The sequence below is a fragment of the Bradyrhizobium sp. A11 genome, from assembly GCF_042077125.1.
Classification (GTDB): domain Bacteria; phylum Pseudomonadota; class Alphaproteobacteria; order Rhizobiales; family Xanthobacteraceae; genus Bradyrhizobium; species Bradyrhizobium japonicum_B.
This window is the reverse complement of record NZ_CP149509.1, coordinates 1,423,716-1,481,386: the sequence shown is the minus strand read 5'-3', so window position 1 is coordinate 1,481,386 and position 57,671 is coordinate 1,423,716. Positions and strand designations below refer to the sequence as shown.

Below are 57,671 nucleotides of genomic sequence, written 5' to 3'. Positions count from 1 at the left end.
CCCGGCGCCTATACGCGCTCGAAGTCGCTCGCCGAGCATTGCGCCGCAAAGGCCGCGGCCAGCGGTTTTCCGCTCGTGATCGGCACGCCGACCATGCCGATCGGCGCTGCCGACCACAATCTGACGCCGCCGACCGCGATGCTCTGGTACTTCCTCCAGAAGAAGGTGCAGCCGCATCTCAATTTCCTGGTCAACCTGGTCGACGTCCGCGACGTCGCGATGGGCCTCGTGCTGACCATGGAACGCGGCCGCCTCGGCCAGCGCTACATTCTGGGCGGCGATTGCGTTCCGCTCGGGCGCATTCTGCGCATGATGGCGGCGATGGCCGGCCGTCGGCAGTTTCCGGTCGTCGTGCCCGGCAAGATCGCCGAGCTCTCCGCCGTGATGCTCGAATACATCGCCGATCACGTCACGCACCGCCCGCCCAACGGCACCGCCGAGGGCGTCCGCATCGCGCTCGCCGCCAGCGATCTTTCGATCGGCAAAGCTCGCACCGAGCTCGGCTATTCGCCGCGTCCGATCGAGCCGGTGCTGCGCGAAACCATCACCCACCTGCTCGCCCGCAACGGCCAGGAGGCCTCCGGGGCCCTCAAGCATCACGCGCTCTCCTCGCGCGCGGGCTGAAGCCGCCGCTTCAAACGCAAAGAACCTTCATGTCCTTCGACTTCAACAAGCTTCTCTCTGTCGCCTGGGGCGGCTGGACCACGACCTGGCCGACGCAGCTGCTTGCCCTGCTCTGGGTCGCTTTTCTGGCCAGCTGGGTCGGCGCCTCGTTCTGGCAGGGGCAGACCAAGAAGCAGGTCATGACGCTGGAGTCTCAGCGCTATCGCCTGCCGATCCTGGTCGGCGGCATCCTGTACACGCCGTTCGTCGCGGAGATCCTGGGCTTGAAGCCGCTCTGGGTGCTCGGCAACACCGGCATCGCGATCGCCGCGATCCTCTCGGCCGCTGGCATTGCCTTCGCATGGTGGGGTCGGCTGCATCTCGGAAAGTTCTGGTCCAACACCATTACCCAGAAGGAAGACCATCGCGTCATCGACACCGGGCCGTACGGCTTGGTGCGCCACCCCATCTACACCGGACTGATCTTCGGGATGCTGGTGACGGGCTTCGCGATCGGCTTGGTGACGACAATCCTCGGCGCGATCCTGATCTCGCTCGGCATGTGGCAGAAGGGCCGGATGGAAGAAGTGTTCTTGTCCAAGGAACTCGGCGAGCACGCCTACGGCGCCTATTGCCGCCGCGTCCCGATGCTCATTCCGTTCACGTCGGCGCGGTGAGCTCCTAAGCGCAAGACCTGTAGCCCGCATGAGCGAAGCGGCATGCGGGACCAATCGCCCCGGATTTCGCTTTGCTCATCCGGGCTACGGGAAGCATTGCCAAGGAACCGCCCTTCCCCGCGCCCGTTATCCTCTCGACACCTGCAACATGTGCAGAGCCTCGAGCCATGTCGGATGCCTACGACTATTTTCGCGCGCACGCGATCGCCGCCCTGCGCAAGGCGCGGGCGCTGCCGCCCGGGCGGACGAAGCAGAAGCAGCGCACGGTGGCACGGGTCTATCACCTGCTGTCCAGGGAGGCCGCGCTGGCGCCGAACATCCAACACCTCGACGATTTTCGCACGGCACGGCAGCTCGAGCGGCAGATTGGCCACTGATCTCCGGGCACGACTCTCCGACGCTCCTCCCATGCAAATTCGATCGGCTGCCATTCCGCGGGATTAGGCCCCGGCGGCAGGCCGCGCCGGTTGACGTCTGCCGCGCCAGCCAGTTGGATGCGCGCGCAAACAGGGGCTCCTCATGACCTTCTCCAACATCTTCGCGCAGTTCGTCGCGATCCTCGGCGGCATCGCGCTGCAATGGCGCCAGATGACGGGCACCGAGCCCGCGCCGGCTTGGGGAGAGAGCCCCGCCATCCCCGAAGCGAAGCCGCAAGGCGCGATCCCGACCTTGAAGATGCCGACCGCGCGCGGCTGGCGCGAAGGCCAGAAGCCGACCGTCGCGCCGGGTCTCGAGGTCAATGCGTTCGCGACCGGCCTCGACCATCCGCGCTGGATCGAGGTGCTGCCGAACGGCGACGTGCTGATCGCGGAGGCGACCCAGATCGCAGGCGCCCCGCGCAGCGTGTTCCACTATGCGATGCAGGCGACGATGCGCCGCGCCGCCGCGCTTGGCGTGTCCGCCGACCGCATCACGCTCTTGCGCGACAAGGACGGCGACGGCGTCGCCGAACACCGCGGCGCCTTCATGGAGAACCTCAGCCAGCCCTTCGGCATGGCGCTGGTCGGCGACACCTTCTATGTCGGCAACACCGACGGCGTGATGGCGTTTCCCTATGTCGCGGGCGCCGACCGCATCACCGCGCCGGGCAAGCGGCTCACGACGTTCAAGCCGGGCGGACATTGGACGCGCAGTCTGCTCGCCAGCCCCGACGGCAAGAAGCTCTATGCCGGCGTCGGCTCGCTCAGCAACATCGCCGAGATGGGCATGGAGGTCGAGGAAGGCCGTGCCGCGGTGTACGAGCTCGATCTCGTCGCAGGCACGCATCGCATCTTCGGCGCGGGCCTGCGCAATCCCGTGGGCCTTGCCTGGGAGCCGAACACGAACGTGCTCTGGACCGTCGTCAACGAACGCGACGGGCTCGGCGACGAGACGCCGCCGGATTATCTCACCTCGGTGCGCGACGGCGGCTTCTACGGCTGGCCCTATTGCTATTGGGGCAAGACCGTGGACGACCGCGTGCCGCAGGATCCGGCGATGGTCGCCAAGGCGCTGCAGCCGGACTACGCGCTCGGCGGCCACACCGCTTCGCTCGGCCTGTGCTGGATGCCCGCAGGCACCCTGCCCGGCTTCGGCGACGGCATGGTGATCGGCCAGCACGGTTCTTGGAATCGCAGCAAGCTGTCCGGCTACAAGCTGGTGTTCGTCCCATTCGAGAACGGAAAGCCGTCCGGTCCCGGTCGCGACATCCTGTCGGGCTTCCTGTCACCCGACGAGAAAGAATCCTATGGCCGCCCGGTTGGCGTTGCGATCGGCCCCGACAAGACGTCGCTGCTGATGGCCGACGACGTCGGCAACGTGATCTGGCGCGTGACGGGGGTGTAGGTCGAAAGAGGCGAGATCGGCGCCGCGGACTGGCTGCACCTCTCCCGCCTGCGGCAGAGGTCGCGGAGCGAAGCGACGCGTGTGAGGGTTCTTTCCTCTGGGGGAGTGTCCCGTTGCGGAGAGACCCTCTCCCGCAAGCGGGAGAGAGGACGCAGCGTCGCCTTGATCCCCTTCACGTCCCAACGCATAGCGTGGCGCGCTGCTTGCGCAGCAGCGCAATCACCGAGAGCGCAGTAATCAGGCCGGTCTTGGGATTCTCCGACGGGATATTCTCGATGCCCATCGAGAACCGCGCCGAATCCGCCTCGACCTCGATGCGGTGAACGTTGCGCGTCACGGTCGGGTCGGCCCAAACCTGGATCCGGGTCCGATCGGGACCGATGCCCGCCAGCGACAGCGCGACGGCGACGTTGACGTTCGCCGGAAAGCCCTTCGCCGCTTCGCGCGCGCTGCCTTCGAACAGCTTGAGCGGCTCGCGCAGATTGTCGATGTCGATGTTGTTCGCGACGATGAACGGCGCGCCCTTCAGCCCGTCGATCGGCTTGCGCGTCACCATCTGCACCGAACGGATGGTGCCGACCGCGGCGGCGTTGACGGCATCGAGCCCGATCAGCGCGCCGGTCGGCACGAGAATGCGGCCGCCATTGGCGCGGGCGAGATCGACGAGGTCGAAATTGTCGAGCAGGCCGCCGACGCTGACCACGACCGCGGCCTTGCCGCGCTTCACCGCCGGCTCGACGATGGACCGCAGATGATGGCTCGGCGCGCATTCGACCACGATGTCGGCGGCATCACCGAGCTGCTCGATCGGCAGAACTTGCGGCGGGCGGCGCATACCGCCGATGAAAGCCTGATGCTTGGCGGGATCGCGCACGGCGACGGCCGACAGGGTCAGTCCCTCGATGCCCTGATCGAGCGCGGTCGCGACCTTGGTGCCGATCGAGCCCAGCCCTGCGATGGCAACCCGCAATTCGTTGGAGGCTTCCTGTCCAGCCATGGCATCCTGCTTTCTCGTTGGCTGATGTCATAGCGCAACATTTTCGGTATAAGCCAGCCCAAATTGGTTTGCCTTGCCAGCCTACCAGGCCTTGCTTCGGCCTGGAGCGCGATCCGCCGGCGCGAACCGCTGATGTGTCCCGATGGAGGTCCTCATGCGCACTCATTCGATCGCAGCCATTCCCGCCGACGGCATCGGCCCCGAGGTGATCTCGGCCGGGATCCGCGTGCTGGAGGCTCTGGCAAAGCGCAGCGGCGATCTCGCCTTCAACGTCAAGACGTTCGACTGGGGTTCGGACTATTACAAGAAGCACGGCGTCATGATGCCGGCCGACGGTCTCGCCGAGCTGAAGAAGTTCGACGCGATCTATTTCGGCGCGGTCGGCGCGCCTGATGTGCCCGACCACATCACGCTGTGGGGGCTGCGCCTGCCGATCTGCCAGGGCTTCGACCAATACGCCAATGTGCGGCCGACGAAGATCCTGCCCGGCGTCGCCTCGCCGCTGCGCAACGTCGGTGTCGGCGACCTCGACTGGGTGATCGTGCGCGAGAATTCGGAAGGCGAGTATGCCGGCATGGGCGGTCGCGCGCACAAGGGCCTGCCGGAAGAGGTCGGCACCGAAGTCGCCGTGTTCACCCGCGTCGGCGTCACCCGCATCATGCGCTATGCCTTCCAGCTCGCGCAGTCGCGCCCGCGCAAATTCCTGACCGTGGTGACCAAGTCGAACGCCCAGCGCCACGGCATGGTGATGTGGGACGAGATCGCCGCCGAGGTCGCGAGCGAATTCCCCGACGTCACCTGGGACAAGATGCTGGTCGACGCCATGACCGTGCGCATGACGCTGCATCCGAAGAGCCTCGACACCATCGTCGCGACCAATCTGCACGCCGACATCCTCTCGGACCTTGCCGGCGCGCTGGCGGGAAGCCTCGGCGTGGCGCCGACCGGCAACATCGATCCGCAGCGCCGCTTCCCCTCGATGTTCGAGCCGATCCACGGTTCGGCCTTCGACATCACCGGCAAGGGCATCGCCAACCCGGTCGCGACCTTCTGGACCGGCGCGCAGATGCTCGAGCATCTCGGCGAGAAGGACGCCGCAGCCCGCCTGATGGCGGCGGTCGAGCGCGTCTGCGCGGCCGGCGTGCTGACGCCCGACGTCGGCGGCAAGGCGACGACGAAGGAAGTCACGGACGCCGTGGTAGAGGCGATCCACGGAACGAATGTGTAGCGCTCTCCCTCTCCCCGCATGGGAGGAGAGGCGAAGCAGCTACTTCCGCTTTGCCGGAGCCGCCGGCGGCATCGCCATCGCGGCTGCAGGCTCGGGCGGGGTCAGGTGGCGCGGGACGATGATGGTTTGCCCGGGCGTGAGCTGTGCATTCTCCGCAAGCGAATTGCTCTGCGCGAGCGTCCACAGCGGCACGCGATTGGCGGCGGCGATGCTCTCCATGGTGTCGCCGCGGCGCACCGGGACCCGCACACCGGAATCCCACAATTCGACCAACGTGTCCGCTGGCACGAGATAGCGCAGCGGCACGGCATCGGCCTCGGTCTGCGGTGGAATGCGCGGCAGCCGCGTCACCATCTCGACGATCTGGCGATGAATGTCGTCGGACTTCTCGATGTTGATGTGCGAGACGCGCGCGTTTTCCTTCAGGTCGTAGCTCGCGTAATGGCCGCGGAATCCGGGGACCGCGACGACGTCGCCGCCGCCGAGCACGCTGTCGGACAGGAAGATGTTGATGAAGCGCTCGACATTGAGCGGCACGTCGCCGGTCGCATGCGCGGGATCGATGGCGATGACGAGGCTGATCGGGATGTTCTCCTTGGCCGCCATCTCGGAGATGACGACCGAGCACAGCCCGCCCATGGAATGGCCGATCAGCACGATCGGCGCCGGCGATTCTTTATAGCTGGAGATGGCGCGATCGCCGATCCACCGGCAGATGGTGAATTCGTAGACGTTGGCCGAGAAGCCAGCCTTCGTCAGTTTCTCTTCGAGCCGATCCATGCCGGTCGAGAAGATCGGCCCCATGGCGCCGCGGAAGAGGTAGATTTTTGGCGGCGGCAACGGCTCGAATGGCGGGGCCGGCGGCGCGGCAGGTACGGCCGCATTGGTCTTGGACTTGGCGGGCGAGGCAGCGGCTATGCCGGGGCCCCAGGCGAGCAATGCAATCGCTGCCAGCGCGAGAATTCGCCTCAGATCAATCATCAGTCCAGCAGTCCCACCGCGGGAGGCAAAGGCCTCCCCCGGGGCTTCATGACCGCGGATTTGGCGGATTTTGCGGCGCCGAAACCGAGCCGATTTGCCTCAGTTCCCGGTTTGGCTCAGTTCCTGGCCGGGGCGGTCGCGGCCGCCGAGCGCGCCTGCCGTGGGGCGCCGTGTTCGGCGACCGGCATGGCCGGAGCGCGCGAGCGCATGATCGCGGCGTCGATCTCGGCGATGACGCGGCGCTGGATCGCCTCGTTCTTGTCGATCGAGATGTGACCGACGCCGGAGCCGCGCACGTCGACATTGTCGAGCTTGCCGCGGAGGCCCGCCGCGGCCCGCACCGGCTCGCCGGGGCCATCGCCGATATAGATGTTGATGTAGCGCTCGGCCCCGGTCGAGAGCTTGGTCTTGAACACGGAGTCGAGACCGATCGCGAGCTTCACGGGCACGCCGAGCTGGTTGAGCTTGGCGATCATGTCCGGCAGCGCGGTCGCGCCGGAGGAATGCCCGACCAGGACGATGGTCTTGAGCCGGCCGGCCTTGTAGGCGGCCGCGGCTTCGTCGGCGAGCGAGGACCAGGACACGAAATTGGCGACCGTCACCGGGATGCCCTGCGCCTGGAGCCGGGCGCCGATCGTGTCGAGCCCGAGCGAGAAGATGTTGAGCACGCCACGGAGCAGATAGACGTGGGTGGTCGCGGCCGCGGCCTGGCTCGGCGCGGCCCGGGCGGGGGTCGGATTGATGGCAACAGCTGACAGCAGGATCAGGCCCATCGCCCATACACGGAGGGCGGACAACTGGCTGGCGCCGGCGGTGTGACGGCCGTTCGATCTCATCGATGTTTTCCCTGGAGACATACGCTGCGCGACTGACCGGAATCGTAGCCACGGCCTGCTCGCAGACGCAACAAAGAGCCGCGTGAGCGACAATCTTAGCCGCAAGCAGTGACCATCGCGCAACACTTGCCTGAAACCTGCCACCGAAGGGCCTGTTTTGAGACCATTTTTCTCCGGGGAATTGCGGGCAGGCAAGTGCGTTCCTATTTCAGGGCTCCGCTGACCTCCCTCCGGGACCGGTCCGGCCCCCCTCCCCAACCTTTTGCCCCTCAGCCTTGCGGCCATCATGTCCTCCATCATCTCCGTCGCCAATCTGTCAAAGACCTATGGGTCCGGCTTCAGGGCGCTCAAGAACGTCAATCTCGATATCAAGCGCGGCGAGATTTTTGCGCTGCTCGGGCCCAACGGCGCCGGCAAGACCACGCTGATCTCCATCATCTGCGGCATCGCCAACCCGAGCGAAGGCCGCGTCCTCGTCGGCGGCGAGGACATCCAGACCTCCTACCGCAAGGCGCGCTCGCTGATCGGCCTCGTGCCGCAGGAATTGCACACCGACGCCTTCGAGAGCGTGTGGGCGACCGTCAGCTTCTCCCGCGGCCTGTTCGGAAAGCCGAAGAATCCCGCGCACATCGAGAAGGTGCTGAAGGACCTCTCGCTGTGGGACAAGAAGGACAACAAGATCATCACGCTGTCCGGCGGCATGAAGCGCCGCGTGATGATCGCGAAAGCGCTGTCGCACGAACCGCAGATCCTGTTCCTGGACGAGCCCACCGCGGGCGTCGACGTCGAGCTGCGCAAGGGCATGTGGGAGGTGGTGCGCACCCTGCAACAGTCCGGCGTCACCATCATCCTCACCACGCATTACATCGAGGAAGCCGAGGAGATGGCCGACCGCATCGGCGTCATCAACAAGGGCGAGATCGTGCTGGTCGAGGACAAGACGACTTTGATGCAGAAGCTCGGCAAGAAGCGGCTGACGCTGCATCTGCAAGGCAAGATCGCCGCGCTGCCGGAGAGCCTCGCGCACTACGAGCTCGAGCTCTGCGATGGCGGCGCGACGCTGGTCTACGATTACGACACAAAGGGCGAGCGCACCGGCATCACCAGCCTGCTCGGCGACCTCCGCACCGCCGGCATCCGTTTCAACGATCTCGACACGACGCAATCGTCGCTCGAGGACATCTTCGTCGACCTCGTGAGGACGTCATGAACCATCGCGCCATCCGCGCCATCTATCTGTTCGAAATGGCGCGCACCTGGCGTACGCTGCTGCAAAGCATCGTCTCGCCGGTGGTTTCGACCTCGCTCTATTTCGTGGTGTTCGGCGCCGCGATCGGCTCGCGCATCAGCCAGGTCGAGGGCGTCAGCTACGGCACCTTCATCGTGCCGGGCCTGATCATGCTCTCGGTGCTGACGCAGAGCATCGCCAACGCCTCGTTCGGCATCTACTTTCCGAAGTTCACCGGCACGATCTACGAAATCCTGTCGGCGCCGATCTCCTATTTCGAGATCGTGCTCGGCTATGTCGGCGCCGCCGCGACCAAGTCGATCATTCTGGGCCTGATCATCCTGGCGACCGCCGGCCTGTTCGTGCCGCTGCATATCCACCATCCCGTCTGGATGCTGGCCTTCCTGGTGCTGACGGCGGTGACGTTCAGCCTGTTCGGCTTCATCATCGGCATCTGGGCCGACGGCTTCGAGAAGCTGCAGATGATCCCGATGCTGGTGGTGACGCCGCTGACCTTCCTCGGCGGCAGCTTCTATTCGATCGACATGCTGCCGCCCGCCTGGCGCACGGTGGCGCTGCTCAATCCGGTGGTCTACCTGATCTCCGGCTTCCGCTGGAGCTTCTACGAGATTGCGGATGTCAGCATGGCGGTCAGCGTCGGCATGACGCTGGCGTTCCTGGTGATCTGCCTCGTCGTGATCTGGTGGATTTTCCGCACGGGGTATCGGCTGAAGAATTGATCGTCATTCCGGCATAGGCACTCCGGAATGACCGGGCATCACCTGTAGCAATGAAAGCGGTGATACCTGTCATAGTACCCGCGGCAGCGGTGACGGTAATGACGGTGGGGAATGCCGAGCGCGCCCTCGACGGCGCCAACCGCGCCGCCGACACCGGCGCCGACGACTCCGCCAACTGCGCCGCCGACGGGGCCGGCGATCCGGTTGCCTTCGTAGGAGCCTTCCTGGGCGCCGCGGACGATGCCTTGAGCATGGCCAGCTTGCGGCAAGGCCGACACCGCAAGAAGGATGGCAGCGGCGGCGAACGCCACGCGCGCGGGCAAACCGGCCGGCAATCGGGCGGCGGCGATACGGGCTTTGTTCATCTGCGATCTCGGGGAAGGTGACAGAGGGAAGCGGGCGGCAAGCACCACGCGCCAAGGTGAGCATGATCAAACGCCGAAGGCGGCGAAAAGGTTGCGCATGTGAGACGAATTGGCGATGCCGGCGCGAGCGCTCGCGAAAATGTCAGCGCCGCCGCCGCCGCGCGGCACAAAGCGGCCTTGCCTACGCCCTGCGGCCCGTTAACGATGGCCGGGCTGCCCGCTGGAACGGAAGCCGGTTTGCAGGCATATTGCAGGCCGGGGGACGGAGAGCCGCGGCGTCTAGCGTGAACAGGCCGGAGGCCAGAGTCAAATGCGTTCGTTTTTCATCGCTTTCACGTCCCTGCTGCTTTTGAGCGCGGGCAGCGCGCAGGCCAAGGTCGAGATCACCGTCGACAAGGACAATCAGCAGATGACCGTCGCGGTCGACGGCGTGGCGCGCTATCGCTGGCCGGTATCAACCGGCGTCCCCTCGCGCGAGACGCCGAACGGCGCCTTCCGCGCCTTCCGCATGGAAGAGGATCACTATTCCAAGGAATTCGACGACGCGCCGATGCCGCACGCGATCTTTTTCACCAAGGTCGGCCACGCCATCCACGGCACCGACTCGGTCGGCCGGCTCGGCGCGCCGGCGTCGCATGGCTGCGTGCGGCTGTCGCGCCAGAACGCATCGACACTCTATGCGCTGGTGCAGCAGCAGGGCGTGCTCAACACCACGGTGACGCTGACCGGATCGGCGCAGGTGGCGCTGGCGCGCAACCCGCGCGGCCGCGCCAACGCTGCGGTGGCCCGCGCTCCGCAGCAGCCCGCCGAAGAGCAATACGCCACATCGGGCGATCCCGTGAACCTGTCACCGCCGGCGCAGCCCGCGCGCCGCTACATGCCGCAGGACGACAATTACATCTATCCCGCCGACGGCAGCGACACCGGCGCGCGCTATCCGGCGCCGCGTTCGGTCACCCGCCCGCTCTATGACGCGCAGGTCTATCAGCAGCAGCCGCAACCCTATTACGACCAGGGTTACGGCCAGCAGGGCTATTATCATCAGCCGCAGCCCCGGCAGGTTTATCAGCCGCGCGGCTATTACTACCAGAACTGACGCAATCGCACACCAATCGACCATACCGGCCGAGGCACCATGCCGTCACGCGCCGCAACGATCCTGACGGTGCTCTCGCTTCTCACCGCAGGACAAGCCATTGCAGGACGAGGCATCGTAGAACAAGCCATGGCCTTCGATCTCGAGGCGCATCGCGGCGGGCGGGCGCTGCTGCCGGAAAACACCCTGCCCGCCTTCGCCAACGCGCTGTCGATGGGCGTGGACACGCTGGAGCTCGACGTCGGCGTCACCGCGGACGGCGAGATCGTCGTGTCGCATGAGCGCGGGCTCAATCCTGATCTCACACGCCGCGCCGACGGCGCTTACATCACTACGCCCGGCACACCCTTCGTCAAGCTGCGGCTGGACGAGGTCAGGACCTATGACGTCGGCCAGATCAGGCCGGATAGTGCTTACGCGAAACAATTCCCCGACCAGCGCGCGCTGCCGGGGACGCGCATTCCGACCTTGCGCGAGCTGTTCGCGCTGGTAAAAAAATCCGGCAACGCGCGTGTGCGCTTCAACATCGAGACCAAGATCGACCCGAACCGTCCGGACGAAACGCTCGATCCGCAGGCCTTTGTCGCCAAGCTGCTGGCGCTGATCGAGACCGAAGCGTTTTCCGACAGGGTCATGATCCAGTCGTTCGACTGGCGGACCTTGCAGCTGGTCCAGCAGCAGGCGCCCAAGATGCCGACGGTGTACCTGACGCTCCAGCGCGGCTCGGCTCCGACGGTGGCGCTGGACAAGGCGACGAACTGGACGGCCGGCTTCAATCCGGCCGATCACGGCGGCTCGCTGCCGCGCACGATCAAGGCGGCGGGCGGCTCGATCTGGTCGCCCCATTTCGGCGATGTCACCGCCGCGCTCGTCGCGGAGGCCCACGAACTCGGATTGCGCGTGGTGGTCTGGACGGTCAACAAGCGCGAAGACATGGCGCGGATGATCGAGCTCGGCGTTGACGGGATCATTTCCGACAGACCCGACCTGCTGCGGCAGGTCGCCGGCGAAAAGGGAATAGCTTTGCCGGCGGGGACGCCGGTCGAGCCGTAAGAGGTCTATTCGCCGTCATGGCCGGGCTTGTCCCGGCCATCCACGTCTTGCCCGCGGTCCGAAGAACGTGGATGCCCGGGACAAGCCCGGGCATGACGACCGAGCAACCGGCACACCATTTTTTCGTCAGCTCTACTCCCCATCCCGCAGACGCCGATGCAGCGCGCCCAGGATGTTGGAATAGTCATCGGTCCAGACCCGCACCCTGTCGTCGGCTTCGGTCTGCTCCCACGACTTCGAGGCGGCGAGCCTGCCGATGTCGGCTTCCTCGCGCGCCGAGATGACGACGTCGGTCGAAAAGATGTAGTCGCTATCGCGCCCGGAATCCTCGTTGAAGACCCAGCTCTTGAGATCATTGGCGTCGGCGATGCCGACCACGACGGTCTCGAGATCGAGATGCCGGTTGGAGACGTGCATCACCACGGCGCCGTGCGGCGCGAGCTTGTCCTTGTAGATCTTCATCGCCTCTTCGGTGGCGAGATGGATCGGGATCGCATCCGACGAATAGGCATCGACGATGACGAGGTCATAGGCGCCGTCGGGCTCCTTGGCGAAGGTGAGGCGCGCGTCCCCGATCACGGGCTTCATATCCGGCATGCAGCTCGAGATGTAGCGGAAATTTTTGGGATCGCGGGCGGCATCGACCATCGACTGGTCGATCTCGAAGAATTTCCAGTCCTCGCCGGGCGCGGCGGCACAGGCGAGCGTGCCCGAGCCGACGCCGATCGCGGCGACCTTGAGCGGCGCGCCCTTGCGTTCGCGGATGGCGCTGACAGCCTGACCGATGCCGCCGTCCGCGTGATAGTAGGTGATCGGCTCGGGGCGGCCTGCGACGGGCGTGCCGTCATTGTTGCGGAAGCGCTCGGCGCCGTGAATGGTGGTGCCGTGCATCAGCACGTGGAAATAGCCGCCGGGCGTCACCACGATCTTGTGCACGCCGAAGAAGCTGCGCACCGTCGTGACGCGGCCCTCGTCCGCGGGATAGACGCGGATCAAGGCCAGCGCGAGCACGACCGTGGCAAAGATCTTCCAGCGGTTGGCATTGAGCGACAGTGCCAGCAGTGCCGCGAGCACGCCGACGCTGCCGGCGACCCAGACACGGTGATCCTCGAACCATGTCGAGACGCCGCCCGTGGTGGTGGACGGCACGACCAGCACCACCGCGAGCGCGGCGAGCGCCAGCCAGTACCATTTGACGACACCGGCAAGCCGTTCGTTCGCAATCGGCCGGCACAGCGCGGCAAGCGCGACCAGGATCGGATATTCGGCGATCCACGAGAACGTGAAGGGTGCGAGGAGACCGGCAAAGAGGCCGCCGACCATGCCGCCGAACGACAGCGCGACATAGAAGCCGGTGAGATATTTGGCCGCCGGCCGGGTCCGCGCCAGTTCGCCGTGGCAGGCCATGGCGATGACGAAGAAGCACAATTGATGGCCGCCGAGCGTCAACAGCAGATTCTGCTCGCCTCCGAAGGCGAGCAGGACGACAACGCCCGCGATCGCGACCGGCTGCAGCGTCAGCATCCATTTGTGCGGCAGCAGCGGCCGCGACTGGAACACCACGACCCAGGTCAGCAGATACAGCGACAGCGGCAGCACCCACAGCAGCGGCGCCGCCGCGACGTCGGTCGAGATGTGCGCGGTGACGGCGATGAGCAGGCCCGATGGCACCGCGGCAAGGAAGATCCAGCGCAGCCGCGTCAAGAAGGCCGGCGCCGGCGCATTGGCGTCCTCGGTTTTCGCGTCGACCCTCGCAAGTTTCGGCGAGCGCAGCAGCAATATACCGCAGGCGCCGATCAGCAGGATCAAGAGGGCATAGCCGCCGGTCCAGAGCCGGTTCTGCGTGTGCAGCGTGAACACCGGCTCCAGCAGGAACGGATACGACAGCAGCGCGAGGAAGCTGCCGATGTTGGAGGAGGCATAGAGGAAATAGGGATCATGTCCGGCGGGATGGCCGGTGCGTACGAACCAGGCCTGCAACAGCGGATTGTTGGCCGCGAGCGCGAAGAACGGCAGGCCGATCGAGACCACGAACAGGCCGAGCAGCCAGAACGCATAGTTGGAAGCCGGCGGCTCGCCATAGCCGGAGGCGATGCCGAGCGGCAGCATGGCGAAGGCCGCGATCAGCAGCACCAGATGCACGGCCACCGGAACGACGCGGCTCCTCGCCTGCATCAGGAAATGCGCATAGGCATAGCCCGCCAGCAGCAGCGACTGGAAGAACACCATCGCCACCGACCACACCGCCGGCGAGCCGCCGAGCCGCGGCAGCACCATCTTCGTGAACAGCGGCTGCACCGAGAACAGCAGCAGCGCGCTGACGAAGATCGCAGCGGTGTAGACCGTCAGCAACAGCCGGTTGCGCGAGGCGGACGGCTGCTCCGTGGCGGCGGGTTGCACGATCGAATCCATGGAAGCTCCGGCTCAATCCCGGCGGACGCCGGACGCGCGCAATGGAGCACAAGGCGCCTGAACGGGCAATAAAGGGAGGCGCGATGTTGCAGTGGGCAATGCTTGATATAGAGATGTCATTCCGGGGCGCCTCGAAGAGGCGAACCCGGAATCTCGAAATTCCGGGTCTGGTCCTTCGGACCATCCCGGAATGACAGTGGAACAATTCAAAACTCCATGACCGAAACCGACGTCGTCATCATCGGCGCTGGCCATAACGGCCTCACCTGCGCGGCCTATCTCGCGATGGCCGGCCTGCGCGTGCGCGTCGTCGAGCGCCGCAAGGTGGTCGGCGGCGCCGCGGTCACGGAGGAGTTTCATCCGGGATTCCGCAATTCGGTGGCGGCCTACACGGTGAGCCTGCTCAATCCGCAGGTGATCCGCGACCTCAAGCTCGCCGAGCAGGGCCTGCGCATCGTGGAACGGCGCGCCCAGAACTTCCTGCCCGCGCCGGACGGCAGCTATCTCCTCACCGGGGAGGGCCGGACGAAGGCGTCAGTCGCGCGACTGAGTGCGCATGACGCCGGCGCGCTCGACGGGTTTTCGCGCGAGCTGGAAGACATCGCCGACGTGCTCAGGCAGTTCGTGCTGCGCGCGCCGCCGAACCTCGTCGACGGTTTTGGCACTGCGGCGTTGCGCGAAGGCGTCAACGCCTGGAAGACCGCCGGCATCCTGCGCGGCCTCACGCTGGAACAGAGCCGCAGCCTGCTCGATCTCTTCACCCGCTCAGCCGGCGAGATGCTGGATGAACGTTTCGAGCATGATCTGGTCAAGGCGCTGTTCGGCTTCGACGCCATCGTCGGCAATTATGCCAGCCCCTACGCCGCCGGCTCGGCCTATGTGATGCTGCATCACGCCTTCGGCGAGGTGAACGGCAAGAAGGGCGTCTGGGGCCATGCCATCGGTGGCATGGGCGCGATCACGCAGGCGATGGCGCGCGCGGTGCGCGACCGCGGCGTGGTGATCGACACGGATGCCGGCGTGCGCGAGGTAATCGTCGAGCGCGACCGCGCGGTCGGAATCGTGCTGGAGAACGGCGAGGCGATCCGCGCAAAATATGTCGCGGCCAACGTCAATCCGAAGCTGCTCTACACGCAACTGATCGCGTCCGAGGCGCTGCCTGCGGACTTCCTCGCCCGCATTCGGCACTGGAAGAACGGCTCCGGCACCTTCCGCATGAACGTGGCGCTGGATCGCCTGCCCTCCTTCACGGCGCTGCCGGGCGAAGGCGACCATCTCTCGTCCGGCATCATCCTGGCGCCGAGCCTTCCCTACATGGACCGCGCCTATCTCGATGCGCGGGCGCAGGGCTGGAGCCGGGAGCCCGTGGTCGAGATGCTGATCCCCTCCACGCTCGACGACACGCTGGCGCCCGCGGGACAGCACGTCGCGAGCCTGTTCTGCCAGCACGTCGCGCCGGAGCTTCCGGACGGAAAGTCGTGGGACGACCATCGCGAGGAGGTCGCCGAGCTCATGATCGCGACGGTGGACAAGTACGCGCCGGGTTTTGCAGCGAGCGTGCTGGGCCGCCAGATCCTGTCCCCGCTCGACCTCGAACGGCAGTTCGGCCTCGTCGGCGGCGACATCTTCCACGGCGCGCTGACCTTGAACCAGCTGTTCTCGGCACGGCCAATGCTGGGCCATGCCGATTATCGCGGGCCGTTGCGAGGCCTCTATCATTGCGGCTCAGGGGCCCATCCCGGCGGCGGCGTCACCGGTGCGCCCGGCCATAACGCCGCGCAGGCGATCCTCAGGGACCACCGCTCGCTGTTCGGAAGCCGTGGATAGATCTGTGGACTGCTTGTGGACAGGCTGTTGAAGGGTTTGTGGGTAGGCCCCGGGATGCTTGGGCCAGGGCGTCGGGACGACCGGGGGAAAGACGGTGGATAATTGCAGGGACACTTGCGGGACAACCGGTGGATAGGGCGCCGGTGAGCAGCGCATAACCTGTGAATATTGAAGAAGCGGCGGCCAAAAAGCGACCGCCCGCCAAGGGGGAATTCCCCTGGCGGGCGGTGATCAGGATAGCCTCAGAAGAAAAGCAGCCCCCGCTGGGAAATGGAGGCGGAATTTACTTCAGGTTGGTGCTAATCGTCGTGAACTTGTCGTTCATGGTGCTGCCCAGGCTGTTCACCACGGTGATGATCGCCAGGGCGATGCCCGCGGCAATCAGACCGTATTCGATCGCCGTCGCACCGGACTCATCCGACCAGAACTTCTGAATCATGCTCTTCAAGACTCGCCTCCGTTTCAATTCCAAGCTGTGTTGGCTTCATTCGACATCCGAGAATGTACGAGGCGGAACCTTCAGCCGGGTAAACCCGGGAACCGCAACTTGCGCGGAAAATTGCCGGCAAAAATTGCAAAAATTCAACGCAACGGAACCCTGAATGCAGCCTGCTCCAACCCATCGCGCCAGCTTTTCGATCGGCAGCGAGGCCGACGCCAGGCGCGTCGTCGACGTGCTCACGGAGGTGTTTTTCGAGGGCGACGCGGCGGTTGCGGCCTTCGAGCGGCCGGACGGACAATGGGACGTCACGCTCCATTTCGCCGAGGCGCCTGATGCCACATGGCTGCGCGAACTCATTGCAACATCAGCAGGAAATGAGATCGCCGCGTCGCTCGCCTTCGACATTGTCGAGGCCAAGGACTGGGTCAGGGCCAGCCTGGAGGATCTCGTGCCGGTCCCGGCCGGGCGCTTCGTCGTGCACGGCAGTCATGACCGCGACCGCGTGGCGCCGAACAAGCTCGCCATCGAGATCGAGGCGGCGCTCGCCTTCGGCACCGGCCATCACGGCACGACGCGTGGCTGTTTACTGTTGCTTGACCATGTCCTGAAGAGTTCCTGCCCGAGGAACCTGCTCGACCTCGGCACTGGGACCGGCGTGCTGGCGATCGCCGCGGCAAAGGCGCTGCATCGCGCCGTGCTCGCCTCCGACATCGATCCTCCCTCGGTGCGGGTGGCCTCTGAGAACGCCTCGCTGAATGAAGTCGGCAACCATGTGCGGGTGATCCGCGCCACCGGCTTCGGCGCGCCGGATTTTGGACGGGCCGGTCCGTTCGACCTGGTGCTGGCCAACATCCTTGCCAATCCCCTGAGGCAATTGGCAGGCCCGATGGCACGGCATCTCGCGCCCGGCGGGCGCGTCATCCTCTCCGGCCTGTTGACGCATCAGGCCCCCGCCGTGATCGCCGCCTATCGCGCCCGCGGCCTCGTGCCGTTGAAGCATCTGCGGATCGAGGGGTGGAGCAGTCTGTTGCTGCGGAAGATGGGATAAGTGCGTCCGCGCCGCGGGTGAGCTCCCTCGCCCTACTCCGCCGGCTTTTCGTCTTGGCGAATTTCCCGCTCGACCTGCAAGGTGCGCCTGGCGCGACGCTCGGCGATGCGATCGATCATCTGGCTGATGACGCTGCGCGGCTTCTTCGGTGCCGCCGCAGTCGGGGCCCGGCGCGCTGGCGGGGAAATCTTCTCAAACGTGAATGCTGGCATCGTGTGTCCCCTCGCCGTTGAGATGAACCACCTGCTCGAATTTCGCTGTCATCCGGACGAAGCGCGGTTGCCGCATCCTTTACTCCACCCAATTCAAGTGGAACCATTCAAGCACAGTCCATGCCAGATGCGACGCAAATTGCGTCCAGATTGCGGACTCGTCCCCATGATCCTAAAGTGATCCACCATGTTCGAAGCAAACTTCCAGACATTCGAGGAGCCGGAGGCCGGCGTCGCATTGACGGCACGGCTGGCCGCACTTCGCGAAGAACTCGCCCGTCGCAAGCTCGCCGGCTTCGTCGTTCCGCGCGCCGATCAGCAGCAGAACGAATATGTGCCGCCGTCGGAAGAACGGCTGGCCTGGCTGACCGGCTTCACGGGCTCGGCGGGATTCGCGGTGGTTCTGGCGCAGGAGGCCGCATTGTTCGTCGACGGCCGCTATACGCTTCAGGCCGCCAAGCAGGTCGATGCCAAGGCATGGGTGGTGGAATCGCTGATCGACCCGCCGCCGGAGAGCTGGGTGTCGACGCATCTGAAAGCCGGTGACCGCCTCGGATTTGATCCGTGGCTGCACACTTTTGCGGCAGCCGAGCGCCTGTCCGCCGCCTGCGCCAAGGCTGGCGCCGAACTGGTTGCCGTCGATAGCAATCCGATCGATGCGATCTGGCAGGACCGTCCGCAGCCGCCGCTCGCCCCCGTCGCCGTGCACGGGCTCCAGCATGCCGGCGTCACCGAAGCCGAGAAGCTGGCGCAGATCAGAGGCGAGATCGGCAAGCTCGGCGTCGACGCGCTGGTGCTGTCCGACAGCCACGCGGTCGCCTGGACCTTCAACATCCGCGGCGCCGACGTCGCCCATACGCCGCTGCCGCTGTCCTATGCGCTGGTGCCGAAAGACGGACGTCCCACCATCTTCATCGATCACCGCAAGCTCTCCAACCTGACGCGAGACCATCTCGAGCAATCCGCCGATGTGCGCGAGCCCGACGCGATGGCGCCGACGCTGATGGCGCTGGCCAAGGGCGGCGGATCGATCGCACTGGACAGTGCCACCGCAGCCGACGCGCTCAGCCGGCTGATCGCGAGCGCCGGCGGCAAGCCGGTGCGCGGCAGCGACCCGATCGCACTGCTCAAAGCGGTCAAGAACGCGACCGAGATCAAGGGGACGCAGACGGCGCATCGGCGCGACGCGCTGGCGCTGGCGCGCTTCCTGGCGTGGGTCGACCGCGAGGCGCCAAGCGGCAAGCTGACCGAGATCGACGCGGTTGAGGCGCTGGAGACGTTTCGCCGCGACACCGGCGCGCTGAAGGACGTCTCGTTTCCGACCATCTCCGGCACCGGCCCCAACGGCGCCATCGTGCACTACCGCGTCACGCGCAAGAGCAACCGGCGCATCGCGCCCGGCGACCTCCTGCTGATCGATTCCGGCGCGCAGTACGAAGACGGCACCACCGACGTCACCCGCACCATGGCCGTGGGCGAGCCGACCGCCGAGATGCGCGACCGCTTCACGCGCGTGCTGCGCGGCCATATCGCGATCGCGCGCGCCGTCTTCCCGGACGGCACCACCGGCGCGCAGCTCGACACGCTGGCACGGCAATATCTCTGGGCCGCCGGCGTCGATTTCGAGCACGGCACCGGCCACGGCGTCGGCAGCTATCTCTCGGTGCACGAAGGGCCGGCGCGCATCTCGAAGCTCGGCACCACGCCGCTGAAGCGCGGCATGATCCTCTCCAACGAGCCCGGCTATTACAAGACCGACGGTTTCGGCATCCGCATCGAGAACCTCGAGCTGGTGGTCGAAGCCAGCATCGAGGGCGCCGAAAAGCCGATGAACGCGTTCGAGACGCTGACGCTCGCACCGATCGACCGCCGGCTGATCGATGCCGCAATGCTGAGCAAGGATGAGCTCGACTGGCTCAACGCCTACCACGCGCGCGTGCGATCCGAAGTCGGGCCGGCGCTCGACGAGGCGACCCGGGCCTGGCTCGATCAGGCGACGGCGGAGCTGAAGGCGTAGGGTCTCACTGCTCCAGCGCATGGCGCCACGCCCCCTGCGCAAAGCTCTTCCCCAACACAACTGTCATGCTCCGCGAAAGCGGGGCATCCAGTATTCCAGAGGCAGCAAACGTAGATAAAGACCCCGCGGCGTACTGGATTCCCCGCCTGCGCGGGGAATGACAGCAGAGGCTGACGCCAACATCGTGCTTCCATCATCACCCTCCCGAAATCCGTATAGCCGCATTCCGAAACGCCGATATCCGTCTTGCGCCGGCGCGCTACAGTCGATTCGAACGCAAAAGATGGACGCGCATGCACGGCATCATCAGCAAGCCGCCGGAAGGGACGCGCAACCTCGCGACCTCGCGCGGGGTGCTGCTGCTGCTCGTCGTGATGACCGGGATCGCGCCGATCTCGCTCTACATCCTTGTTCCGGCGCTGCCGGTGCTGGCGACGACTTTCGGCAGCGACATCTCGATCGCGCAGATGACGGTGTCGCTCTACATGGTCGGCATTGCGTTGTCGCAGCTGATCATGGGCCCGCTGTCCGATCGGTTCGGACGGCGCCCGGTGCTGCTCGGAGGCTTGGCGCTGATGGTGGCGGCCAGCATCGCCTGCATCTTCGCCGAAACCCTGCCGCAGCTGATCGCGGCCCGCTTCTTCCAAGCCCTGGGCGGCGCCGCCGGCATGGTGGTGAGCCGCGCTATCATCCGCGACATCTATGACCGCGACCGCGTCGCCTCGATGATCAGCCTGGTTGTCGCGGCGCTGATGATCGGACAGATGGTTTCTCCGCTCACCGGCGGCCTGATCGAGACGGCGTTCGGCTGGCGCGCGATCTTCTACGCCATCACCATCGCTGCAATCATCGTCGCCGTCGGCATCGCGGTGGCGCTGCCCGAAACGCGGCGCAGCCGAGCCGCCGGCAGCGGCTTCCGTGGCGACGTCGCCATTCTGATTAAGAGCCGCGCCTTCGTCGGCTACGTGATGTGCCAGGTGCTGGCCTCGCAGATCATCTTCACCTTCGCGGGCGGCGGCCCCTATATCGTGGTGACGCAGATGGGCCGGACCAGCGCCGAATACGGCGCCTGGTTCGCGACAACGGGATTTGCATTTCTCGTCGGCAACCTGCTTTGCGTGCGCTTTGCGCCCAGGCATTCGCTGGAGAAGCTGATCTGGTTCGGGCTCGCGCTCCAGATCTGCGGGAGCCTGCTGAACCTGCTGTGGAGCTTCACCGGCTGGAACGGGACCCCAAGCTGGCTGTTCGGCACGCAGATGATCGTCATGGTCGGCAATGCCTTCGTGATGGCGAATTCCGCCGCCGGCGCGATCAGCATCCGTCCCGAAGCCGCCGGCGCCGCCTCGGGCGCCATGGGCTTTCTGCAACAGGGGATCGGCGCGCTGATGTCGCAATTCGGCGCCTATCTCGGCGGCCATTCGGCCACGACGCTGCCGCTGACCTCGGCCGTCGTCGCCATCTCGCTGCTCTGTGCCTGCATGATGATCTTCATCGTCCCCCGCCGCGACGTGACGGTGAGCGAGGCGCTGATCGAGCAGGCGGAGGAGGAAGAGAGCGGGATGATGTGAGGGGAGCGCCGTGCACGTGCTCCAGCCGTCATTGCGAGGAGCGTAGCGACGAAGCAATCCAGACTGTCACTGCAGAAACATTCTGGATTGCTTCGCTGCGCTCGCAATGATGGAGGAGACCGTCATTCCCCGATCAGCTTCAGCCACTCGTCCTCGGTCAGCACCTTGACGCCGTGCTTGTTGGCCTCCGCCAGCTTCGAGCCGGCGCCCGGTCCGGCAACGACCAGATCGGTCTTCTTCGACACCGAGCCCGAGACCTTCGCCCCCAAGCGCTCTGCCGTGGCCTTGGCCTCGTCGCGCGTCATCTTCTCCAGCGATCCGGTGAACACCACCGTCTTGCCGGCGACGGGCGAATTGCTCTTCGGCTTCTCGGCGTCGACGATCTCGACCTCCTTGGTCAGCCGCTCGACGATGCCGCGATTGTGGCTCTCGCCGAAATAATCGGCGATGCTCTTGATCACGGTGTCGCCGATCTGGTCGAGCGCGTCCATCTCGGCCATCGCCTCCTCGTCGCCCTTGGCGACCTTGAGGCAGGCATCGTGGAAGGCGTCCCAGGAGCCGTAGCCGCGCGCCAGCGCCAGCGCCGTGGTCTCGCCGACATGGCGCATGCCGAGCGCATAGACGAAGCGCTCCAGCGCGATCCTGCGCCGGCTCTCGATGGCGCCGAACAGGTTGCGGACCGAGGTCGCGCCATAGCCCTCGACCTCTTCGAGCTTGAGCCTGGAATTGCGCTTTTCCAGCGTGAAGATGTCGGCGGGCTCCTTGACCCATCCCTCGTCGAAGAAATACTGGAGCTGCTTCTCGCCGAGACCGTCGATGTCGAAGGCACGGCGCGAGACGAACAGCTTGAGATGCTCGATCTTCTGATAGGGGCAGGCGAACTCGCCAGTGCAGCGGGCGCGCGAGCCCTCCTCGCCCGCCGCCGTCTCCTCGCGCACCACGTCGGTGTGCAGCGGACATGGGCACTTCTTCGGGAAGTGGAATTCCCGGGCAGACTTCGGCCGCTTGTCGAGCACGACGTCGACCACCTGCGGGATGACGTCGCCGGCGCGCTGGATCACGACGGTGTCGCCGATCCTGATGTCGCGGCCCTCGCGCAGCACCTCGCCCTTGTTGCCGATGCCCTTGATGTAGTCCTCGTTGTGCAGCGTGACGTTCTGCACGATCACGCCGCCGACACCGACCGGCTCGAGCTTGCCGACCGGCGTGAACGAGCCGGTGCGTCCGACCTGGATCTCGATGTCGCGCAGCACCGTCATGGCCCGCTCGGCCGGGAATTTGTGCGCGATGCCCCAGCGCGGCGTGCGCGAGACGAACCCGAGCCGCTCCTGCCAGTCGATGCGGTCGACCTTGTAGACGACGCCGTCGATGTCATAGTCGAGCCTTGCGCGCTGCTCCTCGATCGCATGATGGAAGGCGAGCAGTCCCTCGACGGAATGGCAGAGCTTGGTGAGCGGGTTGGTCTTGAAGCCGCAGCGCTCGAACCAGCCGATCATGCCGCTCTGCGTCTCCTCCGGCATCGCGCTCATCTCGCCCCAGGCATAGGCGAAGAAGCCGAGGGGACGCGAGGCGGTGATGGTCGGGTCCTTCTGCCGGAGCGAGCCCGCGGCCGAGTTGCGCGGATTGGCGAAGATGGTGCCGCCTTCGGCCTTCTGCCGTTCGTTGAGCGCGAGGAACGCCTTCTTGGTCATGTAGACCTCGCCGCGCACCTCGCAGATCTCCGGGACGTTGCGGCCTTTCAGCTTCTGCGGCACGTCTTCGAGCGTGCGGATGTTGGCGGTGACGTCCTCGCCCACCGCGCCATCGCCACGCGTCGCCGCAGTGACGAGCTCGCCGCCCTCATAGCGCAACGACATCGACAGGCCGTCGATCTTCGGCTCGGCGGAGAAATCGATCTTGTCGTCGTCGAGCTTGAGGAAGCGAACGATGCGGCCGACGAAGTCGCGCACGTCCTCTTCGGCAAAGGCATTGTCGAGCGACAGCATCGGAACGGAATGCCGCACCTTCTTGAAGCGCCCCGATGGCGCGGCGCCGACCTTCTGCGAGGGCGAGTCCGCGCTGACGAGCTCCGGGAAACGCTTCTCGATGGCGTTGAGGCGCTGGCGCAACGCGTCGTATTCGGCATCGGTGACGGTCGGCGCGTCCTCCTGATAATAGCGCTCGTTGTGCCCCTCGATCTCGAGCGACAACCGCATATGCTCGACCTTGGCCTGGGCCTTGGTGAGATCGGCGACGTCGCGAAGCGGTTTCGATTTTGCTGCTCTGGCCATGATGCTTGGATACGACGGAGCGGGCGGAAGGGTAAAGTCGGAAGAACTCTCGCGCCCCGGACGCAGCGCTTCTTCAGCGGTGCGCTGCAGAGCCGGGGCCCACGGGGCGGCATTATGGGTCCCTGCTCGCGCTACGCGCGTCCGGGATACGACGCCTAGCTTGCCGCCTTCAGCAACCGCTCCGCAGCCGCCCTCGCCTCGGCCGTGATCTCGGCGCCGGCCAGCATGCGGGCGATTTCCTCGCGGCGGTGGTCGGCGGCGAGCGCATTGACGCGGGTGGCGACGCGCTTGCCCTTGTCGAGGGCGTCCTTGGAGATCAGCAGATGCTGGTCGGCGCGGGCGGCGACCTGCGGGGCGTGGGTCACGGCCATCACCTGGACCTTGCCGGCCAGCCGGGCCAGGCGCCCGCCGATGGCGTCGGCGACCGCACCGCCCACGCCGGTGTCGATCTCGTCAAACACCAGCGTCGGCGCCGAACCGCGGTCGGACAGCACGACCTTGAGCGCGAGCAGGAAGCGCGACAGCTCGCCGCCGGAGGCGACCTTCATCAGCGGCCCCGGCTTGGTGCCCGGATTGGTCTGCACCCAGAACTCGACGCGGTCGAAGCCTTGCGGCCCCGGCGCGGCCTCGTCGGTCTCGACCTGGGTCATGAACCTGGCGCGCTCGAGCTTGAGCGGCGCGAGCTCGGCGTTGACGGCCTTGTTGAGCTTCTCGGCCGATTTCTGCCGCGCCGCCGACAGCTTCTTGGCGGCGGCGGCATAGCGGCCATCTGCCTCGATCGCGGCCTGCTCCAGCTTCTTCAATTGCGAGGCACCGGCGTCGATCAGCACGACGTCGGCGGCATATTTGGCGGCGAGCGCGGCGAGCCCGTCGACCGGCGTCGAATATTTGCGCGAGGCGGCGCGCAACGCGAACAGCCGTTCCTCGATACGCTCGAGCTCCGCCGGATCGAAATCGGTTGCGGCCAGGGCGGCCTGGAGATGCTGGTCGGCCTCCTCCAGCGCGTTGATCGCGGCATCGATCGCCTTCACGGCCGGCTCGACCAGGGCCGGCGAATTGACGCCGCGGCGCTCCAGCCGGCGTACCGCGGCCGAGAGGGCGGCGACCGGCGAATGATTGCCGCCGACCGCCTCCTGCGCCTCGCGCAGGTCGGAAGCGATCTTCTCGCCCTGCATCATGGTGCTCCGGCGATGGGCAAGCGAGGTCTCCTCGCCGTCCTTTGGCGCGAGCTGTTTCAGCTCGGCGGAGGCGTGGCGCAGATAATCGGCCTCGCGCGCGGCGCGCTCCATGCCGGCACGATGCTCCTCCAGCGCGGTGTTGGCGGTCCGGCGTGCGTCCCAGAGCGTTTCGACCGCGGCGACGTCCTTCTCCAGGCCGGCGAAGGCGTCGAGCAGGCGGCGATGGGTGGCGGCGTCCACCAGCGCGCGCTCGTCGTGCTGGCCGTGAATCTCGACCAAGGCGGCGCCGACCGCCTTCAGCGTCTGCACGCTGATCGACTGGTCGTTGATGAAGGCCCGGGTGCGGCCGTCGGCGAGCTGCACGCGGCGCAGGATCATCTCGCAAGATTCTTCAACGCTGGTGTCGTCGAGGCCGTTCTCGGCGAGGATCTTCGCCGCAGGGTGATTCTTGGGGACGTCGAACACGGCGGTGACCTGACCCTGCTCCGCGCCGTGGCGCACGAGGCCGGCGTCGCCGCGGCCGCCGAGCGCCAGTGCAAAGGCATCGAGCAGGATGGATTTGCCCGCACCGGTCTCACCGGTCAAAACCGCAAGGCCCGTTGCGAATTCGATATCGAGCCGTTCGATCAGGACGATGTCGCGGATCGATAGACGCGCCAGCATGGAACCAAATTTCCTAGCCGAGGCCCATCTTCTTGAAGGTCTTGCTGATCCAGGACCCCTGATTCTCGCTCGGCTCGAGACCGCCGGATTTTACAAGATTATAGGCGTCCTTGTACCAGCGGCTGTCAGGAAAATTGTGGCCAAGCACGGCCGCCGCGGTCTGGGCCTCGCCGACGATGCCGATCGCCATATAGGCTTCGGTCAGCCGGTACAGCGCCTCCTCGACATGACGGGTGGTCTGGTACTGGGTGACGACGGTCTTGTAACGGTTGATCGCCGCCGTGTAGTCGCGCTTCTGCGCATAGTAGCGGCCGACGTTCATTTCCTTGCCGGCGAGCTGATCGCGCGCACCTTCGATCTTGGCCTTGGCGGACGTCGCGTATTCCGAGTTCGGATATTTGCGCACCACCTCTTCCAGCGCGGCGATCGCCTTCTCGGTACGGGTCTGGTCGCGGCTGATGTCCGGGATCTGGTCGTAATGGGAGGCCGCGATCAGATATTGCGCATAGGCCGCATCCGGGCTGCCGGGATGCAGCGTGACGTAGCGGGTGGCCGCGCCGATGCAGCCGTCATAGTCGCCGCCCTGATAGGACGCATAGGCGGACATCAGCAGCGATTTGCGGGCCCAGTCGGAATAAGGATGCTGGCGGTCGACCTCTTCGAACTTCTTGTTCGCCGCCTTCATGTCCTTCTTCTCGTTCATGAGGTACAGGCCCTCATTGTAGATCTTGTCGGCGGGCTCCTCGACGAAGGTGTCGTCCTTGGCGGTGAACTTGTCCCAGAGCGAGCCGGTGCCGCAGCCGGCCAGCGGCAGCGCGAGCAGGATGAAGGTGACGGCCTGAAGCAGCCCACGAGCTCGCAAGGAGATCGAGAAGTATCCGCGCGTCATACGCTGTGCCGACATGAGTTTAAGCCCTGACGCCCTGTGATGCGGTGCCCGCCAGCCCATGACCCCGTCACGGGCGCGAATGGTGCCGTGGTGCCTGCTATGCGACCACGCCGATGGATCCGAAAAGCGATCTTTAACCAACCGGATAGGCAGGCAATTCGCCCGGATTAAGGCGAACTTGCCGCAATGCTAGCCGATCATGGTTACCAGGAGTTTCCCGGGGGTGCGCCGCGGCCGGAGGCCCGCGGCAACTGCTCTGTTCAGGACACGTCCGGCCCGTAGGCCGCCGCAACCCGGCCGCCGACGATCCCGCGGCCGACTTCGCCCACGGGACGCGTGGTGCGGCGGATCGCCTCGCCCTCGACCACCCGCCAGGCGGTCCGGTCGGCCAGCAACGCAGTCAGGACGGCGTGGTTGAGCTTGTGGCCGCCACGCACCGAGCGGTAGGCACCCAACAGCGGCAGGCCGGCCAGCGAGAGATCGCCGATCACGTCCAGCACCTTGTGACGGGCGCATTCATCGGCGTAGCGCAGACCCTCGGTGTTGAGCAGCCGCTCGTCGTCGAACACGACGGTGTTGTCGAAGGAGGCGCCGAGGGCATAACCCGCGCTCCAGAGCCGCGCGACATCGGACATCAGACCGAAGGTCCGGGCCCGGCCGACTTCGCGGCGGAAACGTTCCGGGTTGAGCTCGAAAGTGTAAGCCTGCTGGCCGATGACGGGATTGGTGAAGTCGATCTCGACCTCGACACAGAACCCGTTGGCATGGGGCCTGATTTCGCCGAAGGAATCGCCGATCTTGACCGAGATCGGCTTCAAGACCTGAATGAAGCGGCGCTGGGCCGGTTGGGTCACGATGCCGGCCTGGTCGATCGCCGCAATGAAGGCCGCGGCGCTGCCGTCCATGATCGGCACTTCCGGGCCATCGATCTCGATGGTGGCGTTGTCGACACCCATGCCCCGCAGTGCAGCAAGAACATGCTCGGCAGTGGACACCAGCGGACCGGTGCGATCACCGAGAACGGTGGCGAAGTCGGTGGCGATCACCTGATCGGCCGTCGCCTGAACTTCGCGATCACTTCCCTCAAGGCCTGTCCGGATAAAAACAAAACCCGCGTCGACAGGCGCGGGCCCAAGCGTGAGAGTGACGGGAAGACCGGAATGAACGCCCACGCCTGCCACGGAGGCTTGCGCACCAAGCGTTGTTTGCCGGCTAAATTTCATCAGGAACCCGCCCCACTACGACCCATCGCGACTTATACGAGACCCACCTGCCCAGCCCGTGCCGACGCCGCGAATCCGTATCCCCAAGTCACGGCAAACCATAATCACTGCCCTAAACAGCGCCAACTCACGCTTTTTTACCGATTGTTACCCCAAACCCGCCGTATTCGCGCCAAGGCTTAACCAAATTGCGCCGAGCTTTTAGGCCGCTGCCGGCAATTCTACCGAACACCCAAACGCGTAATTAATCATTTAAAATCAGCCGCTTGATTGCACAATCCGGACATGCACGGGAGCAAAGGAAAGGTCCCGGCAAGCTGGTTGCCGGGACCTGTTTTCGTCCGCCTTATTGTAACAATCCTCAGGTCGCCTGCCGCCGCAGGAAGGCCGGGATATCAAGATGGTCGTCGCCCTGTGGCGCCGGCGCAACAGGCGCGGGACGACCATGCATGTCCAGTCCCTGCGGCGCCGGACGGCGAGCGTACTCGGATACCGGGTCATTCGACGCGATCTGCTGGGCCACGGTCTTCTGCGGCCGGCGCTCGGGCAGCGGCGGCATGGCGGGGCCGGTGGTGCGGGCCGCAACCGGCGCCTCGCTTTCCTCGTCGCGTCGGCCGAGGCCGACATTGGCGAGGCGCTGCAGCAACGACAGGCGGCTCTTCTGCGGCGCCTCCTCCTCGACCTCACCGCGCGCCTGGCGAAGCTCGGCCTGGGCCGGCATCGGCAGCTCGTCGATGCGCGGCATCCTGGGCGTACGGACCGGGCGTTCGGCCTGCGGCGGGATGAAGGTTTCGGGCGTCATCGGCTCCTGCATCACGGCCGGAGCCTGCTCGGGCTCCGGAAACAGGGTCGGCTTCTGCGCGATCGGACGCACGGTGACGTCGCCGTAGGTCTGCATCGGCGCCGGGGCCTGCGGAACGTCGGCAACGGCAGCCGCGATGGCGGCGAGCGCGGCGCGCTCGACGTTCGGACGGGGCGCCATCGGCGCGGTAGCAACCGGAGCCTGGCTTGCGGCCGGGATCTGCGCTTCCAGCTTCTGGGCGCGCTCGGCCATGCGCTGGTTGTCGGCGCGGAGCCGCGCGGTCAGGTCGGCGAGACGGCTCTCGGCGGCCGCGGCCGGCGCCGCGGGCGCCTGCTGCGCCTGCGGGGCCGGGTTTGCGACGGGAGCGGAGGTGGCCTGGCTGTTGCGGGCGATCGCGGCCTGCTCGATGCCGGTGGCGACGACCGAGACGCGGATCAGGCCGTCGAGCGCTTCGTCGAAGGTCGCGCCGACGATGATGTTGGCGTCCTGGTCGACTTCCTCGCGGATGCGGGTCGCGGCTTCGTCGACCTCGAACAGAGTGAGGTCCTTGCCGCCTGTGATCGAGATCAGCAGGCCCTTGGCGCCCTTCATCGAGCTATCGTCGATCAGCGGGTTGGCGATCGCGGCTTCCGCGGCGGTCAGCGCGCGCTTGTCGCCGGAGGCTTCGCCGGTGCCCATCATCGCCTTGCCCATCTCGCGCATGACGGCGCGGACGTCGGCGAAGTCGAGATTGATCAGGCCTTCCTTGACCATCAGGTCGGTGATGCAGGCGACGCCCGAATAGAGCACCTGGTCGGCCATCGCGAAGGCGTCGGCGAAGGTGGTCTTCTCGTTGGCGACCCGGAACAGGTTCTGGTTCGGAATGATCAGCAGCGTGTCCACGACCTTGTGCAGCTCGGCGATGCCGGCTTCGGCGGTGCGCATGCGGCGGCCGCCCTCGAAGTGGAACGGCTTGGTCACGACGCCGACGGTGAGGATGCCCATGTCGCGCGCGGTCTTGGCGATCACGGGAGCAGCACCGGTGCCGGTGCCGCCGCCCATGCCGGCGGTGACGAACACCATGTTGGCGCCCGAGAGATGGTCGCGCAGTTCGTCGATCACCTCTTCCGCCGCCGCGGCGCCGACGTTCGGCTGCGAGCCGGCGCCCAACCCTTGCGTGACCGCGGTGCCCATCTGCACGATGCGCTGCGCCTTCGACATCGTCAGCGCCTGCGCGTCGGTGTTGGCGACCACGAAGTCGACGCCCTGAAGGCCGGCCGTGATCATGTTGTTGACGGCGTTGCCACCGGCGCCGCCGACGCCGAACACGGTGATCCGGGGCTTCAGTTCGTGAATATCAGGAACATTGATGCTGATGGTCATGGTTGCCTCTCGATCACGCGCGCGTGGGTTCGCCCCGGCCGGCGGCCGCGGGTGTTGGTGAAAGTCGGGAATTGCGGAAATGAATCATCAGAAGCCCTCGCGTAGCCATCGTCCGACCTTTCCGAAATAACCGCCGGTCCCTGTCTTGACCTGGTGCCGCGTATGCCGCGGTTCGACATGTTCGAGGTGAACATATTGCGGGTAGACGAGGAGTCCGGCCGGCACCGCGAACGCGGCGTTCTTCGCCTCGTTGGGCAGCCGGCCGAAGCCGAGCGGACGTCCGACCCGCACGGGCCGGCCGAGAATCTGGGTACCGAGCTCGACGAGGCCGGTGAGCTGCGAGGCTCCGCCCGAGAGCACGACGCGGCCGTTGGGCTCTGAGGCGAAGGGCGAATCCTTCAGCTTGTCCCGAACCATTTCGAAGACTTCCTCGGCACGGTGCTTGACGATGTTGGCGATGGTGGCGCGGGAGACGATCTGCGGCAGATCCTGCTCGTCACCGGCTGTCGGCACAGACATCAGCTCACGCGAGTCCGATCCGCCGGTGATGACGGTGCCGTATAACGTCTTGATTCGCTCGGCGTCGGCAATGGTCGCGGAGAGTCCGCGCGCCAGATCCATCGTGATGTGTTGCCCGCCGACCGCAAAACCCGCCGCATGCACGAAACGGCCGCCTGAATAAACGGCAATCGTGGTGGTGCCGGCGCCCATCTCGACGACGGCAGCGCCGAGATCGGCCTCGTCGTCGGTCAGCACCGACAGGCCGGCCACATAAGGGCTCGCCGCCATGGCTTCGACATTGATGTGGCAGCGTTCGACCGCCAGCATCAGGTTCCGTGCCACGGTGGCGTCGCAGGTGACGACGTTCATGTCGACGCCGAACTGATGGGCAACCATGCCGCGGGGGTCGCGGATGCCCTTGACGCCATCGAGCGTGTAGCCGACCGGCAGCGCGTGCAGCACGGTGCGGCCCTCGCCGGTGGCGTGACGCATGCCGGTGGAGGTGACGCGGCTGACGTCGGCCTGCGTCACCGCACCACCCCGGATGTCGGCGGCGGCTTCGACCAGCTGGCCGGACAGCCGGCCGCCGGAGACCGAGAGCAGCACGGACTCGACCCGCACCTTGGCCATCTTCTCCGCGAGCGCGACGGCCTGGCGCACCGCCTGCTCGCATTCGCCGAGATCGATCACCGCGCCGGCCTTCATGCCGCGCGACTGGATCTGGCTGTATCCGATCAATTCCACCGCATGGGTGCGGCCGCGCAGCGCCTCGCTCGGCGGCGACGGCTTCAGCCGCGCGATCATGCAGGCGATCTTGCTGGTGCCGATGTCGAGGCAGGCGACGAGGCCGCCGCGCTTGTGCGGCATCGGGCGCGTCTTCGGCGTCTGGGTGCGATCGAGACCGGTCATGCGGAATCCCCGGCCTTCTTTTTCTTCTTGTCCTTGAACAGATCCTCGCGCGCCTTGGCGGCGTCCTCGGACAGCTGCACCACCAGCCGATCGGGCAGGCGCATGTCGACGGCGACGATGTCGCGGGAGAACAGCCTGTCCTCCTTGTCGAGCCTGGACAGCATCGCGAGCGCGTTGCCGACGTCCTGCTCGGGCAGACGGATGTCGAGGCCATCCTTGAGCCTCAGATTCCATCGCCGCTCGCCGACGTAGATCGCGGCTTTCGTCACCGCATTGACCTGCGGATAGCGCGCCAGCAGCGCCAGGAAATCGCGCGCCTGGGTCTCGGCGCCCTTGCCGACCACGAGCGGCAGCGTCAGGAAGCGACGCGAGACGTAGGGCTCGAGCACGGCGCCGTCATCGGCAATGACCGAGAGCCGGCCGGCCTCCTGCCACAGCGCGAACGCCTTGCGCTCGGTGAGCTCGATCATGAGCTGGCCCGGATAGAGCTTCAGCACGGTCGCATCCGCGATCCAGGGATTGGCCTTGAGCTTGTCGCGCACCGCGTCGGCGTCGAGAAACAGCAGCGAGGAGCGGCCGCTGACGCCGCCGATCGCCAGGATCTCGTCCTGGGTGAGCTGCTTGCGGCCGTTGATCACGACGGAGGTGATGCGGAATCCGGCGGAATTGGCCAGCGCGTTGCGGGCATCGCTGACCGCGGTGATGAAATCCTGGAGATGGCCGCCCTTGACGATGCCGAAGCCGCAGCTGCCGATCAGCAGCAGAACGGTCATGCTGATTCCGACCCGGCGCGGCAAATAGCGCTCGACCAGCGCGACCACGCGCGGCGGCGGCTCGCGCTCGACGACGGCCTTGGCCCTGGCCTTGGTCTTGATCTTGTCCTTGGCGACGGCGCGCGCCGCCTCAAGTCTTTCCTGGCGCTTGTCCTGCACCCACTCGCGCAGAAGCACGACCGCTCCGACAGCGGCCGCCTTCAGGTCGGCTTGGGGCCTCAGCGATCTGAAAAGAGACCGGGTGAGGCTTCCTGCTCCATCCATTGCACGAGCTCGTCAACAGTTAGGCCGCGACATCGCGCGGATCCTGGCGAACATGACGTCCTGGACGTACCGGGCCGGGTGCTGGTCTTCAGCAGAAGAAAACCTCTCCCCTTCAAAGCGTTCGCTGGAGGTGACATCACCCGCGACAGCTCACGCGCCGGCAGCCAAAGCGCCATATGCGCCGCCAGCGTTAACCTTCGGACGTCCTGGTAAACAAAAGGTAAAATTCGTTAACGTCCCGCGCATTTTGCCCCGTTATGTGAGGCATTTGTGCCGCGATGTCCGGCATTTTACCGGTTTTGGACGCCAAACCGGCCCGTTTCGCCGATCCGGCCGTTAACCAGTCCTAATTATTTCCGCACGCCCCGCTGCGCGAGCTCCACCAGGTCGCGCAGGAAGTCGACGAATGCGATCCCCTCGGCTTTCAGCGCCTTGGGGTAGAGCGAGGACTTGGTCAGCCCGGGCAGCGTGTTGGTCTCGAGATAGACGAGGCCCTTGTCCGAGACGATGAAATCCGACCGGGAATAGCCGGTGCATGACATCGCGCGGTGCGCCAGCATCGCCTGCGCCTTCAGCGCGGCGGTGATCTCGGGCGCGAAACGGCCGGGGCAGATCTCCTGGGTCGATTTCAGGAGATATTTCGCGGCGTAGTCGAAATTGCCCTCGCCCGGAATGATCTCGACCGGCGGCAGCGCGATGATCGAGCCATCGGTACGCTCCAGCACACCGCAGGTCGCCTCGACGCCGGCGATGTAGGGCTCGATGACATACTCTTCGTGCTTGGCCGCGTTGCGGACGGCGACGAGATCCTGCTTGGCGTTGACGAAGATCAGGCCGTAGCTCGAGCCGTCGCGCGCCGGCTTCGCGATCAGCCTGCCGTATTCGGCAAGAGCCTCGTCGATGTTGTCGAGCGCAACGTTTGCCGGCGGCGTCACGCCGCCGAGGGCGGCAAACCGCTTGGCCGCGACCTTGTCGAAGGCAAGATGCGAGGACGCCGAGCCCGAGCCGGTGAAGGGCACGCCGCGCGCCTCGCACATCACCTGCAATTCGCCGTTCTCGGCACGCCCGCCATGCAGACCGAGCACCAGCACGCGCCCCTCGGCCTTGGCCTGGTCGAGTGCATGCTCCAAGGGAATGCCACGCGTGCCCGGCTTGAACTCGTCCTCGAAGGGGCGAGCATGTTCGAGCAATTGCCTGGACTGCACGACATGCACCTTGTCCTCGATATCCCACCACCAGAGATCAGCCTCGGGCAGCGCCTGATGCAGCGCCTGCGCCGAGGCGACCGAGACCAGACGCTCCCGGTTGGAGCCGCCGAAGAGGATGGTGATGCGCATTCGCTGCCTCTGTTTCTTTGTCATTCCGGGGCGCGCAAAGCGCGAACCCGGAATCTCGAGGTTCCGGGTTCGGTGCTTCGCACCGCCCCGGAACGACATTCACGCGGAAATCCCGATCCGCTTGATTTCCCAGTGTAGCTCGATCCCGGAATTTGCCTTCACCCGTTCGCGCACGGTCTCGCCCAACGTCTCAATGTCGTGCGCGGTGGCATCGCCGGTGTTGATCAGGAAATTGCAGTGCATCTCCGAGACCTGTGCGCCGCCGACGCGCAGGCCGCGGCAGCCGGCGGCGTCGACCAGCTTCCAGGCGGAATGGCCGGGCGGATTCTTGAAGGTGGAGCCGCCGGTCTTCTCGCGGATCGGCTGCGCGGTTTCGCGATGGCTTTGCACCTCTGCCATGCGCGCGCGGATCGCTTCCGCGTCCCTGATCTCACCGCGAAAGCGCGCGGAAGTGAAGATGATGGAAGGATCGACGCCGCTGCTCCGGTAGACGAACTTCATGTCGGCATTGGAAAATACGTGCTTGGTGCCGTCGCGCCCGACGCCCCTCGCCTCGATCAGCACGTCCTTGGTCTCGCCGCCATTGGCGCCTGCATTCATGCGCAAGGCGCCGCCGATCGTGCCGGGAATGCCGAAATAGAACTCGAGCCCGCCGATATTGGCAGAGGCCGCCACTTCCGCCACCCGCTTGTCGAGTGCGGCGGCGCCCGCGGTGACGACATCGCCGCTCGCGCTGGCCTCGCCGAAGGCGCGCGGCGAAAGGCGGATCACCACGCCCGCGATGCCGCCGTCGCGCACGATGAGGTTGGAGCCGACGCCAACGACGTAAACCGGAATGTCGGCAGCAAGGTGCGCGAGGAAGTAAGCCAGATCGTCCTCGTCCGCCGGCGTGAACAGCACCTGCGCGGGGCCGCCGACGCGAAACCAGGTCAGTTCGGCCAGCGACTGGTTGGCGAGCAGCCGGCCACGAAGCTCCGGCATCGCGGCTTTGAGAGTGGGCGTGATGTCGGGGAAGCTCACCGCCCTACCCCAGCGCCTTCAATTCGCCGGGCAATGCGTACGCCCATTGCGTGATGTTGCCGGCCCCGAGGCACACGACGAGATCGCCCGGCTTCGCGAGCCCCTTGACGATGCCCGCGAGCTCTGATGCCGCCGGCAGCGGGATCACCTCGCGATGCCCATGCGCGCGCAAGCCCGCGACGAAATGGTCGCGGTCGATGCCCTCGATCGGCGCTTCGCCGGCGGCATAGACGTCGGCAACGATCACCGCGTCGGCGTCGTTGAAACAGGTACAGAACTCCTCGAACAGCGATTGCAGGCGGGTGTAGCGATGCGGCTGCACCACGGCGATCACCTTGCCGGTGTAGGAATCGCGCGCCGCTTTCAGCACGGCTGCGATCTCCACGGGGTGATGGCCGTAATCGTCGATGACGGTGACGCCGTTCCACTCGCCGGTCTTGGTGAAGCGGCGCTTGACGCCGCCGAAGCCGGCCATCGCCTTGCGGATCGCCTCGTCCGACACGCCGAGCGTATGCGCGACCGCAATCGCCGCCGTCGCGTTCGAGGCGTTGTGCCGGCCCGGCATCGGCAGCGCGAGGTCGGCGATCTCGTGCAGGGTGCCGGCCTTGCGGTCGCGGATCACGACCTTGAACTTCGAGCCGCCGCCGCCTGCGGTGAGGTCGACCAGCCGCGCATCGGCCTGCGGATTCTCGCCGTAGGTGATGATGCGGCGGTCCTCGATCTTGCCGACGAGGCTCTGCACCACGGGATGATCGATGCACATCACGGCAAAGCCGTAGAACGGCAGGTTCTCGACGAAATGACGGAAGGCGTCCTGCACGGCCTCGAAGGTCTTGAAGTGATCGAGATGCTCGGGGTCGACATTGGTGACGATGGCGACATCGGTCGGCAGTTTCAGGAACGTGCCGTCGCTCTCGTCGGCCTCGACCACCATCCAGTCGCCGGCCCCCAGCCGCGCGTTGGAGCCGTAGGCATTGATGATGCCGCCGTTGATCACGGTGGGATCGAGCCCGCCGGCGTCGAGCAGCGTCGCGACCATCGTCGTCGTCGTGGTCTTGCCGTGCGTGCCGGCAATGGCGACGCAGCTCTTCAGCCGCATCAGCTCGGCCAGCATCTCGGCACGGCGCACCACGGGAATGCGACGTTCGCGCGCCGCCATCAGTTCCGGATTGTCGCGCTTGATCGCCGTGGAGACCACGACCACCTCGGCGCCGTCGACATTCTCCGCCTTGTGGCCGACCGAGACCTTCGCGCCCTTCTTGCGCAGACGGTCGAGATTGTAATTGTCGGAGGCATCCGATCCCTGCACGGCATAGCCGAGATTGACCAGCACCTCGGCGATCCCGCTCATGCCGATCCCGCCGATCCCGACGAAGTGGATGGGTCCGATCTCGCGCGGCAGTCTCATGTGGTTTCCTTGGGGTCATCGTCCGCGAAGGCGGACGATCCAGTACTCCGCGACGCCAGAGATTCAAATCAACTGCGTCGGATACTGGATGCCCCGCTTTCGCGGGGCATGACAAGTGGCTTTTTTGGCCATTCGGGCCGGAACAGGCGTCAGATTCCCGCGACCTTGACCACGAGATCCGCCAGCCGCTCGGCCGCATCGAGCCGACCGGCGCCGCGGGCGGCTTCAGCCATCGCGGCGAGGCGAGCGGGTTCGGCGGCCAAACCGGAAATTTCGGTGGCGAGACGATCGGAGCTGAACTCGGTCTGCGGGATGCGGATCGCGCCATCGACCTTGGCCAGCACGCCGGCATTGGCGAACTGGTCCTGGTCGATCGAGCCGGGCAACGGCACCAGGATCGAGGGCCTGCCGATCGCCGCGAGCTCGGCCACCGTGCCGGCACCGGAGCGCGATACCACGAGATGGTTTGAAGCGAGCCGTGCCGGCAGATCGGTAAAGAACGGCGCGAGCTCGGCCTTGATCTTGAGCTTGTCATAGACCGCGCGCACGCGGCTCACGTCCTCTTCGCGTACCTGCTGGGTGAGGACGAGGCGATTCCATAACGCCGGCTCGAGCCGCTCGATCGCACCAGGCACGATGTCGGCCATGATGCGCGCGCCCTGGCTGCCGCCGACGACGAGCAGGCGCAGCGGACCGTTCACCTCGGGCGCAGCATAAGGCACAGCAGCGGCGGCGAGCACTGCCGGCCGCATCGGCGTGCCGACGGTCGTGGTCTTGGCCGCCAGCGCGGGATCGCGGTCGAGCACACCGGGCAAGGACGTCGCGATGGCGCGGACGTGGGCGGACAGGAACCGGTTGGCGCGGCCGAGTACGGCGTTGGCGTCGTGGATGATGCCGGGCACGCCGGCGAATTTCGCCGCGACCAGCGGCGGCAACGTCGGATAGCCGCCGAAACCGACGACGGCGACGGGCTTCAAGCGCTTGATCAGGCGATACGCGGAGAGCGTGCCGGCGGCGAGCGTGAAGCCGGCATAGGCGAGTTGCAGCGGATTGCGGCCGCGCGCGGTCTCGCTTGCCACCACGTCGATCATGTCCTTGCTGAACAGACCGCTATAGCGCAGCGCGCGCTCGTCGGTGACGAGGCGGACTCGATAGCCGCGCCGGATCAATTCGACGCCGAGCGCCTCGGCCGGAAACAGATGGCCGCCGGTGCCGCCCGCGGCAAGAAGAATCAGGGGGGAGTTGTCCATGGTGGAGGAATTTTACAGTGTCTCAGTTGTCATTGCGAGCGCAGCGAAGCAATCCAGAATCCCTCCGCGGAGGCAGCCTGGATTGCTTCGTCGCTTCGCTCCTCGCAATGACTAGCTAAGCGTAACTGCGCATCGCCTCGGCGTGGCCGCTGGCCTCGACCTCGGTGCGCGGGCGCAGCCGCGTCAGCGCCAGCATCATGCCGACGCCATAGGCGAGCGACACGATCGAGGAGCCGCCATAGGAGATGAACGGCAGCGTCATGCCCTTGGCCGGGATGAGCTGGAGGTTGACCGACATGTTGATCGCCGCCTGCACGCCGAACAGGATCGCAAGACCCGAGGCGGCGAAGCGCGAGAACATGTCCTCATTGGCATAAGCGCGCGACAGCGTGCGGAGGACGACGAAGGCGAACAGCGCCAGCATGGCCAGGCACAGGATGATGCCAAACTCCTCGGCCGCGACGGCGAACACGAAGTCGGTGTGGCTGTCCGGCAGGCTGCGCTTGGCGATGCCCTCGCCCGGCCCGAGGCCAAACCAGCCGCCGTTGTAGAAGGCTTCCATGGCGGTATCGACCTGGAAGGTGTCGCCGGAGGCCGGATTCATGAAGCGCCTGATGCGCCCCGCCACGTGCGGGACGAACAGATAGGCGCTGAACAGGCCGGCGGCGCCAAGGCCTGCGAGACCGAACACCCAGATCATGCGCATGCCCGCGATGAAGAACAGCGAGCCCCACACCATCAGGACCAGCATGGTCTGGCCGAAGTCGGGCTCCATCACCAGGAGCGCGACCAGCATCAAGAGCAGCACCAGTGCCATCGTGGTCGCCGGCATCTCCGGGCGCCTGGTCGATTCCGCGAACAGCCATGCCGCGATCACGACGAACGACGGCTTTGCGATTTCGGAAGCCTGGATGTTGACGCCGAGCAGCGTGATCCAGCGCCGCGAGCCCTTCACCTCCGGGCCGATGGCGAGCGTCAGCACGATCAGGACGATGCTGATCGCGAAGATGATCAGCGCGCTGCGGCGGATCGAGCGCGGCGACAGGAAGGACACGCCGAGAAGGACGATGCAGGACGGCAGCAGGAACAGCACGTGGCGGCTGAAGAAGTGGAAGGGCTCGAGCCCGATGCGGGTCGCAACCGGCGGGCTCGCCGCCAGCGACAGGATCACCCCGGTCAGCATCAAAGCCAGGATCGCGCCCATCAGCGGCTTGTCGACGGTCCACCACCACTCGGAAAAGGGGGTGCGTTCTTCACGGGAGAGCATGGGCGGCCGCTTTCGGACGGAGGTCCGTCCATTGGTCGCCGAGGTTGGTTACCGGAGGGTTAATAGCTTGTTCAAGTTTTGAAGAGTCTCGTGCCCCGGACGCAGCGCAGCGCCTTTTGCGGTGCGCTGCAGAGCCGGGGCCCAGCGAGCTTTCTGGTCCCGGCTCCGCGGAGCGTCACTTCGTGCCGCACCGCGTCCGGGACACGAGACCGCTCACACCACCGGTTTCACGCCCGGCAGCGCCTGCACCAGCTCGCGGAACCTGGTGCCGCGGATCTCGAAGTTGCGGTACTGGTCGAAGGAGGCGCAGGCGGGGGACAGCAGCACGACGGCGTCGGTGAGGCCTGCGGCATCCGCATCGCGCGCGGCGTGCGCGACGGCGACGTCGAGCGTCTGGCTGATCTCGTGCGGCACCTGCGTGCCCAGCGTTCCCGAGAACTCCTGCGCGGCCTCGCCGATCAGATAGGCTTTTCGGATGCGCGGGAAGAAGCCGGTCAGGCCAGTGATCCCGCCGGCCTTGGGCTTGCCGCCGGCGATCCAGAAGATCTCCGAAAATGACGACAGCGCATGCGCGGTTGCGTCCGCATTGGTGCCCTTGGAATCGTTGACGAACAGCACGTTGCCCCGGCGGCCGACCTGCTCCATGCGGTGCGCAAGGCCGGGAAAGGTGCGCAGGCCGTTCTGCAGCACCTCCAGGCTGATGTCCATCGCGAGCGCGGCGGCGGCGGCACAGGCCGCGTTCTGCGCGTTGTGCTGGCCGCGCAGCGAGCCGATGCCGCCGAGCGCGGCCACTTCGCTGCGGGCACCGCCCGAAGAACGCACGATCTCGCCATGCTCGACATAGATCCCGCTCGCCAGCGGGTTCTTGACGGAGATACGCACCACGTTCTTGCCGGCGCGGTCGAGCCGGTCGGCGATGTCGCGGCAGAAGCCGTCGTCGACGCCGACGATCGCCGTGCCGCCGTCCTGCACGCCGGCAACGAGGAGCTCCTTCACGGCGGCATAATGTTCGATGGTGCCGTGACGATCGATATGGTCCTCGCTGACATTGAGCAGGATGCCGACGGAGGGATCGAGCGAGGGCGTGAGGTCGATCTGGTAGGACGACATCTCGATGACGTGGACGCGGCCCATGCGCGGCGGCTCCAGCGACAGGATCGCGGTGCCGATATTACCGCCCATCTGGGTGTCGTAACCGGCGACCTTGGTGAGATGCGCGATCAGCGCCGTCGTGGTCGACTTGCCGTTGGTGCCGGTGATGGCGACGAACGGCGCATCCGGCGCGTGTCGCCGCCGCTCGCGGCAGAACAGCTCGATGTCGCCGATCACCTCACAGCCGGCCTCGCGCGCCTTCAGCACGCTCCAATGCGGCACCGGATGGGTCAGCGGCACGCCGGGCGCCAGCACGAGGGCCGCGAAATTCGCCCAGGACACGCTGCGCAGATCGGCTGTGATGAAACCGGCCTGCGCGGCCTTGGCGACGTTCTCGGCATTGTCGTCGGCCGCGATCACCTCGGCGCCTCCCGCCTTCAGCGCGTGGCAGGAGGCGAGCCCCGAGCCGCCGAGGCCGAACACCGCGACGGTCTTGCCGGCAAAGGAGGTGACGGGGATCATGGCCACACCTCTGTCATTCCGGGGCTCGCGAAGCGAGAACTATGGTGCGCAATTGCGCACCAGAGAATCTCGAGATCCGGATCGCCGCTTCGCGTCGCCCGGAATGACGATCCTGGGTGAGCACCGCGATCACCGCAGCTTCAGCGTCGACAGCCCGGCGAGTGCCAGCATCACCGAGATGATCCAGAACCGGATCACGATCTGCGGCTCGGTCCAGCCGAGCTGCTCGAAATGGTGGTGGATCGGCGCCATCTTGAAGATGCGCTTGCCCGTGAGCTTGAAAGACACCACCTGCACGATGACCGAGACCGCCTCCAGCACGAACAATCCGCCGATCACCGCGAGCACGATTTCGTGCTTCACCGCGACCGCGATGGCGCCGAGCATACCGCCGAGCGCGAGCGAGCCGGTGTCGCCCATGAAGATCGAAGCTGGTGGAGCATTGAACCAGAGAAAACCGAGGCCGGCACCCAATAGCGCGCCGCAGAGCACCGCGAGCTCGCCGGTGCCGGCGACATATTTGATCTGGAGATATTCGGCGAACACCGCGTTGCCGGCGAGATAGGCGATCATCGCAAAGCTCGCGGTCGCGATCATCACCGGCACGATGGCGAGGCCATCGAGACCGTCGGTGAGGTTGACCGCGTTGCCGGAGCCGACGATGACGAAGGCGCCGAAGATGACGAAGAACCAGCCGAAATGCAGCACGGTGTCCTTCAGGAAAGGAATCGTCAGCGCGGTCGAGGCGGGGTCGCGGTTCAGCCGCACCAGCGCGTAGCAAGCCACCAGCGCGATTGCAGCCTCGATCAGGAGGCGAAGCTTGCTGCCGAACCCGGTCGTGGTCTGCTTGGTCACCTTGAGGTAATCGTCATAGAAGCCGACGAAGCCGAAGCCGAGCGTCACCGCCAGCACGATCCAGACATAGGGATTGAGCGGATTGGCCCACAGCACGGTGCCGACCGTGAGGCCGGACAGGATCATCAGCCCGCCCATCGTCGGCGTGCCCTTCTTGGCGAGATGCGATTGCGGACCGTCGGTCCGGATCGGCTGGCCCTTGCCCTGGCGGATGCGCAGATGGTCGATGATCCAGGGCCCGAACAAAAACACGAACAGCGCGCCGGTAACCACCGCGCCGCCAGTGCGGAAGGTGATGTAGCGGAAGACGTTCAGGAAGGTGCGGACGGCACCGAAGCCCGGAAATGTGTTGGAGAGCTCGATCAGCCAGTAAAACATTCAGTCGGTCCTATCGCGCCAATGCACGCGGTTTTGGCCTGGATATTGGCTTCAACGTGCCTCAGGCGCATTCGCTGTCTTCATCATGGGTCGCGCGCCCCCAGGGAAACCGGATCGCTTCGCGCCGCAAAGGGTGGGATTCGGGAACGGCGCCTTCCAAGCAGTTTACGCCTTCGCCTGCAAGGCGGCCACCAGGCCGGGCACAAACTTGTTGACCCAGAACATCTTCTTGCTGCCCTTGACAACCACGACATCGCCTGCCTGCAGCAGATTTGCGACCTCGCCCGGCTTCAGCGTGGCGGGATCATCGTGCCAGCCGAGGCGCTTGCCTGACGGCAGCACATCGTAGAGGTGGCGCATCAGGGGGCCGACGCAGTAGACCCCGTCGATCCCGTCGAGATGCTTGGCAAGGGCGGTGTGGTAGCCTGGCGCGTCTTCGCCGAGCTCCAGCATGTCGCCGAGGACCGCAATGCGGCGGCCTCCGCTCATGTGGCGGGCCTGCAGGCTCTGCAGCGCGGCAGCAACGCTGGCCGGATTGCCGTTGAAGCTGTCGTCGATCACGGTGATGCCGCCGACCGCCTGCTCGACGCCGCGGCCGGTCATGATGCCGACACGGTCGAGCTTGATCGCGAGCGTCGCCGGATCGAGATGGGCCGCGCGGATCGCGGCGAGCGCGGCCAGCGCATTCTGCACGCGATGCGGCGCGCCCGGCGTCAGGCTGAAGGCGATCTCCTTCTTGCCGATCATGGCCACGACCTGCCAGCTCTCGCCATGCGGCGCGTGCGCGACCTCATGCACCTCGGCGTGCTCGCCGAAGCGCACGACCTTGCCTTTCCATTCGGAGGCCTTGAGTCCCGCAGGCAGCACCAGCACGCCGTCCTCGGGCAGACCGAGCGCGATCGAGACTTTCTCGTGCCTGATAGCTTCGAGCGAGCCGAGCTTTTCCAGATGCACGGGCTGGACGTTGACGACCAGCGCCACCGTCGGCCGCGTCAATTCGCTGAGCCGCGCGATCTCGCCTTTCTGGTTCATGCCCATCTCGACGACCCAGAGGCTGGCGTTGGGCCGCGCGTTGCACAGCGTCAGCGGTACGCCCCAGAAATTGTTAAAGCTCGAAGGGCTGGCATAGGCGTTCGGATAGGCCGCCAGAAACTCCTTGGTGCTGGTCTTGCCCGCGCTGCCGGTGAGCCCGATCACCGGCCCCTTGAAACGCGTGCGCCCAGCGCGTGCGAGAGCCCAGAGGCCGTCGATCAGCGTGTCCTTGACGACGATCTGGGGAATGCTGATGCCCGCGATCTGGTGCGGCACGATCATGGCGACCGCGCCTGAAGCCTCCGCCTTGTCGGCGAACTCCCAACCGTCGCGCGCGCTGGCGAAGGCCGAGACGAAGCCGCCGCTCGGCGTGCCGCTCAGCGCCACGAACAGGCTGCCCGGTTTCACCAGGCGGCTGTCCTGGGTAACGAAATCGATCGGGGTGTCCGGGAACGATCCGTCCGCGCCCAGCGCGCGCGCCACTTCGGCAATCGTCCATATCGGCGCGCTCATGCAATCCTCGACGCTAATGCGGCGGCGACCGCCTCGTGATCACTGAAGGGCAAGACCTCTCCGCCGACGATCTGCCCGGTCTCGTGGCCCTTGCCCGCGATAAGCAGCGCATCGCCCTCCTGCAATTCCTCGATCGCGGCGCGGATCGCAGCAGCGCGGTCGCCGATCTCGCGGGCGTCCTTGGCGGTGGCGAGGATCGCGGCGCGGATCGCCTCCGGCTTCTCGCTGCGCGGATTGTCGTCGGTGACGATGATGCCGTCGGCATTCTCGGCCGCGATCTCGCCCATGATCGGGCGCTTGCCGGCATCGCGGTCGCCGCCGGCGCCGAACACGACCACCAGCCGGCGCTTGGCATAGGGCCGCAGCGCCTGCAGCGCCTTCGCCAGCGCATCGGGCTTGTGCGCATAGTCGACGAAGATCGGCGCGCCGTTGCGCTCGCCGACGCGCTCTAATCGTCCCTTGGCGCCTTCGAGATGTTCCAGGCTCGCGAACACGTCGGCTGCATCGCTGCCGGTACCGATCGCAAGACCGGCCGACACCAGTGCGTTCTCGATCTGGAATTCGCCGACCAGCGGCAGCCGGATCGCATGGCGCTTGCCGCGATGTTCGAGCGTCAGCCGTTGCGAGAAGCCTTCGACCGCGGCTTCAGTGAGACGGATGCCCTCGCCCGCCCCGTCGCCGTTGCGGCCGACCGCGATCACGCGCAGGCCGCGCGCCTTCGCTGCATCGATCGCCTCTGCCGAGCAATCATGATCGGCGGAGATCACCGCCGCGCCGCCGGGCGGCACCAGCTCGCGAAACAGGCGGAGCTTCGCCGCGAGATAATGCGCGACGGTCGGATGGTAATCCATGTGGTCGCGCGACAGATTGGTGAAGCCGCCGGCGGAGACGCGCACGCCGTCGAGCCGGTACTGATCGAGCCCATGCGACGACGCCTCGAAGGCGAGATGCGTGACGCCCTCGCGCGCGATCTCGTCGATCTGCCGGTGCAGCGCGATCGGATCCGGCGTCGTCAGCGAGCCGTAGATGGTGCGCTTGGGCGAGACGAGGCCGATGGTGCCGATGCTGGCGGCGGCATGCCCGAGCCGCTCCCAGATCTGGCGCGTGAAGGCTGCGACCGAGGTCTTGCCGCTGGTGCCGGTCACGGCCGCGATGGTCGCCGGCTGGGCGGGGAAGAAGTTGGCAGCGGCCAGCGCCAGCGCGCGGCGCGGATTGGCAACCGCGACGAACGGCACCTTGCTGCCATCAGGGGCCTGGTCACCGACCACAGCCACGGCGCCCGCGGCAATCGCAGCATCGATGAAGCGTGCACCGTCGGTCTTGCTGCCCGCCAGCGCGAAGAAGACATCACCCGGTTTGACCGCGCGGCTGTCGAGCGCAAGGCCGGTCACCTCGAGCGCGGCGGCAGCGGGCTCGATGGCGGCGTCATTGCCCAGAATATCCTGACCCAGGAGGTCGCGCAGCTTCATGGTCTTCCAGTCGACATGCCCTGCCGGAAAGCCGAATCCGGGGAAAATCCCGACTCAGCCGCGGCGAAAAGCCTACCCGTTGATTACTGGGTTGTCCTGGATGCTGCAAGAATAAGGCGCTCCGCAGGCGGCAGGTCGAAACGCGGCTCGACGCCCAGAAGCGGCGCGATCCGCTCGATCACCTTGCCGCCGGTCGGCACCGCGTTCCATCCCGAAGTGATGAAACCATGCGTTTCAGGCAACGCCTGCGGCTCGTCCAGCATGATCAGGACGTGATATTTGGGGTCGTCGCAGGGCAGGATGGCGGTGAACGAGTTGAGCACGCGCTTCTTGGCGTAGCGGCCGTTGATGACCTTCTCGGACGTGCCGGTCTTGCCGCCGACATAATAGCCCTTGACGTCCGCCTTTCTTGCCGAGCCGACTTCGGCATTGAGCCGCATCAGGAACCGCATCTTGTCGCTGGTGTCCTGCTTGATCACGCGCTTGGCCAGCGCCGCGGCTTCGGATTCGCTGCGCTTCATGAACGTCGGCGGAATCAAATGGCCGCCGTTCACCAGCGCGTTGATGCCCATCACCGCCTGGAGCGGCGCCACCGACATGCCCTGGCCGAAGGCGATGGTGACGGTGTTCAGTTCCCCCCAGCGTCGCGGCACCAGCGGCGCCGCGCTTTCCGGCAGCTCGGTGCGCAGCCGGGTCGTCTGTCCCAGCTTGGTGAGGAAGGCCTTGTGCGCCTCGACGCCCTGGTTGAGCGCAATCCGTGCCGCGCCGATGTTGGAAGAGTAGGTGAACACTTCCTTGGTGTTGATGAAGCGCCCGAGCGGATGGCTGTCGTGGATGGTGAACTTGCCGTAGTGCAGGTTGCCGCGTGCGTCCCACATCGAGTTCAGATTGATCTTGCCGGAATCCAGCCCCATCGCCAGCGTGAACGCCTTGAAGGTCGAGCCCATCTCGTAGACGCCGGTGGTCAGGCGGTTGATGCGGTCGGGATCGTGCGCTTCCTTCGGATTGTTGGGATCGAAATCCGGCAGCGACACCATCGCGACGATCTCGCCGGTCTTGACGTTGGAGACGAGGCCGGAGGCGGCCTTGGCGTGGAACTTGTCCTTGGCCTTGAGCAGCTCGTCGCGCAACGCGTGCTCGACGCGCAGATCGACCGAGAGTTCGATCGGCTTCTGCAGCCGGTCGGTGGCGAATCCGGCGCGATGGAGATCGGCGAGGCCCTGATTGTCGAGCCACTTCTCCATGCCGGCGATGCCCTGGTTGTCGATGTTGACGAGGCCGATGAGGTGGGCGACCTCGTTGCCGGTCGGATAGACGCGCTTGTTCTCGCGCAGGAAGCCGATGCCGGGAATGCCGAGCTTGTGAATCGCCTGCTGCTGCTGCGCCGTGACCTCGCGCTTGAGCCAGACGAAGCCCTTGCGCGTCCTCAGGCGTTCGCGCACCTCGGCCTCGTCGAGGTCGGGCACGGTCGCGGTGAGAAGCTCGATCGCCTCGTCCTTATCGATGATGCGGCGCGGCTCGCCGAACAGGCTCGCCGTCTTGACGTCGGTCGCGAGGATCGCGCCGTTGCGGTCGACGATGTCGGGCCGCGCGGTCGCAACCACCTCCTGCGAGGCCGCGCGACGCGCACTGTGGGCGTCGGCGCCGATCGCGAACATCACGAGCCGGCCGCCGATCAGGGCGTAGACCAAGGCGAAGGCGAGCATGGCGAGACCGACGCGTGCGCGCGCCTTTACGGCGCGGTCGACGTTGCGTCCGTACAGCAGGCTGCGGATCAGACGCTGCCGCCAGGGTTCTGCAGGCTTGGCCGGAGTCACAGCGCTCATTGCTTGTCCTCGGGCTGAGGCACGGAGCCCGTCACATTGTCGGGATCGCTGGCGGCTTCGATGGTGTTGAGCATGGCCCCGATCGGATCGGGCTCGCCCGGCCTGAACATCCGCGGCGGACGCTCCGGCAGGTTCTTCAGCGAATCATATTGCGTGCCGTTGACCGGCCTGAGCTGCAGATGCCGGTCGGACAGCCCTTGCAGCCGGTGCGGCGCATCGAGCTTGGCCCACTCGGACCGCAGCGCCGCGATCGCGTCGCGCTGCTCGCGGATCTCCGCATGCAACCGCAGCACCTTCTCGGTGCGCGCGGTGGAGTCCATCTTGATCCGGTAGACATAGGCCGCCGCGAAGATCAGCGCGCCGATGACGATGAGGTGGATGATGCGCATGCGCTACCCGCCCCTGATCACGTCGGAGAGTTTCGGCCAGGACGATTGCTCGCCATCCTGATGCGCCGGCGCCGAGGTGCGTTCGGCCGCGCGCAGCTTCGCGGAACGCGCCCGCGGATTATGCGCGACTTCGTCGTCACCGGCGACGATGGGCCGCCGCGTCAGCAACTGGAAGCTCGGCGCAACTTGCGCCAGTTCCGGCAGATGCCGCGAGCCGCCGCCGGTCTTCGAGCGCTCGGCGAGGAAATTCTTGACGATGCGGTCTTCGAGCGAATGAAAGGAGACCACGACGAGGCGGCCGCCGGGCTTGAGCACGCGCTCGGCGGCCGCCAGCGCGGTCTGCAGCTCATCGAGCTCCTCGTTGACGAAGATGCGCAAAGCCTGGAACGTCCGCGTCGCCGGGTGAATCTCCCCGGGTTTCGATCGCACGACCCTGCCGACGAGATCGGCGAGCGCGCGCGTCGTCGTGAACGGCGTCTCCTGCCGGTCGGCCACGATGGCGCGGGCGATGCGGCGCGAATGCCGCTCCTCGCCGAGCTGATAGATGATGTCGGCGAGATCGCCTTCGGAGGCACGCGCGACGACGTCGGCTGCGGTCGGCCCTGACTGTCCCATCCGCATGTCGAGCGGACCATCGAGGCGGAACGAGAAGCCGCGGCCGGCCTGGTCGAGCTGCATCGAGGAGACGCCGACATCCATCACGACGCCGTCCACGGTGTCGAATCCCTGTGCCGCGCAGACATCGGCGAGATTGGAGAAGCGGTCCTCGACCAGGGTCAGCCGGCCGGCGGAGCGTTCGACCAGCGCGCCACCGCTCGCGATCGCCGTGCGGTCGCGATCAATGGCGATGAGCCGGGTTCCCGGCACTTCCAGGATCGCACGGCTATAGCCGCCGGCACCAAACGTGGCGTCGACGTAAAGGCCGCCATCGCGCGGAGCGAGATGGGCGATGGCCTCGCGGCCAAGAACGGGAATGTGCGGGGCCGGGCTCATGCGCCACGCCCGCCGAAGGCCCTGCCTGACGTCCAAGCGAGATCGGGGACGAACAAGCCCATAACGCCTCGAATCATTCCGCGTCGCGGCGGTTCCACGACAAAGCCCCAGTCCGGCATGGTTACCGAGCCCGGTCGTCCCGGGCCGCAGACCGAGTGTTCCCAGCGGAATTTGTCGGGCAGCCATGGGATTTCGAGCCAAAATACGCTTTGGCCGCCTCCGGACGCGGGTCGGCTCTTCATCTCTCAGTAACGGCCCTTAGCGTTAAGAAAGCGTTGATCGACTCGTTACAAGTCGCAAAGGTGAAGCGGCGGTGATGCCTCTTCCACACACATCCGCAAAATGCATCCGTTAACCGCGCCGCGCGATTGCGTACGGTTGACGGTAAAGGAATAGTAAAGAGAAGGGCTTGGCCCATTCGCGTCCGACCTGAGTTGTCCATGCCGCCGTCCGGTTCGTCCACACCGTCTGGAACTGATTCGAAGCGCCACCGCGTCCTCCCGGTTCCCAAGGCCGCGGCGAACATGCGGACGTTCGAGCCGGACTCCTCGATCGTCTCCGACATCATCCCTTCGCCGAATTACGGCGAGCGCAACAAGGGACGGCAGCCCGATATGATCGTGCTGCACTACACCGGCATGCCCGATGTCGAGGGCGCGCTGGCGCGGTTGTGCACGGCCGGCACCGAGGTCTCGGCGCATTATGTCGTGCTGGAGGACGGCCGCATCGTGCAATGCGTGCCCGAGACCAAGCGCGCCTGGCACGCCGGCGTATCGTCCTGGGCCGGCGAGGACGACATCAACTCCTGCTCGATCGGGATCGAGATCGTCAATCGCGGCCATGACTGGGGCTATCCGGAGTTTCCGTTGCGCCAGATCGCCGCCGTGATCGCGCTGTGCCGCGGCATCATGCTCCGCCGCAAGGTGCCGTCCCACCGGGTGCTCGGCCATTCCGACGTCGCGCCCGCGCGCAAGAAGGACCCCGGCGAGAAATTTCCGTGGCACTCACTCGCCAATTCCGGCGTCGGTCACTGGGTCACGCCCGCCCCTGTCGTGCGCGGCGAGACCCTGATGCTCGGCACCATCAGCGACGAGGTGCTGAGCCTGCAGCAGGCGCTCGCCAGATACGGCTACGGCGTGCCGCTATCAGGCAAATACGACGCCGCGACCATGGAGGTCGTCACGGCCTTCCAGCGTCATTTCCGCCCGGCGCGGCTCGATGGCGTCGCGGACCACTCGACGCTGTCGACATTGCAGGCGCTGCTGGCCAGCCTGCCGCCGGAGGGGACGACCGTCGCGTCGAAGTGACGACAACAGCCGGACGCGCCATCGCCCGTCCCGTGTCCCGGACGCACTGGGCACACATCTTCAGAGAACTGTTTTGCAGGCCTGCGCTCGGCGATATCGGCTTGACGGGACGGTCACAAATGCCCCATGCGTTACCGGTCAGTCGGCCGGACGGCCGCTCCGGCAGGTGCCGAAAGGCCGCCGGGGAGGAAAGTCCGGGCTCCCTTGACATGCGGTGCCGGATAACGTCCGGCGGGGGTGACCCCAGGGAAAGTGCCACAGAGAACGAACCGCCCCGCTTCGCCTTCGGGCTTCGCGGGGTAAGGGTGAAAAGGTGCGGTAAGAGCGCACCGCGGCTGCGGCAACGGAGCCGGCATGGCAAACCCCACCGGGAGCAAAACCGAATAGGGACGGCGTAGCGGGCTGTTCGCGAAAGCGATAACGCCGCGGGGCGATGTCAGGCCCGCTGTCCGGGTAGGTTGCTCGAGGCCGTGTGCAAACACGGTCCCAGAGGAATGGCCGTCACGTATCGTCCGCGCAAGCGGGCGTGCCCTACAGAACCCGGCTTACAGGCCGGCTGATATCTTGCAACGAGGGGTTCGGCGTGAATGCGCCGGGCCCCTCACCATTTTGGCCGAGCACGTCGCCCTCAACGTCGTCATTCCGGGGCGCGCGTAGCGCGAGCCCGGAATCCATCGGCCGGCAGAGTTGGTGGAAGAATGGATTCCGGGCTCGCGACTTCGTCGCGCCCCGGAATGACGAGCGAGAATTAGGCGACGATCTCGTCCAACACTGCCAACAGCGCCTCCGGCGCGGTGACATTCGGTGCATGACTGGCGTCGAGCTCGAAATAGCGCCATCCCTTCTCGTTCTTCGTGCGCGTCGCGAATTGCCCGAACACATCGCCCGGCGGGATGCGGGTGCAATAGATGTAGCTGCGCGGGATCGTCGGCTCGCCATGTTCGAGCCTCAGCTTCGTCTCGAAGCACTTGATGGGCATCGGCACCCGGCGCGCGTTCAGCCAGTCGAGATCGGCCTGCGGCGTATCCGGCGGCGGCGGGTTCGGCGGAATGCGATAGCCGTCGCCGGTAGCGACTGCCTTGCGCATCGGCTCCCGCCCACCCTCGTTGAGGTCGAACAGCGACTGGCCGTCGCGTGGCACGAAAGCATCGAGATAGATCAGTTGCCTCACGCGCTCGCGGGCGCGGTCGGCGACACCGGTCGCGACCATGCCGCCATAGCTGTGACCGAGCAGCACGATGTCGTCGAGATCCTCGAATCTGATGACGTTGAGGATGTCCTGAATGTGCGTGTCGAGATCGATCGCCGGGCTGGCGAGATGCGCGCGTTCGCCCAGGCCCGTATAGGTCGGAGTCACCAGGCGATGACCGGCCTCAGCCATCAGCGGATGCATCTTCTTCCAGGCCCATCCGCCGGACCATGCGCCATGACAGAGCAGGAAGGTGTTCGCGCGGGCGGCCATCGGCGTTTCCATCGTTGTTGTTTCGACGATGGAGTGTAGCGACCGGCCGCGTGATGTAAACGCCGCCTCAGGCGGCGCGGGCGTCGGCCTTCCCCAGCACGGGCGCGAGCTCGCCCGCTTCGCGCCGCAGCTTTCCCGCCTCGAATCCGTGCATGCCGAGCTGCCATTGCAGCCCCACGATGGCACCCTTGGTCGGCTGCAGCAGTGCGAGTGAGGCGAACAGCGTCACCGGAAGCCACACGGCAAGCTGCAACCATTCCGGCGGCGCATAGGCGGTCTCTACCGCGAGGATCGCCGGCACCACGAGATGTCCGACCACGACCATCACGAGGTAGGCCGGAAAATCGTCGGCGCGCTGATGAAACAGCTCCTCGCCGCAATGATCGCAATGATCGGCGACTTTCAGGAAACGGCCGAAGAGATGCCCTTCGCCGCAATTCGGGCACTTGCCGCGAAAGCTGCGCCACATCGCCTTCCCCAGAGAGACTGAACCGGCCGCCATGACCACACCTCTTCCTTTTCGACGACCCATACAATAATAGGCTGTATCCATACATTCAAAGGATAAGGGCCGGAATTGCATGGATTGGATCCCGACAATCTCGGAGCTGTCAGGCCCGCGCTACCACCGCATCGTCGAGGCCATGGAGGCGGACATCGCCGCCGGCCGGCTGGTGCGCGGCCAACAGCTGCCGACGCAGCGCGCGCTGGCGAAAGCCCTCGGCATCGATCTCACCACGGTGACGCGCGCCTACACCGAGGCGCGGCGCCGCGGCATCCTGGAGGCGCGGGTCGGACAGGGTTCGTTCGTGTCGGAGACCAGCGCGCGCCGCGCCGTCGACCTGCCGCATCCCGTCGCGATCGATCTGTCGATGAACGTGCCGCCGCATCCGCTGGAGGCGCAGCTCGACGAACGCATCATCGCCGGGCTGGAATCCATCCGCGCGCAATCGGGCCTGACGGCGTATCTCAACTACCAGCCGCCCGGCGGCAGCGCGCATGAGCGCGAGGTCGCGGCGCGCTGGATGCGCGGGCGGGTGCCGCACGCGCATGCCGACAGGCTCGTGGTCTTTCCCGGCGCGCAGACGATCCTGTTCAACCTGCTCGCGCACCTCGCGAGGCCCGGGGATATCGTGCTGACGGAGGCACTGACATTCCCCGGCATCAAGGCCGCAGCCGTGCAGCTCGGCATCAGGCTCGTCGGGATCGCCATGGATGATGGCGGCATCCTGCCCGATGCGCTGGCCCAGGCCTGCCGCGTGCACAAGCCTAAGGCCGTCTATCTCATTCCGACGTTGCACAATCCGACCACAGCGACGCTTTCTGCCGAGCGGCGCGGTGCCGTTGCAAAGATCATCCGCGACGCCAACACGATCCTGATCGAGGACGACGCCTACGGCCTGCTCGACCGCTCGGCATCGCCGATCGCCAATCTCATTCCCGAGCGGACTTATCTCGCGACCACGCTGTCGAAATGCATCGCACCGGCGTTGCGCGTCGCCTATCTGGTGACGCCCGACGGCGGCGCGCAGCGACAGATGCGTACGTCCCTGCAGGCGACCGTGCAGATGCCGGCGCCGCTGATGGTCGCACTGGTGACGCATTGGATCGAGACCGGCGTTGCCGATCGCATCATCACCGCCATTCGCAACGAAGCAATCGGCCGGCAGCAGCTCGCGCAACGCACGCTGAAGGGCTTCCAATTCCTGGCAAGGCCGGCAGCGCATCATCTATGGCTGCGGCTGCCCGAGCGCCGGCCCGATGTCGCCGCAGATCTGCTGCGGAACGGACTTGCAGTCGTCGCCGCCGATGCTTTCACGGTTGGCGGGATGCCGCCGCACGCGGCCCGCGTCTCGCTGGGGGCGGCCCGGAACAGATCTGAATTGACGGAAGCGCTGCGCATCCTGGTCGGCGCGCTGCAGAAGCCCGCCGACACCAGGCAAATCGTCTAGACCATCGACGACGAGGGCGATGGCCGCAGCGCACGATCGTCGCCGCCCTTCGCGAAAGCTCGACGCGCCGCAGATCACGCTTGCATGCGGGATGGATTGACTTGCACGGCAGCAAGCGTGCTATGCGGGCGGCGGCGATCGACAATTCGGGATCGCCGCGGCGAAGGACAATCCGTTGGAAATGCTCACCTACGTCCTGCTGCTCCTCGGCGCGTTGGCCGGCGGCTTCGTCTCGGGGCTGGCAGGGTTCGGCACGGCGTTGATGGCGCTCGGCATCTGGCTCTACGTGCTGCCGCCCTCGCTCGCGGTGCCGCTGGTGCTGATCTGCTCGGTGATCGCGCAGACCTCGACGTTGCCGTCGATGTGGAAGAGCTTTGACCTCTCGCTGGTCTGGCCGTTCCTGATCGGAGGGCTGGCCGGTGTGCCGCTGGGGACCATGATGATCGCCTCGGCCGATCCCAAAGTGTTCAAGCTGAGCGTCGGCATTTTAATTCTGATCTTTTCGAGCGCGATGTATCTGAACAAGAGGCCGCTCGCGATCACGTTCGGCGGCCGCATCGCCGACGGCGCGATCGGCTTTGCCGGCGGCATCCTGGGCGGCCTTGCCGGATTGTCGGGTCCGCTACCGATCCTGTGGGCCAACATCCGCGGCTGGAACAAGCACGAGCGGCGCGGCATCTTCCAGCTCTTCAATTTCACGGTGCTGGCCACCGCGCTGGTGCTGCAGACCGCATCGGGTCTCGTCGAGCTCAAAGTGGTCTGGCTCGCACTGGTCGCCTTTCCAGGTACCTTGATCGGCGCCTGGGCCGGCGCACGCGTCTATCATGCCCTCAACGACAAGCATTTTGGCGATGTCGTGCTCGGCCTGCTGTTCCTGTCCGGCCTGACCCTGGTCTGGAACAGTCTCGGCGCGCTCTAAAGCGCGATGAGATTTGGATGAATCGTCATCGCGCTTTAGATTGTTGTTTGCGCATGATCTTGCCGGAAAACCGCTGCGCACTTTTCCGGATCATGCTCTAGCTCTTCCGTCCTTCCAACGAACGCAACGCAAGGAACAAGCTGCCGTCACACCGGCTCGCGGGCGAGAGGCGCGACGGGTTCGGGGCCATCCTGCTCCGGGGTCTTCTCCTTCAGCACTAAAGTCAGGCGCTTGTTGAACTCACGATGTAACAGCCACAGGCTCAAGCCGGCCTGCAACGTGGTCGTCGCGACCGAGAGATACCAGACGTGCTCCATGCGGAAGCCCGGCTGCGTCGAGAGCCAGATCGCCGGCAGGGAGTAGGTGAACACGCGTGTCGCCGAGGTCAAGAGCACCGGCTTGGTATTGCCGAGGGCCTGAAACATGCTCGAACAGGTGAAGATCAGCCCTTGCGCGATCATGTTGAGCGAGATGATCCGCAGGAACAGATAGGCGATCTCCATGGTCTCGCGGTCGTTCGAGAATCCGCCGAGCAGCAACTCCGGCCTCACCTGCGCAAGGATCATGAAGCTGGCCATCACGAGCGTGACGATCAAAGCGGTCTTAATGAAAGTTTCCCGCACGCGCGCAGCGTTGGCTGCGCCGAAATTCTGTCCGGCGATCGGCCCGGCCGCCAGCCCGACCGCGAGCGCAGGCATGTTGATCAGGCCGAGCACGCGCTGCCCGATGCCGAATCCCGCTTGCGCCGCCGCGCCGAAATCGCGCAGCACGTAATAGACCACCGCCATGAAGATAAACATCATCGCGAACTCGCCACCGGCCGGCAGGCCGACGTCGAGAATGCGCATGAGATGGCGCGGATGCGGCCGCCACTGCGCCGCGCTGAAGGCGACATAGCGCTCGACCTTGCAGAAATAGACCAGCAGCATCAGCGCGCCGACGGCGACCGCGATCGAGCTCGCCAGCCCTGCGCCGGCAACGCCGAGCGCATGGCCGGTGCCCCATCCCGTGATCAGAACCGGCGCCAGGGCGATGTTGATGACCACGGCAAGCGTCTGCACCAGCATGACGGGACGAACGATACCGGTGGCGCGCAGCGCCGATCCCATCACCTGGGTCGCGAACTGCAGCGCGAGCGCCGGCATGAACCACAGCAGGTAAGTGGTCCCGGCCTCGATCGTGGCCTGGTCCGCGGCGATCGAATGCATGTAGGGGCGCGATAGCGCGGCACCTGCGAGCAGGGTCAACACTCCGAACAGCACCGACAGCACCATCGCCTGGTTGAAGATCCGGTTTGCATCCGCCCGGTCCTTGCGTCCCACGGCATGCGCGATCAGCGCCACCGCGCCGACGCCCAGCACCTGCATCAGCCCGTTGACGAGGAAGCCGGCATTGCCGGCCGCGGCAACGCCCGCGACCGCGGCATCGCCGAGGCCCGACACGAAGTAGAGGTCGACCAGCTGGCAGATCATGATCGTGACCATGCCGACCATAATCGGAGGGGCCATGGCCAGGATGTGTCTCACGATGGAGCCGTTCGTCAGGTCTTTCATGTCGTTCCATCCTTGACGCATTCCTCGGCGGCGTGACAGCGGGGGTGCCCGCCGCCCCGCGCCGTCATTCCGCCGCCGCGATATGTCCGAGCTCCACCACCTGGCGCTCGAACAGGCCGCGATAGATGCCGCCGGGCTTGCTCGCGAGCACGGCGTGGGTGCCCTGCTCGACGATCTCGCCGCGGTCGAACACCAGGATGCGGTCGAGGCTCCTTACCGTCGACAGCCGGTGCGCAATTACGATCGAGGTGCGGCCCTTCATCAGCCGCTCCATCGCCTGCTGGATCAGCGCCTCCGATTCCGAATCGAGGCTCGAGGTCGCCTCGTCCAGGATCAGCACCGGCGCATCCGCCAGGAACGCGCGCGCCAGCGCCACGCGCTGCCGCTCGCCGCCCGACAGTTTCACGCCGCGCTCGCCGACCAGCGTGCCATAGCCCTTCGGCAGGCGCAGGATGAAGTCGTGCGCATTCGCCAGCCGCGCCGCCTGCTCGATCGCCTCCAGGCTGGCACCCGGCCGGCCATAGGCGATGTTCTCCGCAAGCGTGCGGTGAAACAGGATCGGCTCCTGCTGCACGATCGCGATCTGACCGCGCAGCGACTGCTGGGTGGCGAGCGCGATATCCTGCCCGTCGATCAGCACGCGGCCGCCGCTGACGTCGTAGAGCCGCTGCACCAGCTTGACGAAGGTGGTCTTGCCGGAGCCCGAGCGTCCGACCAGTCCCACGCGTTCGCCGGCCCGGATCGTCACCGACAGCCCGTCGTAGAGCGGCGCGCGATGGCCGCCATAATGGAACGTGACGTCGTCGAACACGATCTCGCCGCCCTCGATTGCGATCGGCCGCGCATCGGACGCATCCGCAATCCCGATCGGCTCGTCATGGATCGCCACCAACTCGTCCATGTCGTTGACCGAGCGCTGCAGGTTGTTGATGTGCATGCCGACGTCGCGCAAGTACGCATGGATGACGTAATAGCTCGTCAGCACATAGGTGACGTCGCCGGGCGAGGCATGCCCGGACATCCACAGCAGCACCGAGCCGCCGATCACGGAGGCGCGCAAGGCCAGCAGCAGCGACAGCTGCGCCATGGCGGTGTAGTTGTAGCGAAACCAGGTTCGCCGCACGCGCACCCGCCACCGGTTGATGACGCGGGCCAGCCGCGCCTCCTCGCGCATTTCGGCGCCGAAGGATTTCACCACCGCGTTGCAGGTCAGCGCGTCCGCCAGCGTGCCCCCGACCTTGGTGTCCCAGGCATTGGAGACGCGTGCGGCCGGCGCGATGTAACGCGTCGAGAACACGACCGTGGTGGTGACGTAGAGGATCGCCCCGATCGCGATCACGAGGCCGAGCGAGGTCCAGTGCACGCCGATCAGGATCATCGAGCCGACCAGCACAAGCAGCGAAGGCGCCAGCGCCATCAGGAGGGTGTCGTTGAGCAGGTCGAGCGCCCACATGCCACGGGTGATCTTGCGCACCGTGGAGCCTGCAAAGGAGTTCGCGTGCCAGTCGGTCGATAAGCGCTGCACGCGGGTGAACGCGTCCTGCGCGACGTCGGACATGATCTTCAGCGTGTACGGCACGATCGCCTGCAGTCCGATAAGCCGCAGCACCATCGAGGCCGCGCCCAGCGCCACGATCGCGCCGAATGCCACCAGCGCGGCGTGGCGCGCCTCGGGATCGGACGGACCACGCGTCAGCGCATCGACCAGGTGCCCCGAGAACACTGGCATGAATAAATCGGCGATGGTCGCACCCAGGAGGCCGCCGGCCACGATCAGGCCGCGCCCCGGCTGCTTCAGCCAGTGCCGGAACACGAAGGGCAGCACCACGCGAATGGCGGCGGGTCTCTTGGACAGAGCGGTCATGACATCATCCGGCCGCACGCGCGGGCCGGCTCCATCGACGGACACAGGCCGGCCACGAGGGCCGAACGGCGTCACTCAAAACTGACTTTGGCTTGGGAAGCGGAGTGATCGGGACGCTTGGTCGAAACCTTGGCCCAATCGAAGCTGGCGGAAGAGGCCTCTAACAGGCCGCGTACATACCGAGCCAGAACGTGATCGAGGTCATCATCGAGCGCGGGCGTACGATCTGCGAATGCGACGAAATCATGCAAATCCCTCCCGGTTCGATTGAATGAGGTGCGCTTTATAGATGTGTGGCGCGCGCATTGCAACGGGGCCCGTGCGAGATCACGGACGAGTGTTGCAAATTAGTGCGCATCGCCCCCGGCGCCGAACGGCGACGGCGGCCTGTTCAGCAGCAGCACCAGGAAGCTGAGGGCGAGATAGAACAGCGTCAGGATGAAGAAGGCATCGCCGAAGCTCATCACCACGGCCTGGCGATGAACCAGCTGGGAAAGCTGCTTCATGGCCATCAGCGCGGAATCGCCAAGTCCCTGAAATTTCTGCATGAACATGCTCAGGGTTTCGGTAGCGGTGGCGTTGCCCCAGGTCACGCGCTCCTGCAGGCGGCTGATGTGAAGGTCGGTGCGGTCGTTGAGCACCGTGTTGATGACGGCGAGGCCGAGCGCGCCGCCGAGATTGCGCATCAGGTTGAACACGCCGCTCGCGTTCTTCACCTTGTCGGGCGGCAACGTGCCGAGTGCGACGTTGTTGGTCGGGACCATCGCGAACATCATGCCGACGCCACGCAGGATTTGCGGCACCAGCAGTTCATAGAAATCATAGTCCCGCGTCATCCAGGTCATCTGGTAGGAGCCGAGCGCGAACACGACGAGGCCGAACGCGATCATGTAGCGCATGTCGACTTTCGCCATGAGCCGGCCGACCAGCGGCGCGACCAGGAACATGGTGATGCCGGAGACGAACATGGTGTCGCCGATCATCAGCGCGCTGTAGCCGCGCACCTCGGCGAGATAGCGCGGATAGATGTAGGTCAGGCCATAGAGCCCGATGCCGATGCAGAACTGCAGCGTGCAGCCGACGGCGAAATTGCGGTCCGAGAAGGTGCGCAAATTGACGATCGGCTCGGCCGCGGTGAAGACGCGCCAGAAGAAGGCGATGGCCGAGATGCCGCAGATCCAGGCGCAGATCGCGACCGACGTGTCCTGCATCCATTGATATTGCGGGCCCTCCTCCAGCACATATTCCAGCGTGCCGAGGAAGCTCGCCATGAAC

47 protein-coding genes and 1 other RNA gene (2 of these 48 cut by a window edge) are annotated in these 57,671 nt (G+C 66.0%); 17 read left to right on the top strand and 31 right to left on the bottom strand.

What is annotated here, in order from left to right; all coding sequences use genetic code 11:
- From WI560_RS06845 to WI560_RS06830, 4 genes are all read left to right on the top strand, one after another.
- A protein-coding gene (locus tag WI560_RS06845; protein ID WP_375307391.1) for an NAD-dependent epimerase/dehydratase family protein crosses the window boundary here: on the top strand, positions 1–624 show its 3' portion. The gene continues 408 nt to the left of window position 1, outside the view; the window shows 624 of its 1,032 coding nt (coding positions 409–1,032); its start codon lies beyond the left edge, outside the window; the stop codon is at positions 622–624.
- Between the two features lie 29 nt (positions 625–653).
- Positions 654–1,280, top strand: a complete 627-nt coding sequence (locus WI560_RS06840) for a methyltransferase family protein (protein ID WP_375307390.1) — start codon at positions 654–656, stop codon at positions 1,278–1,280.
- 167 nt (positions 1,281–1,447) lie between these two features.
- Positions 1,448–1,657 (top strand): hypothetical protein, encoded by a 210-nt coding sequence (locus WI560_RS06835; RefSeq protein ID WP_375307389.1) that lies wholly within the window; start codon positions 1,448–1,450, stop codon positions 1,655–1,657.
- A 142-nt stretch (positions 1,658–1,799) separates the two neighbouring features.
- Positions 1,800–3,104 (top strand): PQQ-dependent sugar dehydrogenase, encoded by a 1,305-nt coding sequence (locus tag WI560_RS06830; RefSeq protein ID WP_375307388.1) that lies wholly within the window; start codon positions 1,800–1,802, stop codon positions 3,102–3,104.
- A 172-nt stretch (positions 3,105–3,276) separates the two neighbouring features.
- On the opposite strand, the gene WI560_RS06825 is transcribed toward WI560_RS06830, so the two are convergent.
- Complete coding sequence (locus WI560_RS06825) at positions 3,277–4,101, bottom strand: aspartate dehydrogenase (protein WP_375307387.1); 825 nt, start codon at positions 4,099–4,101, stop codon at positions 3,277–3,279.
- A gap of 154 nt (positions 4,102–4,255) precedes the next feature.
- Between WI560_RS06825 and WI560_RS06820 the strand changes: the two genes are divergently transcribed.
- Complete coding sequence (locus tag WI560_RS06820) at positions 4,256–5,329, top strand: tartrate dehydrogenase (protein ID WP_375307386.1); 1,074 nt, start codon at positions 4,256–4,258, stop codon at positions 5,327–5,329.
- A gap of 39 nt (positions 5,330–5,368) precedes the next feature.
- Here the strand turns inward: WI560_RS06820 and WI560_RS06815 are convergent, their stop codons facing one another.
- Both WI560_RS06815 and WI560_RS06810 read right to left on the bottom strand, forming a co-directional pair.
- Positions 5,369–6,310: a LysM peptidoglycan-binding domain-containing protein gene (locus WI560_RS06815; RefSeq protein WP_375307385.1), complete on the bottom strand. Its 942-nt coding sequence runs from the start codon at positions 6,308–6,310 to the stop codon at positions 5,369–5,371.
- Between the two features lie 116 nt (positions 6,311–6,426).
- Entirely contained in the window at positions 6,427–7,146 is a 720-nt protein-coding gene (locus tag WI560_RS06810; RefSeq protein WP_375307384.1) for a hypothetical protein, read from the bottom strand.
- Positions 7,147–7,432: 286 nt separating this feature from the next.
- On the opposite strand from WI560_RS06810, the gene WI560_RS06805 reads away from it, so the two are divergent.
- Complete coding sequence (locus WI560_RS06805) at positions 7,433–8,356, top strand: ABC transporter ATP-binding protein (RefSeq protein ID WP_375307383.1); 924 nt, start codon at positions 7,433–7,435, stop codon at positions 8,354–8,356.
- Positions 8,353–9,114 (top strand): ABC transporter permease, encoded by a 762-nt coding sequence (locus WI560_RS06800; protein WP_257176067.1) that lies wholly within the window; start codon positions 8,353–8,355, stop codon positions 9,112–9,114. Before WI560_RS06805 ends, WI560_RS06800 begins: the two co-directional genes overlap by 4 nt.
- A 38-nt stretch (positions 9,115–9,152) precedes the next feature.
- Here the strand turns inward: WI560_RS06800 and WI560_RS06795 are convergent, their stop codons facing one another.
- Positions 9,153–9,479 carry a hypothetical protein gene (locus WI560_RS06795; RefSeq protein ID WP_375307382.1) on the bottom strand — a complete coding sequence of 109 codons (327 nt, stop codon included), beginning with the start codon at positions 9,477–9,479 and terminating at the stop codon, positions 9,153–9,155.
- A gap of 310 nt (positions 9,480–9,789) precedes the next feature.
- Here WI560_RS06795 and WI560_RS06790 point away from each other — a divergent pair, with 310 nt between their 5' ends.
- A complete protein-coding gene (locus WI560_RS06790) occupies positions 9,790–10,575 on the top strand; it encodes a L,D-transpeptidase (RefSeq protein ID WP_375307381.1) in 786 nt (261 codons plus the stop codon).
- A 39-nt stretch (positions 10,576–10,614) separates the two neighbouring features.
- A complete protein-coding gene (locus WI560_RS06785) occupies positions 10,615–11,628 on the top strand; it encodes a glycerophosphodiester phosphodiesterase (protein ID WP_375307380.1) in 1,014 nt (337 codons plus the stop codon).
- A gap of 132 nt (positions 11,629–11,760) precedes the next feature.
- Here the strand turns inward: WI560_RS06785 and WI560_RS06780 are convergent, their stop codons facing one another.
- A complete protein-coding gene (locus tag WI560_RS06780; protein WP_375307379.1) occupies positions 11,761–14,040 on the bottom strand; it encodes a fused MFS/spermidine synthase in 2,280 nt (759 codons plus the stop codon).
- A 216-nt stretch (positions 14,041–14,256) separates the two neighbouring features.
- On the opposite strand from WI560_RS06780, the gene WI560_RS06775 reads away from it, so the two are divergent.
- Positions 14,257–15,867: a phytoene desaturase family protein gene (locus tag WI560_RS06775; RefSeq protein ID WP_375307378.1), complete on the top strand. Its 1,611-nt coding sequence runs from the start codon at positions 14,257–14,259 to the stop codon at positions 15,865–15,867.
- Between the two features lie 283 nt (positions 15,868–16,150).
- On the opposite strand, the gene WI560_RS06770 is transcribed toward WI560_RS06775, so the two are convergent.
- The gene (locus tag WI560_RS06770) at positions 16,151–16,306 is read right to left on the bottom strand and encodes a Flp family type IVb pilin (RefSeq protein ID WP_373568139.1); all 156 of its coding nucleotides are present in this window, start codon (positions 16,304–16,306) and stop codon (positions 16,151–16,153) included.
- A 163-nt stretch (positions 16,307–16,469) separates the two neighbouring features.
- On the opposite strand from WI560_RS06770, the gene WI560_RS06765 reads away from it, so the two are divergent.
- Positions 16,470–17,357: a 50S ribosomal protein L11 methyltransferase gene (locus WI560_RS06765; RefSeq protein ID WP_375307377.1), complete on the top strand. Its 888-nt coding sequence runs from the start codon at positions 16,470–16,472 to the stop codon at positions 17,355–17,357.
- A gap of 32 nt (positions 17,358–17,389) precedes the next feature.
- Here WI560_RS06765 and WI560_RS06760 read toward each other — a convergent pair whose 3' ends face one another.
- A complete protein-coding gene (locus WI560_RS06760; protein ID WP_375307376.1) occupies positions 17,390–17,569 on the bottom strand; it encodes a hypothetical protein in 180 nt (59 codons plus the stop codon).
- Positions 17,570–17,756: 187 nt separating this feature from the next.
- Between WI560_RS06760 and WI560_RS06755 the strand changes: the two genes are divergently transcribed.
- Entirely contained in the window at positions 17,757–19,586 is a 1,830-nt protein-coding gene (locus WI560_RS06755; protein ID WP_375307375.1) for an aminopeptidase P family protein, read from the top strand.
- 293 nt (positions 19,587–19,879) lie between these two features.
- Positions 19,880–21,154 carry a multidrug effflux MFS transporter gene (locus tag WI560_RS06750; RefSeq protein WP_375307374.1) on the top strand — a complete coding sequence of 425 codons (1,275 nt, stop codon included), beginning with the start codon at positions 19,880–19,882 and terminating at the stop codon, positions 21,152–21,154.
- 122 nt (positions 21,155–21,276) lie between these two features.
- On the opposite strand, the gene ligA is transcribed toward WI560_RS06750, so the two are convergent.
- From ligA to rsmH, 19 genes are all read right to left on the bottom strand, one after another.
- A complete protein-coding gene (ligA, locus tag WI560_RS06745) occupies positions 21,277–23,424 on the bottom strand; it encodes an NAD-dependent DNA ligase LigA (protein ID WP_375307373.1) in 2,148 nt (715 codons plus the stop codon).
- Between the two features lie 155 nt (positions 23,425–23,579).
- Positions 23,580–25,265 (bottom strand): DNA repair protein RecN, encoded by a 1,686-nt coding sequence (gene recN / locus WI560_RS06740; protein WP_375307372.1) that lies wholly within the window; start codon positions 25,263–25,265, stop codon positions 23,580–23,582.
- Positions 25,266–25,278: 13 nt separating this feature from the next.
- Positions 25,279–26,169 carry an outer membrane protein assembly factor BamD gene (locus tag WI560_RS06735; RefSeq protein ID WP_257177049.1) on the bottom strand — a complete coding sequence of 297 codons (891 nt, stop codon included), beginning with the start codon at positions 26,167–26,169 and terminating at the stop codon, positions 25,279–25,281.
- A 245-nt stretch (positions 26,170–26,414) separates the two neighbouring features.
- Positions 26,415–27,377, bottom strand: a complete 963-nt coding sequence (gene lpxC, locus WI560_RS06730) for a UDP-3-O-acyl-N-acetylglucosamine deacetylase (RefSeq protein ID WP_375307371.1) — start codon at positions 27,375–27,377, stop codon at positions 26,415–26,417.
- Between the two features lie 361 nt (positions 27,378–27,738).
- Entirely contained in the window at positions 27,739–29,541 is a 1,803-nt protein-coding gene (gene ftsZ / locus WI560_RS06725) for a cell division protein FtsZ (protein WP_375307370.1), read from the bottom strand.
- Positions 29,542–29,628: 87 nt separating this feature from the next.
- On the bottom strand, positions 29,629–30,951 hold the full coding sequence (ftsA, locus tag WI560_RS06720) for a cell division protein FtsA (protein WP_375159089.1): 1,323 nt from the start codon (positions 30,949–30,951) through the stop codon (positions 29,629–29,631).
- Entirely contained in the window at positions 30,948–31,988 is a 1,041-nt protein-coding gene (locus tag WI560_RS06715) for a cell division protein FtsQ/DivIB (protein WP_375307369.1), read from the bottom strand. Before WI560_RS06715 ends, ftsA begins: the two co-directional genes overlap by 4 nt.
- Before the next feature lie 350 nt (positions 31,989–32,338).
- Positions 32,339–33,325: a D-alanine--D-alanine ligase gene (locus WI560_RS06710; protein ID WP_375307368.1), complete on the bottom strand. Its 987-nt coding sequence runs from the start codon at positions 33,323–33,325 to the stop codon at positions 32,339–32,341.
- Positions 33,326–33,424: 99 nt separating this feature from the next.
- Positions 33,425–34,345 (bottom strand): UDP-N-acetylmuramate dehydrogenase, encoded by a 921-nt coding sequence (gene murB, locus WI560_RS06705; RefSeq protein ID WP_375307367.1) that lies wholly within the window; start codon positions 34,343–34,345, stop codon positions 33,425–33,427.
- A 4-nt stretch (positions 34,346–34,349) separates the two neighbouring features.
- Positions 34,350–35,753 carry a UDP-N-acetylmuramate--L-alanine ligase gene (gene murC, locus WI560_RS06700; protein ID WP_375307366.1) on the bottom strand — a complete coding sequence of 468 codons (1,404 nt, stop codon included), beginning with the start codon at positions 35,751–35,753 and terminating at the stop codon, positions 34,350–34,352.
- A 149-nt stretch (positions 35,754–35,902) separates the two neighbouring features.
- Entirely contained in the window at positions 35,903–37,003 is a 1,101-nt protein-coding gene (gene murG / locus WI560_RS06695) for an undecaprenyldiphospho-muramoylpentapeptide beta-N-acetylglucosaminyltransferase (RefSeq protein ID WP_375307365.1), read from the bottom strand.
- A 115-nt stretch (positions 37,004–37,118) separates the two neighbouring features.
- A complete protein-coding gene (gene ftsW / locus WI560_RS06690; protein WP_028138074.1) occupies positions 37,119–38,270 on the bottom strand; it encodes a putative lipid II flippase FtsW in 1,152 nt (383 codons plus the stop codon).
- A gap of 213 nt (positions 38,271–38,483) precedes the next feature.
- A complete protein-coding gene (gene murD / locus WI560_RS06685) occupies positions 38,484–39,884 on the bottom strand; it encodes a UDP-N-acetylmuramoyl-L-alanine--D-glutamate ligase (protein ID WP_375307364.1) in 1,401 nt (466 codons plus the stop codon).
- A gap of 129 nt (positions 39,885–40,013) precedes the next feature.
- On the bottom strand, positions 40,014–41,117 hold the full coding sequence (gene mraY, locus WI560_RS06680; RefSeq protein WP_028138076.1) for a phospho-N-acetylmuramoyl-pentapeptide-transferase: 1,104 nt from the start codon (positions 41,115–41,117) through the stop codon (positions 40,014–40,016).
- Between the two features lie 165 nt (positions 41,118–41,282).
- The gene (gene murF, locus WI560_RS06675) at positions 41,283–42,662 is read right to left on the bottom strand and encodes a UDP-N-acetylmuramoyl-tripeptide--D-alanyl-D-alanine ligase (RefSeq protein ID WP_375307363.1); all 1,380 of its coding nucleotides are present in this window, start codon (positions 42,660–42,662) and stop codon (positions 41,283–41,285) included.
- The gene (locus WI560_RS06670; RefSeq protein ID WP_375307362.1) at positions 42,659–44,131 is read right to left on the bottom strand and encodes a UDP-N-acetylmuramoyl-L-alanyl-D-glutamate--2,6-diaminopimelate ligase; all 1,473 of its coding nucleotides are present in this window, start codon (positions 44,129–44,131) and stop codon (positions 42,659–42,661) included. The genes murF and WI560_RS06670 overlap by 4 nt, the downstream gene beginning before the upstream one ends.
- An 83-nt stretch (positions 44,132–44,214) precedes the next feature.
- Positions 44,215–45,957 (bottom strand): penicillin-binding protein 2, encoded by a 1,743-nt coding sequence (locus WI560_RS06665; RefSeq protein WP_257177041.1) that lies wholly within the window; start codon positions 45,955–45,957, stop codon positions 44,215–44,217.
- A complete protein-coding gene (locus tag WI560_RS06660) occupies positions 45,954–46,346 on the bottom strand; it encodes a hypothetical protein (RefSeq protein WP_257177040.1) in 393 nt (130 codons plus the stop codon). The genes WI560_RS06665 and WI560_RS06660 overlap by 4 nt, the downstream gene beginning before the upstream one ends.
- 3 nt (positions 46,347–46,349) lie before the next feature.
- Entirely contained in the window at positions 46,350–47,339 is a 990-nt protein-coding gene (rsmH, locus tag WI560_RS06655; protein WP_375307361.1) for a 16S rRNA (cytosine(1402)-N(4))-methyltransferase RsmH, read from the bottom strand.
- Positions 47,340–47,863: 524 nt separating this feature from the next.
- Between rsmH and WI560_RS06650 the strand changes: the two genes are divergently transcribed.
- The gene (locus tag WI560_RS06650) at positions 47,864–48,646 is read left to right on the top strand and encodes an N-acetylmuramoyl-L-alanine amidase (RefSeq protein WP_028138082.1); all 783 of its coding nucleotides are present in this window, start codon (positions 47,864–47,866) and stop codon (positions 48,644–48,646) included.
- Between the two features lie 138 nt (positions 48,647–48,784).
- Positions 48,785–49,210: RNase P RNA component class A (rnpB, locus tag WI560_RS06645), an RNA gene on the top strand.
- Positions 49,211–49,394: 184 nt separating this feature from the next.
- Here the strand turns inward: rnpB and WI560_RS06640 are convergent.
- Complete coding sequence (locus WI560_RS06640; RefSeq protein WP_375307360.1) at positions 49,395–50,108, bottom strand: alpha/beta fold hydrolase; 714 nt, start codon at positions 50,106–50,108, stop codon at positions 49,395–49,397.
- Positions 50,109–50,175: 67 nt separating this feature from the next.
- Entirely contained in the window at positions 50,176–50,610 is a 435-nt protein-coding gene (locus WI560_RS06635) for a DUF983 domain-containing protein (protein ID WP_375307359.1), read from the bottom strand.
- 79 nt (positions 50,611–50,689) lie between these two features.
- Between WI560_RS06635 and WI560_RS06630 the strand changes: the two genes are divergently transcribed.
- Both WI560_RS06630 and WI560_RS06625 read left to right on the top strand, forming a co-directional pair.
- Positions 50,690–52,060, top strand: coding sequence for a PLP-dependent aminotransferase family protein (locus WI560_RS06630; RefSeq protein WP_375307358.1), 1,371 nt, complete (start codon positions 50,690–50,692; stop codon positions 52,058–52,060).
- Positions 52,061–52,235: 175 nt separating this feature from the next.
- A complete protein-coding gene (locus tag WI560_RS06625) occupies positions 52,236–52,979 on the top strand; it encodes a sulfite exporter TauE/SafE family protein (RefSeq protein WP_257195483.1) in 744 nt (247 codons plus the stop codon).
- Positions 52,980–53,125: 146 nt separating this feature from the next.
- On the opposite strand, the gene WI560_RS06620 is transcribed toward WI560_RS06625, so the two are convergent.
- The 3 genes from WI560_RS06620 to WI560_RS06610 all read right to left on the bottom strand — a co-directional run.
- On the bottom strand, positions 53,126–54,532 hold the full coding sequence (locus tag WI560_RS06620) for an MATE family efflux transporter (protein WP_375307357.1): 1,407 nt from the start codon (positions 54,530–54,532) through the stop codon (positions 53,126–53,128).
- Positions 54,533–54,596: 64 nt separating this feature from the next.
- Complete coding sequence (locus tag WI560_RS06615; protein ID WP_375307356.1) at positions 54,597–56,396, bottom strand: ABC transporter ATP-binding protein; 1,800 nt, start codon at positions 56,394–56,396, stop codon at positions 54,597–54,599.
- A 347-nt stretch (positions 56,397–56,743) separates the two neighbouring features.
- Positions 56,744–57,671: the 3' portion of a DHA2 family efflux MFS transporter permease subunit gene (locus tag WI560_RS06610; RefSeq protein WP_375307355.1), read on the bottom strand. Its footprint extends 659 nt past the window's final position; 928 of the gene's 1,587 nt are visible here — the last part of the coding sequence; its start codon lies beyond the right edge, outside the window; it ends in the stop codon at positions 56,744–56,746.

Coding starts and splice junctions, on each gene's coding strand:
- WI560_RS06840 (WP_375307390.1), top strand. CDS start 654: ATGTCCTTCGACTTCAACAAGCTTCTCTCTGTCGCCTGGGGCGGCTGG.
- WI560_RS06835 (WP_375307389.1), top strand. CDS start 1,448: ATGTCGGATGCCTACGACTATTTTCGCGCGCACGCGATCGCCGCCCTG.
- WI560_RS06830 (WP_375307388.1), top strand. CDS start 1,800: ATGACCTTCTCCAACATCTTCGCGCAGTTCGTCGCGATCCTCGGCGGC.
- WI560_RS06825 (WP_375307387.1), bottom strand. CDS start 4,101: ATGGCTGGACAGGAAGCCTCCAACGAATTGCGGGTTGCCATCGCAGGG.
- WI560_RS06820 (WP_375307386.1), top strand. CDS start 4,256: ATGCGCACTCATTCGATCGCAGCCATTCCCGCCGACGGCATCGGCCCC.
- WI560_RS06815 (WP_375307385.1), bottom strand. CDS start 6,310: ATGATTGATCTGAGGCGAATTCTCGCGCTGGCAGCGATTGCATTGCTC.
- WI560_RS06810 (WP_375307384.1), bottom strand. CDS start 7,146: ATGAGATCGAACGGCCGTCACACCGCCGGCGCCAGCCAGTTGTCCGCC.
- WI560_RS06805 (WP_375307383.1), top strand. CDS start 7,433: ATGTCCTCCATCATCTCCGTCGCCAATCTGTCAAAGACCTATGGGTCC.
- WI560_RS06800 (WP_257176067.1), top strand. CDS start 8,353: ATGAACCATCGCGCCATCCGCGCCATCTATCTGTTCGAAATGGCGCGC.
- WI560_RS06795 (WP_375307382.1), bottom strand. CDS start 9,479: ATGAACAAAGCCCGTATCGCCGCCGCCCGATTGCCGGCCGGTTTGCCC.
- WI560_RS06790 (WP_375307381.1), top strand. CDS start 9,790: ATGCGTTCGTTTTTCATCGCTTTCACGTCCCTGCTGCTTTTGAGCGCG.
- WI560_RS06785 (WP_375307380.1), top strand. CDS start 10,615: ATGCCGTCACGCGCCGCAACGATCCTGACGGTGCTCTCGCTTCTCACC.
- WI560_RS06780 (WP_375307379.1), bottom strand. CDS start 14,040: ATGGATTCGATCGTGCAACCCGCCGCCACGGAGCAGCCGTCCGCCTCG.
- WI560_RS06775 (WP_375307378.1), top strand. CDS start 14,257: ATGACCGAAACCGACGTCGTCATCATCGGCGCTGGCCATAACGGCCTC.
- WI560_RS06770 (WP_373568139.1), bottom strand. CDS start 16,306: ATGATTCAGAAGTTCTGGTCGGATGAGTCCGGTGCGACGGCGATCGAA.
- WI560_RS06765 (WP_375307377.1), top strand. CDS start 16,470: ATGCAGCCTGCTCCAACCCATCGCGCCAGCTTTTCGATCGGCAGCGAG.
- WI560_RS06760 (WP_375307376.1), bottom strand. CDS start 17,569: ATGCCAGCATTCACGTTTGAGAAGATTTCCCCGCCAGCGCGCCGGGCC.
- WI560_RS06755 (WP_375307375.1), top strand. CDS start 17,757: ATGTTCGAAGCAAACTTCCAGACATTCGAGGAGCCGGAGGCCGGCGTC.
- WI560_RS06750 (WP_375307374.1), top strand. CDS start 19,880: ATGCACGGCATCATCAGCAAGCCGCCGGAAGGGACGCGCAACCTCGCG.
- ligA (WP_375307373.1), bottom strand. CDS start 23,424: ATGGCCAGAGCAGCAAAATCGAAACCGCTTCGCGACGTCGCCGATCTC.
- recN (WP_375307372.1), bottom strand. CDS start 25,265: ATGCTGGCGCGTCTATCGATCCGCGACATCGTCCTGATCGAACGGCTC.
- WI560_RS06735 (WP_257177049.1), bottom strand. CDS start 26,169: ATGTCGGCACAGCGTATGACGCGCGGATACTTCTCGATCTCCTTGCGA.
- lpxC (WP_375307371.1), bottom strand. CDS start 27,377: ATGAAATTTAGCCGGCAAACAACGCTTGGTGCGCAAGCCTCCGTGGCA.
- ftsZ (WP_375307370.1), bottom strand. CDS start 29,541: ATGACCATCAGCATCAATGTTCCTGATATTCACGAACTGAAGCCCCGG.
- ftsA (WP_375159089.1), bottom strand. CDS start 30,951: ATGACCGGTCTCGATCGCACCCAGACGCCGAAGACGCGCCCGATGCCG.
- WI560_RS06715 (WP_375307369.1), bottom strand. CDS start 31,988: ATGGATGGAGCAGGAAGCCTCACCCGGTCTCTTTTCAGATCGCTGAGG.
- WI560_RS06710 (WP_375307368.1), bottom strand. CDS start 33,325: ATGCGCATCACCATCCTCTTCGGCGGCTCCAACCGGGAGCGTCTGGTC.
- murC (WP_375307366.1), bottom strand. CDS start 35,753: ATGAGACTGCCGCGCGAGATCGGACCCATCCACTTCGTCGGGATCGGC.
- murG (WP_375307365.1), bottom strand. CDS start 37,003: ATGGACAACTCCCCCCTGATTCTTCTTGCCGCGGGCGGCACCGGCGGC.
- ftsW (WP_028138074.1), bottom strand. CDS start 38,270: ATGCTCTCCCGTGAAGAACGCACCCCCTTTTCCGAGTGGTGGTGGACC.
- murD (WP_375307364.1), bottom strand. CDS start 39,884: ATGATCCCCGTCACCTCCTTTGCCGGCAAGACCGTCGCGGTGTTCGGC.
- mraY (WP_028138076.1), bottom strand. CDS start 41,117: ATGTTTTACTGGCTGATCGAGCTCTCCAACACATTTCCGGGCTTCGGT.
- murF (WP_375307363.1), bottom strand. CDS start 42,662: ATGAGCGCGCCGATATGGACGATTGCCGAAGTGGCGCGCGCGCTGGGC.
- WI560_RS06670 (WP_375307362.1), bottom strand. CDS start 44,131: ATGAAGCTGCGCGACCTCCTGGGTCAGGATATTCTGGGCAATGACGCC.
- WI560_RS06665 (WP_257177041.1), bottom strand. CDS start 45,957: ATGAGCGCTGTGACTCCGGCCAAGCCTGCAGAACCCTGGCGGCAGCGT.
- WI560_RS06660 (WP_257177040.1), bottom strand. CDS start 46,346: ATGCGCATCATCCACCTCATCGTCATCGGCGCGCTGATCTTCGCGGCG.
- rsmH (WP_375307361.1), bottom strand. CDS start 47,339: ATGAGCCCGGCCCCGCACATTCCCGTTCTTGGCCGCGAGGCCATCGCC.
- WI560_RS06650 (WP_028138082.1), top strand. CDS start 47,864: ATGCGGACGTTCGAGCCGGACTCCTCGATCGTCTCCGACATCATCCCT.
- WI560_RS06640 (WP_375307360.1), bottom strand. CDS start 50,108: ATGGCCGCCCGCGCGAACACCTTCCTGCTCTGTCATGGCGCATGGTCC.
- WI560_RS06635 (WP_375307359.1), bottom strand. CDS start 50,610: ATGGCGGCCGGTTCAGTCTCTCTGGGGAAGGCGATGTGGCGCAGCTTT.
- WI560_RS06630 (WP_375307358.1), top strand. CDS start 50,690: ATGGATTGGATCCCGACAATCTCGGAGCTGTCAGGCCCGCGCTACCAC.
- WI560_RS06620 (WP_375307357.1), bottom strand. CDS start 54,532: ATGAAAGACCTGACGAACGGCTCCATCGTGAGACACATCCTGGCCATG.
- WI560_RS06615 (WP_375307356.1), bottom strand. CDS start 56,396: ATGACCGCTCTGTCCAAGAGACCCGCCGCCATTCGCGTGGTGCTGCCC.